This is a genomic window from Thermodesulfobium sp. 4217-1 (assembly GCF_039822205.1).
Taxonomy (GTDB): Bacteria; Thermodesulfobiota; Thermodesulfobiia; order Thermodesulfobiales; family Thermodesulfobiaceae; genus Thermodesulfobium.
Genome location: NZ_JBAGBW010000015.1, coordinates 1 through 50,623, shown reverse-complemented (window position 1 = coordinate 50,623; position 50,623 = coordinate 1). Strand labels below are relative to the sequence as shown.

Annotated in this window: 52 protein-coding genes and 1 pseudogene; 47 read left to right on the top strand and 6 right to left on the bottom strand. The window is 37.8% G+C overall.

Annotated features, from left to right (window positions below; genetic code table 11):
* The first annotated feature begins 401 nt into the window (after positions 1-401).
* Positions 402-941: an HNH endonuclease gene (locus V4762_RS06825; protein ID WP_347315038.1), complete on the top strand. Its 540-nt coding sequence runs from the start codon at positions 402-404 to the stop codon at positions 939-941.
* Here V4762_RS06825 and V4762_RS06820 read toward each other — a convergent pair whose 3' ends face one another.
* Complete coding sequence (locus V4762_RS06820; protein ID WP_347315037.1) at positions 942-1,391, bottom strand: tRNA (cytidine(34)-2'-O)-methyltransferase; 450 nt, start codon at positions 1,389-1,391, stop codon at positions 942-944.
* 115 nt (positions 1,392-1,506) lie between these two features.
* Here V4762_RS06820 and V4762_RS06815 point away from each other — a divergent pair, with 115 nt between their 5' ends.
* The 18 genes from V4762_RS06815 to cysC all read left to right on the top strand — a co-directional run bounded on the left by V4762_RS06815 (position 1,507) and on the right by cysC (position 20,602).
* Entirely contained in the window at positions 1,507-1,845 is a 339-nt protein-coding gene (locus tag V4762_RS06815) for a P-II family nitrogen regulator (RefSeq protein ID WP_347315036.1), read from the top strand.
* Positions 1,842-3,125, top strand: coding sequence for a diaminopimelate decarboxylase (gene lysA, locus V4762_RS06810; protein ID WP_347315035.1), 1,284 nt, complete (start codon positions 1,842-1,844; stop codon positions 3,123-3,125). Before V4762_RS06815 ends, lysA begins: the two co-directional genes overlap by 4 nt.
* Before the next feature lie 84 nt (positions 3,126-3,209).
* Entirely contained in the window at positions 3,210-4,283 is a 1,074-nt protein-coding gene (locus V4762_RS06805; RefSeq protein WP_347315034.1) for a polysaccharide deacetylase family protein, read from the top strand.
* A 21-nt stretch (positions 4,284-4,304) separates the two neighbouring features.
* On the top strand, positions 4,305-5,621 hold the full coding sequence (locus V4762_RS06800; RefSeq protein ID WP_347315033.1) for a phosphohexomutase domain-containing protein: 1,317 nt from the start codon (positions 4,305-4,307) through the stop codon (positions 5,619-5,621).
* A gap of 89 nt (positions 5,622-5,710) precedes the next feature.
* Positions 5,711-6,745 (top strand): recombinase RecA, encoded by a 1,035-nt coding sequence (gene recA, locus V4762_RS06795; RefSeq protein WP_347315032.1) that lies wholly within the window; start codon positions 5,711-5,713, stop codon positions 6,743-6,745.
* Positions 6,746-6,817: 72 nt separating this feature from the next.
* Positions 6,818-8,365 carry a ribonuclease Y gene (rny, locus tag V4762_RS06790; protein ID WP_347315031.1) on the top strand — a complete coding sequence of 516 codons (1,548 nt, stop codon included), beginning with the start codon at positions 6,818-6,820 and terminating at the stop codon, positions 8,363-8,365.
* A complete protein-coding gene (locus tag V4762_RS06785) occupies positions 8,362-9,168 on the top strand; it encodes a TIGR00282 family metallophosphoesterase (RefSeq protein ID WP_347315030.1) in 807 nt (268 codons plus the stop codon). The genes rny and V4762_RS06785 overlap by 4 nt, the downstream gene beginning before the upstream one ends.
* Positions 9,161-10,261, top strand: coding sequence for a tRNA guanosine(34) transglycosylase Tgt (gene tgt, locus V4762_RS06780; protein WP_347315029.1), 1,101 nt, complete (start codon positions 9,161-9,163; stop codon positions 10,259-10,261). The genes V4762_RS06785 and tgt overlap by 8 nt, the downstream gene beginning before the upstream one ends.
* A gap of 48 nt (positions 10,262-10,309) precedes the next feature.
* The gene (secD, locus tag V4762_RS06775; protein ID WP_347315028.1) at positions 10,310-11,740 is read left to right on the top strand and encodes a protein translocase subunit SecD; all 1,431 of its coding nucleotides are present in this window, start codon (positions 10,310-10,312) and stop codon (positions 11,738-11,740) included.
* Positions 11,740-12,615, top strand: a complete 876-nt coding sequence (gene secF / locus V4762_RS06770) for a protein translocase subunit SecF (RefSeq protein ID WP_347315027.1) — start codon at positions 11,740-11,742, stop codon at positions 12,613-12,615. The genes secD and secF overlap by 1 nt, the downstream gene beginning before the upstream one ends.
* Before the next feature lie 22 nt (positions 12,616-12,637).
* Positions 12,638-13,591, top strand: a complete 954-nt coding sequence (locus tag V4762_RS06765; protein WP_347315026.1) for a cation diffusion facilitator family transporter — start codon at positions 12,638-12,640, stop codon at positions 13,589-13,591.
* Between the two features lie 162 nt (positions 13,592-13,753).
* A complete protein-coding gene (locus V4762_RS06760) occupies positions 13,754-14,431 on the top strand; it encodes an MtnX-like HAD-IB family phosphatase (protein WP_347315025.1) in 678 nt (225 codons plus the stop codon).
* A gap of 86 nt (positions 14,432-14,517) precedes the next feature.
* On the top strand, positions 14,518-15,882 hold the full coding sequence (locus tag V4762_RS06755; RefSeq protein ID WP_347315024.1) for an aspartate aminotransferase family protein: 1,365 nt from the start codon (positions 14,518-14,520) through the stop codon (positions 15,880-15,882).
* Between the two features lie 3 nt (positions 15,883-15,885).
* The gene (locus V4762_RS06750) at positions 15,886-16,701 is read left to right on the top strand and encodes an alpha/beta hydrolase (RefSeq protein WP_347315023.1); all 816 of its coding nucleotides are present in this window, start codon (positions 15,886-15,888) and stop codon (positions 16,699-16,701) included.
* Entirely contained in the window at positions 16,679-18,703 is a 2,025-nt protein-coding gene (locus tag V4762_RS06745; protein WP_347315022.1) for a DNA translocase FtsK, read from the top strand. The genes V4762_RS06750 and V4762_RS06745 overlap by 23 nt, the downstream gene beginning before the upstream one ends.
* Positions 18,690-19,757 carry a peptidogalycan biosysnthesis protein gene (locus V4762_RS06740; RefSeq protein ID WP_347315021.1) on the top strand — a complete coding sequence of 356 codons (1,068 nt, stop codon included), beginning with the start codon at positions 18,690-18,692 and terminating at the stop codon, positions 19,755-19,757. Before V4762_RS06745 ends, V4762_RS06740 begins: the two co-directional genes overlap by 14 nt.
* A gap of 98 nt (positions 19,758-19,855) precedes the next feature.
* Entirely contained in the window at positions 19,856-20,029 is a 174-nt protein-coding gene (locus V4762_RS06735) for a hypothetical protein (RefSeq protein WP_347315020.1), read from the top strand.
* Positions 20,030-20,053: 24 nt separating this feature from the next.
* Positions 20,054-20,602, top strand: a complete 549-nt coding sequence (gene cysC, locus V4762_RS06730; protein ID WP_347315019.1) for an adenylyl-sulfate kinase — start codon at positions 20,054-20,056, stop codon at positions 20,600-20,602.
* Here the strand turns inward: cysC and V4762_RS06725 are convergent.
* Entirely contained in the window at positions 20,599-21,129 is a 531-nt protein-coding gene (locus V4762_RS06725) for a D-glycero-alpha-D-manno-heptose-1,7-bisphosphate 7-phosphatase (RefSeq protein WP_347315018.1), read from the bottom strand. The two genes, cysC and V4762_RS06725, sit on opposite strands and share 4 nt — an antisense overlap.
* An 86-nt stretch (positions 21,130-21,215) precedes the next feature.
* Between V4762_RS06725 and V4762_RS06720 the strand changes: the two genes are divergently transcribed.
* The 16 genes from V4762_RS06720 to V4762_RS06645 all read left to right on the top strand — a co-directional run bounded on the left by V4762_RS06720 (position 21,216) and on the right by V4762_RS06645 (position 38,150).
* Positions 21,216-22,127: a glycosyltransferase family 2 protein gene (locus tag V4762_RS06720; RefSeq protein ID WP_347315017.1), complete on the top strand. Its 912-nt coding sequence runs from the start codon at positions 21,216-21,218 to the stop codon at positions 22,125-22,127.
* 8 nt (positions 22,128-22,135) lie between these two features.
* The gene (locus V4762_RS06715; RefSeq protein WP_347315016.1) at positions 22,136-23,113 is read left to right on the top strand and encodes a class I SAM-dependent methyltransferase; all 978 of its coding nucleotides are present in this window, start codon (positions 22,136-22,138) and stop codon (positions 23,111-23,113) included.
* Positions 23,100-23,963: a methyltransferase domain-containing protein gene (locus V4762_RS06710; RefSeq protein ID WP_347315015.1), complete on the top strand. Its 864-nt coding sequence runs from the start codon at positions 23,100-23,102 to the stop codon at positions 23,961-23,963. Before V4762_RS06715 ends, V4762_RS06710 begins: the two co-directional genes overlap by 14 nt.
* Entirely contained in the window at positions 23,960-27,277 is a 3,318-nt protein-coding gene (locus V4762_RS06705; protein WP_347315014.1) for a glycosyltransferase, read from the top strand. The genes V4762_RS06710 and V4762_RS06705 overlap by 4 nt, the downstream gene beginning before the upstream one ends.
* A 129-nt stretch (positions 27,278-27,406) precedes the next feature.
* On the top strand, positions 27,407-29,074 hold the full coding sequence (locus V4762_RS06700) for a flagellin N-terminal helical domain-containing protein (RefSeq protein WP_347315013.1): 1,668 nt from the start codon (positions 27,407-27,409) through the stop codon (positions 29,072-29,074).
* A gap of 100 nt (positions 29,075-29,174) precedes the next feature.
* Positions 29,175-29,627, top strand: coding sequence for a flagellar protein FlaG (locus tag V4762_RS06695; protein WP_347315012.1), 453 nt, complete (start codon positions 29,175-29,177; stop codon positions 29,625-29,627).
* Positions 29,628-29,631: 4 nt separating this feature from the next.
* A complete protein-coding gene (gene fliD / locus V4762_RS06690; RefSeq protein ID WP_347315011.1) occupies positions 29,632-31,434 on the top strand; it encodes a flagellar filament capping protein FliD in 1,803 nt (600 codons plus the stop codon).
* 21 nt (positions 31,435-31,455) lie between these two features.
* Positions 31,456-31,842 (top strand): flagellar export chaperone FliS, encoded by a 387-nt coding sequence (gene fliS / locus V4762_RS06685; protein ID WP_347315010.1) that lies wholly within the window; start codon positions 31,456-31,458, stop codon positions 31,840-31,842.
* Entirely contained in the window at positions 31,839-32,192 is a 354-nt protein-coding gene (locus V4762_RS06680) for a hypothetical protein (RefSeq protein WP_347315009.1), read from the top strand. Before fliS ends, V4762_RS06680 begins: the two co-directional genes overlap by 4 nt.
* Positions 32,193-32,356: 164 nt before the next feature.
* A complete protein-coding gene (locus V4762_RS06675) occupies positions 32,357-33,475 on the top strand; it encodes an HD-GYP domain-containing protein (RefSeq protein ID WP_347315008.1) in 1,119 nt (372 codons plus the stop codon).
* Entirely contained in the window at positions 33,462-33,701 is a 240-nt protein-coding gene (locus V4762_RS06670; RefSeq protein WP_347315007.1) for a carbon storage regulator, read from the top strand. The genes V4762_RS06675 and V4762_RS06670 overlap by 14 nt, the downstream gene beginning before the upstream one ends.
* Positions 33,682-34,350, top strand: coding sequence for a FliH/SctL family protein (locus V4762_RS06665; RefSeq protein ID WP_347315006.1), 669 nt, complete (start codon positions 33,682-33,684; stop codon positions 34,348-34,350). The genes V4762_RS06670 and V4762_RS06665 overlap by 20 nt, the downstream gene beginning before the upstream one ends.
* A gap of 2 nt (positions 34,351-34,352) precedes the next feature.
* A complete protein-coding gene (locus V4762_RS06660) occupies positions 34,353-35,660 on the top strand; it encodes a FliI/YscN family ATPase (RefSeq protein ID WP_347315005.1) in 1,308 nt (435 codons plus the stop codon).
* Positions 35,657-36,715 (top strand): flagellar biosynthesis protein FlhF, encoded by a 1,059-nt coding sequence (locus V4762_RS06655; RefSeq protein ID WP_347315004.1) that lies wholly within the window; start codon positions 35,657-35,659, stop codon positions 36,713-36,715. The genes V4762_RS06660 and V4762_RS06655 overlap by 4 nt, the downstream gene beginning before the upstream one ends.
* Entirely contained in the window at positions 36,712-37,698 is a 987-nt protein-coding gene (locus V4762_RS06650) for a MinD/ParA family ATP-binding protein (RefSeq protein ID WP_347315003.1), read from the top strand. Before V4762_RS06655 ends, V4762_RS06650 begins: the two co-directional genes overlap by 4 nt.
* Before the next feature lie 41 nt (positions 37,699-37,739).
* Positions 37,740-38,150, top strand: coding sequence for a surface-adhesin E family protein (locus V4762_RS06645; RefSeq protein WP_347315002.1), 411 nt, complete (start codon positions 37,740-37,742; stop codon positions 38,148-38,150).
* A 29-nt stretch (positions 38,151-38,179) separates the two neighbouring features.
* Here V4762_RS06645 and V4762_RS06640 read toward each other — a convergent pair whose 3' ends face one another.
* Positions 38,180-38,869 (bottom strand): DUF2225 domain-containing protein, encoded by a 690-nt coding sequence (locus tag V4762_RS06640; protein WP_347315001.1) that lies wholly within the window; start codon positions 38,867-38,869, stop codon positions 38,180-38,182.
* A 94-nt stretch (positions 38,870-38,963) separates the two neighbouring features.
* Between V4762_RS06640 and secG the strand changes: the two genes are divergently transcribed.
* Together secG and V4762_RS06630 are read left to right on the top strand one after the other, a co-directional pair.
* Positions 38,964-39,194 (top strand): preprotein translocase subunit SecG, encoded by a 231-nt coding sequence (gene secG / locus V4762_RS06635; RefSeq protein WP_347315000.1) that lies wholly within the window; start codon positions 38,964-38,966, stop codon positions 39,192-39,194.
* Between the two features lie 8 nt (positions 39,195-39,202).
* Complete coding sequence (locus V4762_RS06630; protein WP_347314999.1) at positions 39,203-40,549, top strand: glycosyltransferase family 2 protein; 1,347 nt, start codon at positions 39,203-39,205, stop codon at positions 40,547-40,549.
* 37 nt (positions 40,550-40,586) lie between these two features.
* Here the strand turns inward: V4762_RS06630 and V4762_RS06625 are convergent, their stop codons facing one another.
* On the bottom strand, positions 40,587-41,489 hold the full coding sequence (locus tag V4762_RS06625) for a sensor histidine kinase (protein WP_347314998.1): 903 nt from the start codon (positions 41,487-41,489) through the stop codon (positions 40,587-40,589).
* 24 nt (positions 41,490-41,513) lie between these two features.
* Here V4762_RS06625 and V4762_RS06620 point away from each other — a divergent pair, with 24 nt between their 5' ends.
* The 9 genes and pseudogenes from V4762_RS06620 (at position 41,514) to pstS (ending at position 48,438) form a co-directional block, all read left to right on the top strand.
* Positions 41,514-42,188 (top strand): response regulator transcription factor, encoded by a 675-nt coding sequence (locus V4762_RS06620; RefSeq protein ID WP_347314997.1) that lies wholly within the window; start codon positions 41,514-41,516, stop codon positions 42,186-42,188.
* Between the two features lie 134 nt (positions 42,189-42,322).
* Entirely contained in the window at positions 42,323-42,730 is a 408-nt protein-coding gene (locus V4762_RS06615) for a sugar 3,4-ketoisomerase (protein ID WP_347314996.1), read from the top strand.
* 42 nt (positions 42,731-42,772) lie between these two features.
* Complete coding sequence (locus tag V4762_RS06610) at positions 42,773-43,291, top strand: GNAT family N-acetyltransferase (RefSeq protein WP_347314995.1); 519 nt, start codon at positions 42,773-42,775, stop codon at positions 43,289-43,291.
* Between the two features lie 73 nt (positions 43,292-43,364).
* Positions 43,365-43,613, top strand: coding sequence for a hypothetical protein (locus tag V4762_RS06605; RefSeq protein ID WP_347314994.1), 249 nt, complete (start codon positions 43,365-43,367; stop codon positions 43,611-43,613).
* Positions 43,594-45,138 carry a DegT/DnrJ/EryC1/StrS family aminotransferase gene (locus V4762_RS06600; RefSeq protein ID WP_347314993.1) on the top strand — a complete coding sequence of 515 codons (1,545 nt, stop codon included), beginning with the start codon at positions 43,594-43,596 and terminating at the stop codon, positions 45,136-45,138. Before V4762_RS06605 ends, V4762_RS06600 begins: the two co-directional genes overlap by 20 nt.
* A 459-nt stretch (positions 45,139-45,597) precedes the next feature.
* A complete protein-coding gene (locus V4762_RS06595; RefSeq protein ID WP_347314992.1) occupies positions 45,598-46,509 on the top strand; it encodes a glycosyltransferase family 2 protein in 912 nt (303 codons plus the stop codon).
* Positions 46,510-46,517: 8 nt separating this feature from the next.
* On the top strand, positions 46,518-46,661 hold the full coding sequence (locus V4762_RS06590) for a hypothetical protein (protein ID WP_347314991.1): 144 nt from the start codon (positions 46,518-46,520) through the stop codon (positions 46,659-46,661).
* Positions 46,662-46,808: 147 nt separating this feature from the next.
* A pseudogene (locus V4762_RS10065) lies at positions 46,809-46,937 on the top strand (hypothetical protein); the annotation flags it as partial.
* A gap of 418 nt (positions 46,938-47,355) precedes the next feature.
* Positions 47,356-48,438, top strand: coding sequence for a phosphate ABC transporter substrate-binding protein PstS (gene pstS / locus V4762_RS06585; protein ID WP_347314990.1), 1,083 nt, complete (start codon positions 47,356-47,358; stop codon positions 48,436-48,438).
* A gap of 63 nt (positions 48,439-48,501) precedes the next feature.
* On the opposite strand, the gene V4762_RS06580 is transcribed toward pstS, so the two are convergent.
* Both V4762_RS06580 and V4762_RS06575 read right to left on the bottom strand, forming a co-directional pair.
* Entirely contained in the window at positions 48,502-49,227 is a 726-nt protein-coding gene (locus V4762_RS06580) for an SIR2 family NAD-dependent protein deacylase (protein ID WP_347314989.1), read from the bottom strand.
* A 3-nt stretch (positions 49,228-49,230) separates the two neighbouring features.
* Positions 49,231-50,088 (bottom strand): MBL fold metallo-hydrolase, encoded by an 858-nt coding sequence (locus tag V4762_RS06575; protein WP_347314988.1) that lies wholly within the window; start codon positions 50,086-50,088, stop codon positions 49,231-49,233.
* Positions 50,089-50,470: 382 nt separating this feature from the next.
* Here V4762_RS06575 and V4762_RS10060 point away from each other — a divergent pair.
* The coding region (locus V4762_RS10060) for a MerR family transcriptional regulator (protein WP_458646946.1) at positions 50,471-50,623 on the top strand (153 nt) is incomplete at its 3' end.

Here is a 50,623-nt window from a genome sequence, read left to right as displayed (position 1 = left end):
CAAAACAATATTCAGTTGTCAAAGTTGACAGAATATTTCAAATAATTAAACATTATACACCTTTGTCAAGTGTCAATCAAGCAATTATTCTTATATTATATTCTCATATTATAACACACACAATAAACGACATTTGTTATCTATCTCTCTTGATTCCAAACTCTTGTGTATAGTTTGCTAGAAGCTGATATAATTAAGCTATGTTAGAAAACTACAAACTTAGGATGCTAAATTCTATAAAAATTGCTTCGAATCTATTTCGTATCTTGTTGGCTCTCTTTTTCTTATATGTTATCTTTTCTCAAGGTTCGAAAAAGTAACCTAAGTATTAACATAATATTAACACTGTGCCGTGCTATAATCATTAGAGTCTTATTAGAATTACATTAATCTTTTGAGGGGTGATAGTTTTCCTTACGAAAAAGGGGCTTTCTGATGAAAAGGTTTTAGTTTTGAACTCTTCATTTTATCCTCTGGGAGTGAGTTCCTGGAAAAGGGGCTTTTTGCTCGTTTGGAAGAAAAAGGCAGAGGTTATTGAATACAATGGCCACTTTTTAAGAGAAGATATAAGGCTGCCTTGCGTGATAAGGCTCGATAGGAATATATTTTTGCCATATAAAGATGTCGCTCTTACCAGAAGAAACATAATAGCAAGAGATCAGAATACATGCCAATATTGTGGCAAAAAATCTGCAAATTTAACTGTAGATCACGTGATACCGAAATCCAGAGGTGGGGATCTTTCATGGGAAAATGTAGTAGCCGCCTGTCAGGCATGCAACCTGAAAAAGGGTAACAAGACCCCTGAAGAGGCAAATATGATTCTCTTTAGACGTCCGAAGAGGCCCAAAATTCCCTCCAACTTATTGGATATTATCAGGTGTGCAAAAAGTCAATATCATGAATGGATAAAATACATCCCTGAGAGATATCTCTCTTAGCTACCATTTTTCTATCTGTCTTAGAGCCTCGTAAAGGGCTATTGCGACGCTATTTGAGAGATTTAGCGATCTTGCTTCTTTATTCATTGGTATGAAGTATGTCTTGTCTTCAAACTCATTGAGTATCCTCTCATCCAAGCCTGTGCTTTCTTTGCCAAAAACGATAAGGCTATCTTTAGAATAAGTCCCCTTTGTATAAATATTTTTACCCGAAGGAGAGAAAAGAAGCAAATTTTCTGTGTCAAAATTGGGCTTTGCCTCTTCAAAAGTCGGATAAAATGTAAAGTCAAGGTGCTCCCAATAGTCCATTCCAGCGCGCTTTAACCTTTTGTCATCAATTAAAAATCCTGTGGGGCCTACTACAACCAGAGAAACCCCTGCTGCTACACAAAGTCTGCCTATGTTTCCAGTGTTTTGTGGAATTTCAGGCTCAACCAATATTATCTTCATCCTATGATATGACTCCTTCATTTTTCATTTTTGATACTTTATACTATTCTACATAGTATAGTAAAATATTAGGATCTTTAATATTTAAGGAGGTGAGCCCGACTGGGCTATAATTATGAAAAAGATAGAAGCTATTATTAGACCTTATAAACTTGATGAAGTTAAAGCTGCCCTTACAGAGATGGGCGTTATGGGCATGACAATTACAGAGGTAAAGGGCTATGGGCGTCAAAGAGGACATACTGAGAGGTATAGAGGTTCTGAATACGTGGTAGATCTTTTGTCAAAAATAAAGATAGAAGTTGTAATTCCAGAGGATGAAGTGGAAGGCGTGGTTCAAACTATCGTAGACTCTGCAAGAACAGGTGAGGTTGGAGATGGCAAGATATTTATTAGCTCAATAGATGAGGTCATAAGAATTAGAACAGAGGAGAGAGGGGAGGCAGCTGTTTGAAGGCATATCCCCAAACATTTGAGAGAAGAGGCAAGTCTTGTTATATTGGTGGCATAAGTGTAAAAGAGTTATCAGAAAAATATTCTACCCCCTTATATATAATGTGTGCTCAGACTATAAAGTCAAGAGTTGAGACTTTTAAAGAAAGCTTCAAGAAATACCTTCCGTTTGAGTCAAGGATAGCCTTTGCAGGGAAGTCTCTTTGTGTGGCTGGCTTTCTGAAAAAGTTAAGGGATCTGGATATGTGGCTTGACGTGGTGTCTGGAGGAGAGCTCTATACAGCTATCAGGGCAGGATTTGATACGAAAAGAATATATTTTCACGGAAATAACAAGTCCTTTGAAGAGTTAGATTTTGCCATAAAGTCAGGAGTCGGCTATATCGTGGTCGACGGCTTTTCTGAAATTGAAAAGATAAGAAAACTATCGTTTAAATATAACCACATCCCCTGTATGATAAGGGTTTCTCCTGGCATAGAGGCTCACACGCACGAATTTATAAAAACAGGCAAAATAGACTCGAAGTTTGGCTTCCCTGTTGGGACAGATGCTTTGTCTGCCGCAAAGGAGCTGTCAAATATTGATGGTGTAGAGTTCAAGGGCATCCATGCTCACATCGGCTCTCAGATCTTTGATCCCAAGCCATATGTTGAGCTGGTAGATGTGATGTTTGACTTTGCAAAGAAGCTCAGCGATGAGGGGATTGACGTAAAGAATATAAATCTTGGAGGAGGATTTGGAGTGGTGTATACAGAGGAAGACTCTCCTGCCTCTATTGAAGACTTCATAAGAGAAATATCTTCTGAGATAAATAAGAATATGGACAAGCACGGAATGAAAGATATAGCGTTTACTGTCGAGCCAGGGAGATCTATAGCAGGTCCTTCCGGGATAACCGTATATAGGGTAGGATCTGTCAAAAAAATTGACGGTTTTTTGCCGTATGTGTCTGTGGATGGCGGAATGGCTGATAATCCAAGATATGCTCTATATAGGGCCAAATATCATGCAGAGCTTGACGCCAAGACCGAGAATGTCCTGGAAGTCAAGATAGTGGGCAGGTTTTGTGAATCGGGAGATATGCTGGTAGAAAAAATATCTCTGCCTGAGGTAGAAATTGACGATTTACTAATAGTTTTCACTACTGGCGCATACAACTACTCTATGGCGAGCAATTATAATAGGTTTGGCCGTCCTGCCATGGTGATGGTGGAAGATGGAAAAGACAGTCTTTTAGTAAAAAGGGAGACGTATGAGGATATCGTTTCTCTGGATGTGTAAAATTAATTTATAATTGATTTTTTATCAGGTGTTAAAATAAGTGTTACTTTTTGGGTATCTGTAAGAAATTAGAAGGGAGTTTCTATGAAATTTTTAAATATAAAGATTGTTATACCCGCTATTTTGATCCTTATTGTCGCAGGCGCTCTTTTTTGGCATTTTTCTCATAGAGTCGAGCACGTATCCTTTGCGCAGGTAGATAAACTAAATACAGATAACATTACAAGCCAAATAAAGTCAAAGTTAACGGGCGACGTTCTTGACGTTCAGTCGGCATCGAATGGCTACATTACAGGGGCATGGGTGGCCTTGAAGGTGAGTCCGCAGAGCGACGTATCTTTTGAGTCGGAATCAAAAAAGATATTTACTTCTTTGTTCGCCATACCAGGTCTTGATTTTGTCGAGATAAGCTTTATAGAGAGGCCTGCCCCATATAAATATGGATACGGTGAGCTATTTACCGCGCTTTCTACGCACAGCGCATTCAAGGATAGCGAGCCTCTTGCAGACTGTGGCTACTACTGGTCTTGGAACAAGGGCAAGCCTTATTACAAGGGCAAGGACCCATTTGGCAAGGTAGAACAGGCACCTCCTATAAAACAGGGCCAGAAAAAGGTATTTTTGACATTTGACGACGGACCATTCCCCTTGTATTCCTTGCTCCTTGCTGATCTGGTAAGACATTATGGCCATGCCACCTTTTTTCTTGTAGGCAAGATGTTGGAAGTAAGACCGTATGTAGGCAAGATCTTGCAGGACTGGGGTATTGAAATAGGTTACCATTCAGAGGATCACTTTAACTTTAACAAATTGGACAACCTTAAGGCAAAGGAAGAGATTACCCTTGAAACCACCACCTTTAAGGATGCGGGTTTAGATATGTCTAATATCAAGTGGTTTAGACCTCCTGGCGGGGATCTTGACAGTCAGAAGGAAAATCTCGTAAAAGACCTGGGGCTAAAAGTAGCCTGGTGGAACGTCAATACTGCAGATTACAGAAAAGAAACTACCAGAGAGCAGATAGCAAGCTCATATCTTTCTGGTTTGAAGGATGGAAATGTGTTTCTTGGACATCAGGGCCTTTTGAAGACTATACAGGCTCTTGATGTGGTTTTGCCTATTATGAAATCAAAAGGATACGGTTTTGAAAGTTTATGAAAATTTTTAGGAGGAACTGATTTGGCACTTTTTGGTACAGATGGCATAAGAGGGAAGATTGGCTCAGAGTTAAGTGCTAATCTTTCCTTTGATGTAAGCAGGGCATTTGGTTTCTATCTAAGAAGAAATCTACCTGGTTTGCCCGTTTTACTTGGAAAAGATACGAGGTTCTCTGGAGATATGATAGAGTCGGCTATTTCTGCAGGACTTAGCTCTCAGGGGGTTGATGTCATAAGTTTGGGCGTGATAACCACGCCAGGGCTTCAATATCTGTGTTCTTATAGAGAATGCGCAGGGGTTATGATAACTGCTTCTCACAATCTGGCTGCTGACAATGGCATAAAACTTTTTTCAAAGGGCGGACTTAAATTGAGTCCTGATGAAGAGGCCTGTGTGGAGAGCTTTGTAAATTCTGATTTTGCAGAAGAACCCCCAGCAAGAATTTATGAGGATAAGAAGTTTACTGACATTTACCTTAATTATCTAAAAGAGAGATCAAGAGGGATAATCATCAGGGGAATTGTTTTAGATTGTGCCAACGGATCTACCACTCAGTATGCGCCTGAGCTTTTTAACTTTTTGCATCCAGATTTTTTGTATACTGCGGGTTGTTATCCTGATGGTTACAATATAAATCTAAATTGCGGAAGTACTCACCCTGAGGTTATTTGCGATCTGAGCAGGGGTCTAAATAAGCCCTCGACAATCGGATTCGCCTTTGATGGAGATGGTGATAGGGTAATAGCCTGCGATGATAAGGGGAACGTGGTAGACGGAGATGATTTTCTTGCTGTGCTTTCCTTGTGGTTGAAGGTAGTAATGGGCAAAAGGAATTTTTCTGTGGTAGGAACTGTTATGACGAATAGGGGCCTTGAAGAATTTCTTAAAAGGGAAAATATTACTTTTTATAGGTCAAACGTGGGCGACAAGAACGTATATAACATGATGAAAGAAAAAGGAGCCCTTCTCGGTGCAGAGACTAGCGGACACGTAATCATAAGCAATGAACTGTGCGGAGATGGGATGATAGCTGCAATCTATCTGCTAAGAAGCGTTCACGAACTTGGACTTAAAAAATTAAACCTGTTTAAGAGACATCATCAGATTATGAAGAGCATAAAACTGGAATCAAGAATCCCGTCATTGAGCCGTGAATTGGTCGAAAAGATTGAAGAGCTAAAAAAGAATTTTGATGGCAGGATAGTGGTAAGGCCATCTGGCACCGAACCTATTGTAAGGGTTATGGTGGAGTGCAAGAATCTCGAAGAGGCAAATTTAATTTGCGAGGAGATTTGCAACATGATAGAAAATAAAGAATTTAAAACAGTTAGCAGCTAGTTTGTGAGCATTAGAGAGCTTATCTACCAAGTTGTGTTTATCTTCTTTTAGAAGCGTTTAGGAAAAACTCATTAGGAGGATAGTTTAAGATGGCAGAGAAGACAGATCAGGAAAAGAGTATCGATTCTGCAATAGCTCAAATAGAGCGTAGGTTTGGCAAGGGCTCAATAATGAGGTTGGGTGAGGCCGAACCTCCAAAAGTAGATTTTATTAGCTCTGGTTCTATGGCTATCGATATTATTTCGGGCATTGGTGGACTTCCCAGGGGAAGAATTATTGAGATATATGGACCTGAGGGTTCTGGTAAGACCACTGTAGCCCTTCATACCATTGCAGAGGCGCAAAAGGCTGGAGGAGTAGCTGCCTTCATTGACGCCGAACATGCCTTAGACGTTTATTATGCAGAAAGAATAGGTGTAAACCTTAAAAGTCTTCTTATATCCCAGCCTACGACTGGTGAGGAGGCTCTTGAGATAGCAGATACCCTTGTAAGGAGCAATGCAGTTGCTATTGTGGTGGTCGATTCTGTAGCCGCCCTTATACCGAAGTCAGAGCTTGAAGGCGAGATGGGCGACGTAACAATAGCCCTGCAGGCAAGGCTGATGTCTCAGGCCTTGAGAAAGCTGACGGGAACTGTGAATAAGTCGAGAACTGCATGTGTTTTTATTAACCAGTTAAGAGAAAAGGTGAGCACAGGTTACTCCTCTGGTCCCATTGAGGTTACTCCTGGCGGCAGGGCTCTGAAGTTCTATTCTTCTATGAGGATTGAGGTCAGAAGAGGCGAGGCCATAAAGAGTTCGGCTGGTGAGATTATTGGCGCGAAGATGAGAATTAAGATTGTAAAAAATAAGCTGGCTCCACCATTTAAAGAAACAGAGCTAATTTTAATCTATGGTCAGGGGATAGATAGAACAACTGATCTGTTTGAAACAGCTCTAAATTTAGGTTTTATAACTAGAAGCGGGAGTTTTTATTATTTCAAGGAGCTGAGAATGGGACAGGGCAAGGATGCCTCAAGGACTCTCCTGGACGAGAATGAGGATCTCAGAAATGAGATTATGCTTGCTGTGAGAACCTATTTCGAGCCAGAGGCGAAGCCTGCAAGCGGTGAAAAAGAACAGTAACTTATGATTTTTGATGTAATTGATTGATTAAAAGATTAACTTTAAGATAAAGTGAAAGGGGTGATACCTTAAGTGGAACACGTTTTGTTGACATTAATTCTGATAATACTGATAATAATTGGCGTTGCAGTTATATATTATTTGTACAAAAAGACTCAAGAGCTAAGGTTGGAAGCCGAGAAATTGAGCAAGGAAGCCAAGGAAGTTCTCCAGAATAACATAAAAGAAGCTGAGAGCAGAAAAAAGGAGATACTTCTCGAAGCCAAAGATGAATCCATAAGGTTAAAATCTGAGGCGGAAAGAGAAATAAAAGAAAGAAGAATAGAGGTAAACAGGCTCGAACAAAGACTCCTTCGCAAGGAAGAGAATCTTGAGAGAAAGCTTGAGAATCTCGAAAAAAAAGAGGAGCAGATCACTCAGAGAAAGCTCCAAATTGATGAATTAAAATCAAAGCTTGAGAATCTTGTACAGGAAAGATCTATTGAGATTGAGAGGATATCTGGGCTTACTTCTGATGAGGCAAGGAATATATTGCTGGCTGAGGTAGAGAAAGATCTTGATGTAGAGATTGCAAACAAGATAAAAGAAGCTCAGACAAAGATAAAAGAGGAATCTGAGAAAAAATCAAGGGAAATACTGTCATTGGCGATCCAGAGGTGCGCAGTCGACCACACCATGGAGTCTACTGTTTCTGTGGTAACCTTGCCTACCGACGATATGAAGGGAAGAATTATCGGTCGAGAGGGCAGAAATATACGTTCGTTTGAAGCTGAGACAGGAGTAGAGCTTATAATTGACGATACGCCTGAGGCGGTTACTATATCCAGCTTCGATCCAATCAGAAGAGAGATCGCAAGGAGATCTCTTGATAAGCTAATATTGGATGGCAGAATACACCCCGGGAGAATTGAAGAGACCGTAGAAAAATCCAGAAAAGAACTCGATCAGGAGATAAAAGAATATGGTGAAGCTGTCTGTCTTGAAATGGGGATACCGAATTTCCATCCAGAGATCGTAAAACTGATAGGCAGATTGAAATTTAGGACTAGCTACGGTCAAAACATATACCAGCACTCTATAGAGGTTGCCCACCTTGCAGGCATAATGGCCTCAGAGCTGGGACTTGACTCTACGCTATCCAAGAGGGGCGGGCTCTTACACGATATAGGCAAGGCTGTGGACTTTGAGATGGAGGGTTCGCATGCAATTATAGGAGCCGATCTTGCAAAAAAATATAAAGAGAATTCACTTGTGGTAAATATGATTGCAGCCCACCATGCCGAAGTTGAACCGACGAGCCTGGAGGCTGTTTTGGTTCAGGCTGCTGATGCTATTTCTGCATCAAGGCCAGGGGCAAGGAGAGAGTCCCTTGAGACCTATATAAAGAGACTGGAAAATCTTGAAAAGATCGCGCTTTCATTTGAAGGCATTGATAAGTGCTTTGCGATACAGGCAGGCAGGGAGATAAGGGTCATAGTAAAGCCCGATCAAGTTGACGATCTTATGACGCAAAAGCTTGCAAGGGATATGGCAAAAAGGATTGAGGAATCTCTTGACTATCCAGGAGAGATAAAGGTTTCTGTAGTAAGAGAGATCAGATCGGTAGAATATGCTAAATGAAAATCTTGTTCGTAGGCGATATTGTAGGCAGATCTGGAAGGCAGATACTGAAAGATGCCTTTAAAAACTTCGATCTTAGGTCGAAATATGACTTTATAATAGTAAATGCTGAAAATGCTGCTGGCGGATTTGGCATTACGAATAAGGTATTGGAAGAATTATTGCAGTTGGATATAGATTGCTTTACAATGGGCAACCATACCTTCGATAAGAGAGACGGTGAGCAGGTCCTATTGCACAATAAGGTTATAAGGCCTGCTAATTTGCCTCCTAACGTGGTAGGTTCTGGCTATGGTATTTTTAATTCAAAATTAGGCAATGTTGCGGTGATTAACCTCCTTGGCAGGGTATTTATGCAGCCTGTTGACTGTCCATTTAGGTCTTTTGACTCCTTATATTCAGAGATAAAAAAAGAATGCGATATCGTAATTGTCGACTTTCATGCTGAGGCCACTTCCGAAAAAAACGCTCTTGGCTGCTATTTGGATGGAAGGGCTAGCGCTGTGGTTGGCACGCATACCCATGTGCCGACTGCCGATTGCAAAATTCTCCCAAATAAAACCGCTTATGTTACCGATGTGGGCATGACTGGCTCAACTGCCGGGATTATTGGCTTTAAAAAAGACTCTATAATACAAAAATTTTTAACTTATATACCGAAAAAGTTTGAGGTAGAGGTGATCGACCCACAACTTCAAGCTGTTTGTATCGATGTAGACGAAAGAGGCAGGGCTAAATCAATCGAGAGGGTCTTTTATCCAGAAAAAATGTGTAGCGAAGGAGAAACCCTTATAAATGATTGAAGAAAAATCACTTTATAAGACAGTTAAGGACCCAAATGTTGCTCAGATTGATTCATCTAATACTATTTTTCACCGTTCGCCAGTAAACAATGTAAGGCTGGGTAAATTAAATATTAGGGGCAAGACTGCTAAGACCCCACTTTTTATGCCTGTAGCTACAAGAGGAACGGTAAGGGCTCTTACCCCATCTCAACTTAAAGAGATAGGCTTTGAGATGATACTTTCAAACACATATCACCTGCACGAGAGACCTGGCGAGGAAGTGATAGACAAGTTAGGGGGCCTTCACAAGTTTATGAATTGGGACGGCCTTATACTGACAGACTCTGGCGGGTATCAGGTCTTTAGCCTTTCAAGCCACAGAAAGATCAGCGATGAGGGCGTATTTTTTAGATCGGTTCTGGATGGAAAAGAGATTTATCTTACGCCTGAAAAGGTTCTTCACATACAGAAGAAACTAAATACCGATATAGCAATATTTTTAGACGAGTGTCCAGAATATCCTTGCAATGCAAGGAGAGAAGAAGAGTCGCTTATTAGGACTCTGAAGTTCGCCGAGCGATCTATTAAGGTAGAGAGAAATCCTGGGCAGCTCTTTTTTGGAGTTGTGCAGGGCGGTATGAACTTTAAGCTAAGGCAGGAGTGTGCTCAGGCACTGCTATCCCTTGGAGTAGACGGTCTGGCTATCGGAGGTCTTTCAATGGGAGAGGATCCATCACTGACCAGAGAGGTTCTTGCGGCTACTCTTGAGGTGATTCCAGAAGACAAGCCACGATATCTTATGGGTGCTGGATCGGGTATATTGACATATATAAAAATGGGCATAGATATGTTTGATTCTGTGTTTCCTACCAGACTTGCAAGGCATGCTAGCGCATTTTTGTATAATGGAGAGAGGATCAATATATCTAACAAGAGATTCAAGGAAGACGCATCTCCTTTGGATGAGGGTTGTGATTGTTACGCGTGTAGAAATTTTTCAAGGGCATATATAAGGCATCTGTTTCTCTGCGATGAAATACTTGGAAAAACATTGCTTAGCATCCACAATTTGACCGTTCTCTTCAAGACCGTGAACGCCTTGAATTCGTGAAATAGAGTTTTTGTTTTTGAAAATTAGTTTGAAAGGAGTTGGAAGGATTTGACATTTAAAAGATTGAGATGGGGCATTATCCTTATAGTATTAGCGGCTGCCGTTGCTATAAACTATCTTATGCCTCTTAAAGAGGGATTGGATTTGCAGGGTGGAATGGAAGTTGTTCTGGAGGCTCAGAACACTAATACTGTTACTGTGAACAAAGACGTAATGCAAGGGGTCAAGGCAGTTATTGAAAACAGGGTAAACGGACTTGGGGTATCAGAGCCTCTTATCCAATTGAAGGGGAACAACTCTATTCTCGTCCAGTTACCTGGCATTAAAGATTATCAAAATGCATTAAACGTTATAGGAAAAACTGCGTTTCTTGAGTTTAAAGAGCCAATTTATGATACTGTGACAGGGAAGATCACTGGCTGGAAAACAGCTCTAACTGGCGCCGATCTGCAAGATGCAAAAGTTGGATACGATACAAACAGTAGGCCTGTCGTAGATATTACATTTAATACTGAAGGCGCAAAGAAGTTTGCTGAGGTTACTGCAAACAATATAAATAAGCCTTTAGCGATATTTCTTGACAACAACGAGATATCTTCTCCTGTAGTAAAAGAGGCTATTACAGGTGGAAAAGCTCAGATATCTGGCAACTTTACACTTCAAAGCGCAAAGGAGCTCGCAATTCAAATAAAAGCTGGTGCCTTGCCTGTTCCTGTAAAACTTGTGGAACAAAGGGTGGTAGGTCCTACGCTTGGAAAAGACGCAGTAGACTCTGGCTGGAAAGCTGGATTTATAGGACTCTTGCTTGTCGCTATCTTTATGATCTTGTATTACCGACTACCAGGCTTGATTGCCGATTTTGCGCTGCTTTTGTATGGCATAATTGTACTTGGCATATTTAAGTTCATACCTGTTACTTTAACACTACCAGGCATTGCAGGTTTTATTCTATCTATTGGTATGGCGGTAGACGCAAATATATTGATATTTGAGAGGTTGAAGGAAGAGCTTAGAAAGGGCATACCATTGATCTCTGCAATGGATTTGGGTTTCAAAAGAGCACTGCCAGCAATTATAGATTCCAATGCCAGTACTCTTATTACGACTGCTGTATTGTTTACATGGGGATCTAGCATAATAAAGGGCTTCGCAGTTACTCTTGCTTTTGGTGTCATTATAAGCTTTTTTACGGCCGTTATAATCTCAAGGGCACTGATGGACCTTGTGGTCCATACTGGATTTTTTAAAAAGCCAGCTTTTTATGGGGCAAAGGTAGGTATAAACGCTTCAATTACAGATGAAGTGCCAGATGAGCCAGGCTCTCCTGTTCCTGAGATCTCAAAGCCCATATCAGAAAAAAATAAACCGTCTTCTGTTGTAGAAGAGCCCATTGGAGATAAAAATGAAGAGATAGAAAAAAAGCCAGAGAAGGCTATCACCTCCAGGAAAGACAGAAGAGCTAAAAGGAGGAAGAAATAGTGAATATAATCGGGCTTAGAAAATGGTTTTATGGATTGTCTTTGTTAATAATCTTGCCAGGGGTAATGTCTCTTATTATGTTTGGCCTTAGGCCTTCAATTGATTTTACTGGTGGCACTATGATACAAATGAGACCAGAGAATCCTGTTAGTATTGATAAGCTAAGATCTGTATTGGATTCAAACAATCTTAAAGATACGACGATTCAACAGTCTGGCAATTCGTTTATTGTTAGAACAAAGCCGCTAAATATCGAGGAACAGAGAACGCTTGTTTCAAGCTTGCAAACCCAACTGGGCAAAATTAGCTTCGATAAGATAGATATGATAGGACCTACAGTATCTGCTGAGCTTGTCAGACAGGCAATCATATTAGTTTTAGTAGCATCTTTCTTGATAATTTTGTATCTATCCTTTAGATACAAGCCTGTATTTGCTATATGCGGGGTAATAGCACTGTTACACGACGTATTGGTCATAACGGGTCTATTTTCAATATTTGGCGTGATTTTCCACGCTGAAGTCGACTCGCTCTTTGTTACGGCTGTTTTGAGCACTATAGGTTATTCTATGCACGACTCTATCATCATTTTTGACAGAATAAGAGAAAATATGAAGTTTATAAAAAAGCATGAATTTGAAGAAATTGCGAATTTCAGCACACTTCAAACTATTTCAAGATCTATAAATACCTCTTTTACCGTTGTGTTAGTTTTGCTTTCACTTCTTATTTTCGGAAGTCCTGTCATAAAGTGGTTTATAGTAGCCCTTCTGATCGGCATTATTAGCGGAACATATTCATCTATATTTAACGCTACTGCACTTGTCGTAGACTGGACTAATTTCAGAAAAAGAAGAAAAGAGAGATCCAAATAATATAAAAAGGACACAGGTTTTATTGTTTAAAAAAGAAGAACATTTTGCATATTCGGCGGCATTTTTGACTCTTGTTAGCGCAATAATCAGGATTTATGCTGGTTTTTTGACATCATCGCTAGCTATTACTGCCGAGGGATTTCATGCCATAACGGATGTGGGACTTAGCTTTGCGGCTGGAGTTGCCTGTATTGGGGCAAGAAAGCCTGCTGACAGATCCCATCCTTATGGTCATGGAAGAATAGAGGATTTATTCGTATTGCTGGAGGCTCTTGTCCTTTTGGCCCTTGCAGCCTTTATTCTTTATGAGGCAGTTTCAAGGGTCGATAAGCCCACATTTAAGATGGAGCCGCTTTCAATGGCTTTTTATGGATTTACTCTTGTTTTGGTATTCGCAGGTTCTATATTTGAAAAATTCGGCGCAAAGTCCTTTGATTCGAACGTCTTAAGGGCTGATTCGATTCACCTTATGGCCGACGTAGTTGTAGGCTTTGCTGTTTTGATGGGTCTATTTATACAGGAAGTATTTTCTTTGCACTTTTTGGATGCCCTTATGTCAATTTTGATATCTTTCTGGATATTGAAAACATCTCTTTCTCTGGGCTATAAATCAGTGTCATCAATAATGGAAACAAGAGTTATAGAGGTCGAGTCATATCTGAAGTCCCAGTGTACGCACATACCAGGCTTATTGTCTGTACACAACGTTAGAACAAGGATGGCAGGCAACGAAGTCTATCTGGACCTTCATCTGGTCTTTCCTGCTTGTTTTACACTTTACCAGGCAAACAGGTGCGCTGAGCAATTGGTTTCATGTTTGAAAAATAAATTTCCCAATCTTGACATAGTTTTCAGATTAGATTCTTGTATTGAAGAGAATTCTACCTGCACAAATAATTGTCAAAGACTTAACCTGGCGTGTCCTATGGATAATGACTCAAAAAAGCTAAGAAATAAGTGTCCATTGATAAAATAAGACATATTATCTTTTAAGAATATTAACAATTGTAATTTATAAAAAATATTGATAAATGAGGTGCAATTTGAATTGCAAAAAATTGAGTTCTTGTCGGATATTAGAATATGATTAAGTTTTGTTTTTAATTATATTTTAATCTATTTTACATAAGCTAAAAATATGGAAAAGATTATATTTTGTGATTTCGATGGAACTATAACGAAAAAGGACACTGTGGACGACTTTTTTAAGAGATTTGCCGTGCCAGAATGGGAAGAAATAGAGCTAATCTGGCAGAATGGCTCTATTGGATCTGATGAGTGTTTGGAAAGGCAGCTTGCCTGTGTAAAGGGCATTACTTTAGAAAAAATTTATAATTTTCTTGAGTCGGTAGAAGTAGACGAAAGTTTTATAGAGTTTTATGAGTTTACAAAAAGCAGTGGAATTGACCTGATTGTTTTAAGCGATGGGTTTGATCTATTTATAGACTACATATTTAAAAAACTAAAGCTAAATATAAGGTTTTTTTCAAATTCTTTAGGTTTTAATGATGGGAAATTGTCCATAGGCTTTCCATATAGGGATGAGTCCTGCAAGGTAGCATCAGGAGTCTGTAAGTGTAGGATCGTAGAGAAGTATTCGAAAGAAAAATTTATATACTATATAGGCAATGGGAGATCTGATTTCTGTCCTTCGGGCATGGCTGATTTTGTATTTTCAAAGGATCAGCTTACAAAGTTTTCTCACCAAAAGGGTTATAATTTTTATAATTTCGATAAATTTTCTGAAATTAAAGCATTTATTGCCAATGAATTGTTGGCGAGTGAATCTATTGCTAAAATAAGAGCGTCAATATAGCTTTAAGAATTAGGTAATATTATAAGTTTTTATCTTTTTTTATCTTTATATATATTTTGAGGCAGTCAACTTTAGGAGGAAAATTAATGACAGATCAAGAGCTTTACAAATTAGAAAGAGATTTTTGTTCCTTTGGGGATACAGTTCACTATGTAAAAGAGCCTAAGATTTTTCGCAGTGCAGAGGGATCTTTTATGTACGATTCTGCAAACACCACATTTTTAGATCTTCAAATGTGGTATAGCGCATGTAATTTCGGATATAAAAATAAAAAGATTAATGATGCCTTGATAGATCAGATGGACACATTGCCACAGGTAACCTCTCAATATCTTAGCGAGCCAAAGATCCTTTTGTCAAAGGAGATATCTCTTGCTATGCAAGAAAAATTTAACAAAAGGGGCAGGGTTCATTTTAACGTCGGCGGATCGCAGGCTACTGAGGACGCGCTAAAGCTTGTGAGAAATTATACAGGCAAGAGCTTGATGTTTGCCTTTATGGGGGGATACCACGGTAGAACTCTTGGCGCTTCTGCAATCACATCGAGCTACAGGTACAGGAGGAGGTTTGGGCATTTTTCTGATAGGGCTTATTTTCATCCATACCCATACTGTTTTAGGTGCTTCTACGGGAAGAAGTTAGAGACTTGTGATTTTTACTGTCTGAAGATGTTCGAAAAGCTATTTGAGACAGAATACAATAGCGTTTGGGATTCCAAGGTTTCAGAGTGCGAATACGCAGCATTTTTTATTGAACCAATCCAGGGCACGGGCGGATATGTCATACCTCCAATGGGATACTTTGAAAAGCTCTCCAAGGTATTGAGAGAGAGAAAGATACTTATAGTAGATGATGAAATTCAGATGGGCTTTTACAGAACTGGCAAGATGTGGGCTGCCGAACACTTTGGCTTGTCTCCTGATGTCCTTACATTTGGTAAGTCTTTGACGAACGGCATGAATCCCCTTTCTGGACTTTGGGCGAAGGAAGAGATTATCAGCCCTGATATGTTCCCACCAGGCTCTACTCATTCGACGTTTGCCTCAAATGTCTTGGGAGCAAGGGCTGGCCTTGAGGTTATGGGTCTTATGAAAGAGGAGCATTTTGAGAGCGAAGTGAACAGAAAGGGAAAGGTCTTTCTTGAAGGCTTAGAATACCTAAAGAAAAAATATAAAGTGATTGGACACGTGGAAGGGCTTGGCCTTGCGTTGAGGATCGAGGTCTGCGAGGATGACTCTTTTACACCGAACAAGGCTCTAACCGATACCATTCTTGAAGAGGGCTTGAAAGGCAATTTGGAATACAAGGGAAAGAAATATGGCCTTATATTAGACATCGGGGGATATTACAAAAACGTCTTTACACTTGCGCCCTCATTGTATATTACAGATGAAGAGATTGATCTTGCTATAGGGCTTTTGGATCAGCTTTTTTCCAAATTTTCGGTATAAAAATTGATTAAAGATATAGAATTAAAATCTGGCAATAGAAGGGCTGTTATATTGTTCCATGGCATGACAGGAACCCCTCTTGAGCTTTCAAGGTTTGCAAAGTATCTTTTTTCTCTAAAATTTGACGTTTTTGTTCCTTGTTTGCCTGGTCATTGCAGCAAGCCGTCAGCCCTTGATAAGGTTGTGTGGCAAGATTGGTCTTATTTTGCACAAGATAAGTATAAGACGATATCAAACGAATATGATGAGGTTTTTATAAGTGGAATATGTCTGGGTGCGCTGCTTTGTCTTGAAATTTGTAGAAAATTTCCCGTTAAAGCGCAGGCATTGCTTTCGCCGACCCTTGCGATAGATGGATGGAATCTCCCGTGGTACAAATTTTTGCTTCCGCTTGCATTTGTCCCTCCATTTATATGGTTTTATTCCTATACAGAGGCTGAGCCATACGGGATAAAAAACGAATCTGTTAGGCGACAGGTTCTAAGGATTATGCAAAATAAATCTTCTGGAGTGTATGAGAGCTATAGCGCTATTTCAATTAGAGAGCTTTTAAGACTTTCAAAGAACATAAGACCTTATTTGAAAGAAATTGAAACCCCAACTATAATCTTACATTCTAAACAGGATGACCTTTGTGATATAAAAAATGCAAAAGACCTTTTTAGCAAGCTGTCCTCGAAGGATAAGAAATTTATCGAGTTACACGATTCATATCATATGGTAACCCTTGACAACGAAAGAGATATGGTGTTTAAAGAGAGTAGTGATTTTTTTCTAAAATATTCAGAGGTGGTGAATGGGAAAGACGGTCAAGTTTAATGCCAAATACTTTCAAATAGTTGTACTGTTTATTTACACTGTTGTCATCATTTTTGGTATTTTGCCCGATAGTGGCCAAATGGGTAGATATCTGAGAATTATATCGGGTCAATTTGGCGTTGCATTCTTTCTATTTTTAACGCTTTTTTTAATCGATCTAAAACTAAGCACAAGCATAAAGACCTTTTTTACCGAGCTTGGCTTGTCTTTGTTCATCTCTCTTTGTTCTGTTTTTTTATTGGGTTTGTACGATATAGGTTTTACAATATGGCCTACGAATACAAGCCCAATACCTGTAATTTCAGCTAAATTCGTCCCCTTCTTGAAATTCTTTTTCGGAGTGCAGGGGGCTACAACTTTCTTGGTGCTCTTTTTATTCTTTTTCCTTTTGCTAAAAATTTATTATTATAATAAAAAATGGCCTTCATTAAAGCCATCCTTACCGCCTTTCTTAAAAAAAAACGATCAAATAGGTAAAAAAAAAGATTTAAATAAAAGATCGCTTGAAACTAAAATCAACTCAGCAGTAGAACCTGAGTTTAAAAATCGCTCGGTAGGGCAGAAAAAGCCTGATGACTTTAGCTATGAAAAGGGCTCTGTTCAAGGTCAAAATTCAAATGTTTCTGAAAAAATTTATAAGCTGCCCAATCCATCTCTTTTTAAACCGCCCATACAGACAAAATCTACCCTTGACCACTCTAAGGTAAAAGAGAAATTGATAAAGGTATTTTCTGACTTTGGCATAGAAGTGAAGGTAGTAAGCTTTTATGAGGGACCCACTCTGCTTTTTTATGAGATCTCCCTCCCGCCTGGCACCAAGCTCCAAAGGGTAATCTCTCTTGCTGATGAGGTGGCTCTGGGTCTGGCTACAAGCTCTGTAAGGATTGATGGTCCAATTCCTGGCAGGGGGACTCTGGGAATAGAGATACCAAAGAGCAAGAGATCTGCAGTAAGGCTATCTGAGATATTGATGGACAAATCTGTAAAGGAAAACCCCTCAAAACTCTTGGTAGCGCTTGGCAAAGACGTGCTGGGAAACAGTGTGGTTGCAGATATATTCGATCTATCACATACGCTCATTGCAGGGGCTACAGGCGCAGGAAAATCAGTTTGTGTAAATTCAATATTAATGAGCCTTCTTGCAAGAAATACGCCAAAGGACCTCGAACTTCTTCTGATAGATCCAAAAAGGGTGGAGTTATCTTTGTATGAGGGCATACCGCATCTTAGGACGCCCATTATCGTGAACGCAAAGGACGCAGCCAAGCTTCTTAAGGTATACGCTTTAAATGAGATGGAGAAGAGATATGATCTTTTTGCGAAAAAGGGAGTCAGAAACCTTCAAACCTTTAACGAAAAATTTCCTGAAGAGAAGATGCCATATATCATCATAATAATAGATGAGTTTGCCGATTTGATGAAGCTTGCTTCACAAGAGGTGGAAGAGGTCGTCTTCCGTTTGGCACAGATGGCAAGGGCTACAGGCATATATTTGATACTCGCTACACAAAGGCCTTCGGTAGACGTTATAACGGGCACCATAAAGGCGAATATACCATCAAGGATTGCTTTTGCGGTTTCAAGTTTTGTGGATTCAAGGACAATTCTTGACTTTGGCGGAGCCGAGAGGCTACTGGGTAGAGGCGATATGCTGTACTATCCGCAGGGAGTCTTGAAACCCGTTAGGGTACAGGGCTGTTTGGTAGACGATGACGAGATAAAGGCTCTGGTGGAGCATTGGCGACAATACCCATCATTGCACAAGACTCCCCTTGAGATAAAAAATAACAACGACGAGGACGAGGTCGAACTTGATGAGCTATTTGATGAGGCAAGGGAGATAATTGTATCTACAAAAAGGGCTTCTACCACATATCTTCAGACAAGGCTCAAGATCGGTTTTTCCCGAGCTGCCAGAATAATGGATCAGCTCGAAAAGAGAGGCATAGTGTCGGCCCCAAAAGGAAATTCTGGAACAAGGGACGTGATTGCCGATAAATAATATGCTCAATCAAATAGAACCATCCGAGTTAATCGAGCTGTTTGCAAAATTTCCACCGTATGATTTTCGCGTTAGAAACAATAACGGCGTTATACTCTTTGAAACTATTTTTAACATTCTTACGACTGCTGATGAATCTATCGCTAAAAAATTGAGAGCCTTAGAAAATTTTCCAATATTAAGTGGTTTTTTTAAGCCATTCGCAACCTTTGTGGGGACTACTCTGTCAGAATATCTTGTACTGCCCGATATTGACACAGATTTGTTTATAGATTCTATATTTGAAGGGTGGAATACTGAATATCTCATAGCAAAGGACATACCAAAAAATTCACCCCTCCTTTCAGCAAGAGAAAATGCTTACTCTGATAGGCTAATAGACTCTCTTGAAAAAAGAGGCTTCGTAACTATAGCTGGACAGGCCTTGGCATATAGGCTTATAGACTTTGAGAGTATTGATGAATATCTGATGAAGTTTTCACAGAAGAGAAGATATGACTTTAGAAGAAAATTAAAGAAAAAGCCAGATTTGAAGCTTGAAATAGAGGATTCTGGAGAATCATTTGATGAGCCAAGGTTGGCTGAATATTATCAAATGTATGAGAACGTTTACAATAAGAGCTATGTTCACTTTGACAAGTTGACTCCTGATTTCTTCAGCGGGCTTTTGAGAAGTAAGACCTTAGGCGCAAAAATTTTCTCATACTATGCAAAGACTACCAATGAACTTATAGGGTATAAGATATGCTTTCAGGGTGAAGATATGCTTATTGACAAGATTGCAGGGTTCAAATATCCCCAGGCGCTCGATATGAGCGTATATTTTGTGAGTTGGTTTGATAATCTTCAATATTGTCTTGATAACAAGCTAAAAAAATTTGTAATAGGGTGGACCAATCCTGAGGTTAAGGCTTATTTGGGAGCTGATTTTAACTTTACTCTCCACTGCGTCTATCCGAGGAACCCTTTGATCAGAAAGGCTCTAAAATATCTTGCAAGGTATTTCGAATCTGATAAAAACGAATTTGAAAAGTTTATGAATAAAAAATCCTGACACAATGACTTTGACAATCCTAAGCTTTCAAATGATAATAAATAGTGCAGTCGTCTTAACAAAAAGGAGTGATAAAGATTAATAATAAAAAGTTAAAATTGAAAAAGCTTATTGACAGCCTTCAAGAATCTGATGTGGACAAGGCAGAGAGTTATCTGACCTTTTTACTGTATAAGAAAAATCTGCTTAAAGATGATCTGGTGAAGCTTTCTGATGAAGCAACTTATACAAAGGAAGATGACATTATTGATGACGTTCTTGAGAAGAAATAAAACATAAAATTTTAGGAGTGCATCTTGCAAAAAACTTTCTGTTTACTAATTACTGGTCTGCCCTGTTCTGGAAAGACTACTCTGGGAAAGACTTTGTATGAAAATCTTTCTTCCAAGGGAATTGAGGTGGAGCTTTTCGACGGGGATAGAGTGAGAGAGTCTATCTCTAAGGATTTGGATTTCTCAAGGTCTTCAAGGATAGAAAATATAATCAGAGTTGCAAATAGAGCGCGAGACCTTATGGATAGAGGATCGTCATGTATACTTTCTATGGTAGCTCCTTATTCTGAGGCAAGGTTGAAGGCACAAGAGATTATCGGGGATGGCTTTGTCGAGATATATCTTGACGTATCGCTGGAGGTTTGTGAAAAAAGAGACGTAAAGGGGATGTACAAAAGAGCAAGAAAGGGAGAAATAAAGAATTTTACAGGGGTTGATGACGTATATGAAGAGCCTATTAATCCTGATATCAGGATTAGAACAGACATTTTGGATGTAAAGGAGTGCTTTAAGGAGATAGAAGGCTTTTTGACAAGAAAATTTCTAATGCCTACAGGTGTAGCTGAGTATTAGCTTTTGATTAAATGTTCTACTGCAGCAAGTAGATCTACAAAATCCCCATTTTCTGCGTCTATTTTTAAGCCTATAATGCCTGCATTCTTTGCCGTTTGCATATCGCTATCGGTATCGCCTATAAAATATTTTGGCACGTTTATATCTACTTCATCCCTTTCTAACTCGAGAAGTGCCTGAAAGATCATGCCTGGTTTTGGCTTTCTGCAATCGCAATTGTCTAAGATATCATGAGGACAGAAAAATATTTTATCAATCTTAGCGCCTGATTTTAATAGCTCGGCCTGCATAAAGCTGTGAATCTCTTCAAGGTCGTTTTCAGTCATCAGACCCCTTGCTATGCCTCTTTGGTTGGTAATCAGAACCGTAATAAATTTTTCTTCATTGAGCAGCCTTATCGCCTTCTTTGCATTTTTTATGAACTTGAAGGCAAGTTTATCCGTAACATATCCATCTATAATTCTCTCGTTTATCGTGCCGTCTCTGTCAAGAAAGGCTATACCTCTTGGGTTATTTAAAATTTTCAACTTCTCCTCTCTTTCAAATTTGCTTTTAGAGTGTCGATATATATAATAATTATACTATTGTACAAAATAGCCTTAAGGAGAAGCTAATGGAAAAATCTCTTGTAACGATTGCTATGCCTGCTTACAATCACGAAAAATTTGTGCAGGAAGCCATAAAAAGCGTTATAGATCAAAATTACGACAATATTGAATTTATTATTATAAATGACTGTTCGACAGATAATACACACAGCAAGATATGCGAAATGATAGATATTTGTAAGAGCAGATTTGTTAGATTTGAGTACATAAACTCGGATAAAAATAACGGCATAACAAAGACATTAAGTAAGTGTCTAAATTGGGCTCAAGGCAGGTATTTTTCTTTAATGGCTTCAGATGACATTATTTTTTTAGACAAGATAAGTTTGCTTGTTAATGAGCTTGAAAGCCTGCCCGATAACTATGCAATTGTTTTTGGGGATGCGACATATATCGACGATCAGGGATTGGCTATGAGGGTACGAACGGGCTCTATTGAGTCAGATAGAGTAATGGAAGTTCTTGCCTCCGACAGGGATGATTTTAACTATCTAGATGAAGATGAGTTTGGAACCTACAAAACTCTTTTTAGAGGATATCTACCCACTCCATCCTGGCTTGCTAAGACTGAGTACATCTTAGATGTTGGAGGATTCAATGAAGCCTATTTTATAGAAGATATGCCTCTCTGGATAGCCCTTTCGAAAAAGTATAGGTTTAAGTTTTTCAATCAATCGGTTGCAGGCTATAGGGTTCATTTTAGAAATACTTCTTCCTCATTCCATATTAAGATGCTTATAGATTTGATTAAACTATTGGAAAGCGAGAGAGATTATTGTATTCAAAACAATTTATATGATTTTTGGAAAAAGATGATGCTTCTTTGGTTAAAAGAAATTTTGAAAAAAGAAAGTATATCTCCTGAACAGAAAAAAAATGTAATTGATATCTTAAGAGAAATTAAAACTAAAACATAGGGGGAAAGATGAATTTAGGCAATGCTAAGACAAATCTTTTGTTTTCTGAAAGCGATAAAAAAAAGAAATACAGTGTGAGCGAGCAGATTATTGACAATGGGCTATTTCATAAGTTGCTGCTCGATCAGGTTAGGCCTGAAAGCGTTGTTCTGGAAGTGGGATCCTTAGAAAGCGATTTGGGCAGATACCTAAGTTCTAAAAAAAGATGCAGGGTTTATGGAATTGATGCTCGCGAAGAGTCTATGAAAAAGGCAAGAGAGTCAAATTCTTATGAAGGCTTGTTTATGGCCAATTTAAATAGAAGAGATAACGTTGGGTGGCAGGATTTTGAAAAATTGGATATAAAATTTGATCACATCTTGATGGCCGACGTCTTTTGTCAACTAACACAGCCTGAGGAAGTTTTGAGGGCTTTTTTGAATAAAATGGATTCTGAGTCTAATATTTTATTGAGTTTGCCAAATATAACAAACCTGGACGTCATCTTAAATCTTTTTTACGGGAAATTTAATTACAATGAATATGGCATCCTGGATGACAATAACCTTAATTTCTTTTCAAGAAGATCCTTTGCAAAATGGGTACAGTTCCTAAATAAAGAATTTCTTGAAGACTGTAATCTGGACATATATTGGTTGGGCTTTACTCGCTTTCCTGAAAATGAATTTTTATCTCTATTTAAGGAGAAGCATAATGTGCTTTATAATCTTTTCTCTACCCAGGAGTCTCTCTCACTCCAGAACTGTTTTAAACTTTATAAAATGGGCGATCCAGTTAATCTAAAAAGAATAATAGAATCCCCTGATAGCCTTGACCTGATTAATGAGAGACTAAAGAAAATTAGTGAATATAAGTCATTTGTAGACAGCTTGACAGGTGAAAAGGAAGAAGTAGAAAAGCTTTGCCTTGATATTTCAGATCTTCTTGACCAATTGGCTCTCAGTGCTAAAAAAGAAATGAAGGGCGATGGTTATGTTCAAGACTAACCATAATTTAAAAAACTTTTTGAGAGAAGAAGTTTTAAAAAATAAAAATAATATAAGAGATGCTCTGATGATAGATGTTCCAGAGGATATGGGCAATGAAATGTCGTCAGGTTCTGTTCAATTTATAGAAACCTCAGATTACGAAAGCTCTGTTAGCAAATTTAATTTACCCAATAACTCATTTGGAAATATAATAATTTCAGATACAATCCACACATTGACTGACCCAGCTATAGTTCTCATTGATTGCGTGAACATTCTAAAACCAGGTGGCAATATAAGACTCATTTTTCAGGACGTCTCTTCAAGGAATCTTTTAGAGAGGACAATAAGGGGCGATATGCTTTACAAATCTGTCTTTAACGGTAGGAATTATGTTAGATTCTTCACTAAGTTGTCCTTTTTTGAGTGGATAAAAAAAATTAACGATTCCCTTGGGTCATCAAAGCTTGAAGTTATTAGCGTGGATAGTTTTCAATCAATCACATCGGGCGACAGCTTTTTCGATGTGTGTCCTGTTAGCGATGATGAATATTATTTTGTCCACCTAAAAAAACAAGGCCTGTGTCAGAACCTTTACTCGCTCATATTAGATCGGTTGGCCATTAATGAAGATAGGATAAATCGTTTAGAGGATTACTTTTCAGAGTTGATTGCCAGAGAGCAGGATCTCAAAGATAATATTTTAGCCATAAGCAAGAGCAACGAATCTGTGAAAGAAAAAATAGTTGAACTTTATAACAGCTCAGTTACTTCATTTGAGAAGCTAAAAGTTCATCTGTCTTCTGTGAACAATTTTGAAGAGCTAAAGGGTGTTGTAAAAAAATTTAAAGAGGAGCAAAAAGGATGATAAAGATTTTAGGCGTTGTAAGTGATCACACAGGCTGCCCTTATTACAGAATGAAGCTTCCTTCAAAGTTTATAGAGAGATATTTTTCCGATTCAATCGAATTTAATATTACCGATGAGATGAACGAGAGTTTGATGAGAGAGCATGATTTTATAATAATTCAAAAAACGCCATATCCTGAAAGGCTGGAGGAATTTAGATACATAAAAAAATTGAGAAAGAAGTTAATGCTGGAGTTTGATGACTTTTATCACGACGTGCCAGCTTTTAATCCTTCAAGAACTTATTGGCTCAACAGATACAAATATTATAAGAAAAGGCCTATAGATTTTTTTGAGGATATGCTTAGAACGGTAGACAAGGTGATAGTTTCTACAAGATTCTTGAGAGATTTTTATAAAAACTTTAATGAAAATATTGTGGTTAACCCAAATAATCTCGATCCTGATATATTTTTGAAGATTACACCAGCTAAGCAATTGGGTATTGAAGATATAAATATATGTTGGTTCGGATCTTCCTCTCATGTGGGTGACTTTGACATAGTAGGAGATGTGCTTAAAGAAATTGTCTTAAAATACGACAATGTCAAGGTTCACATTGGAGGGGATCTCCAGACATATATAAATTTGCAGGTAAAAGACGAGAAGAAGAGCTTCCATCATTGGTTGCCGTTTGATATTTACCCCTTTCAGTACTCAAAATTTCAAATTGCAGTTGCGCCTATATTGGAACATCCATTCAATAGAGCAAGGTCTTCTCTAAAATATTATGAGTATGGCTGTTCAAACCTTGCAGGAGTTTATGACAGGCTGGATCCATATGAATTGGAAGTCGAGGACAGAAAATGTGGCATTCTTGTAAAGGGGAGAGATCAATGGTTCGATGCAATATGTGAGCTTATTGAGAATGCTGATCTTAGGGCAAATATTGCTAAAAATGCAAGAGATGATGTTCTTAAAAATCATATTTGGTCTAAGGTAAAAGCAGAAAAATACTTGAAAGATGTTGTAGGCATTGACGAAGAAGACATACTGCATCCGAAGAAAACTTTTCAAAAAATAGAATATTTTCCTAAGAAAGACGATGTATTAAGCATTTTTTATTTTTACTATCCTGTAGACGAGTCTCTAATCGAAGACGAGATAAAACTCCTGGAAGAGTTTACGAAAGACTTAAACGCAGAGCTAAACATTTTAAAAATGCCAGAAAAAATACAAAATGTCTACTCTTTCATTGAGAGCAATCTAAAAGGAGAACATTTTGCTATTGTTACCCCGATTTTCCTGCCATATGAATCCGATTTCGATGTGTTTAAGGCCCTGATTAGAGAGTTAGAGGAAAATGACTTAGATGTTATTTCGCCAACTTTGCTGGATATGACAGGTAAGATCCTGTCCTGTGGCCTGGCTTTCAAGGAGATGGACTCTCTTACGGGGCCTGTGGCGCCTGGATATTTCCTTGCTGAGTCGCCTCCCGTATTTGTAGATAGTGTTGCCCAGGTTATGAGCGCTTTGCCCTTTAAATTTCTTGTTGGCAAAAGGAGTTTTATTGAAAAGATAAATGGCGTTGAGACTGGGAATTATGAAAACTGTGAGTATGCATTCATTGAAACCCTTCTTAAAAAAAGAGAGAGCCTCTGGGTAGGAGTCTCAAAAAAATGTAAGGTGACCTATGCATTTTCAGAGAGCATCTCACAGCAGCTTCACGCATATCGCGTAGGTATGGAGAAAGACGATCAAAGGAAGCTTTTCTCAAGAGTAGAGATCCTGCCGGATTTCTACATACATTCAAAATGGTATGTTCCTAATCAGTGGGATACAAGAATATATAAATATGGTTTGACAAATAAGGATAGGGTTTTAGAGATGAGCAGCTTTGAGAGAGGACAAAAAGTTTTATCGCCATATTTTAAAGACGACATTCAATCTGATTTTATAGGCATTGGCGTTTTTAAAGAAGAAGAAAACGATCTAAGAGATCTGCACAAAACACTTAGTTGGCAGCAGTTTCCTGTATTCCAGGTAGTAGAATTTCTTGATTCACAAAGTTTTTTAGACAATTTGAGTTCGTCAAAAGAGGAATATTTTGTCGTTACAGATAAAGATGCCCGGTTTCACCCGTGGTTTTTGTCTTATATCTATGGAGTTGCAAAAGAACAGGGTGTACAGTTAATTACTGTAGACTACATTTTTGAAGATGAGCCCATCTGTACCCCTGGGCTCTCAGTTGAATTTTTAGAGAGCTATAACTATATAGGCAAAACCTTTGTGGTAGAAAAGAGACTGCTAATGCAGGTCCTGGAGGAGAGAATTTCAGATATGCCAGATCTGGACAGCTTATTTGACGAGCTTTTGGAATCAGATTTACAAGAGATAGAAAATGAGATAATAGAAAAACTCCAGGGGCCATCTGCTGATTTTCACTATGACCTCTTGCTTAGAATTTCTGAAAAGAATCCCACAACCTTTAGAATCCCTATGCATTTGGTTAGGTCTAAAGCGTCCAAAAACCTTGAGGAGGAAAGGGTAGCATTAATTGATCACCTAAAAAGAGTTGGATTTGAATATGACAGAATTGAGACCATAGGAGACTGCTTTAGGATCTATCCGAAAGTAAAAGAAGAGACAACTGAAGTTTTCATCGTGGGAGAGAGTGCAGATGATGAAGTCATAAATTATCTTTCAAGAGACTTTCAGGTTATAAGGGTCTTAAATTTTAAGGAGTTAAATGAAGCTGTTAAGAAGTCAAAATCTGAAAATATGCTAATAGTCAAGAGCTCGATAAGAAGAATTGATAAAGAGGCTGTCACGGGTTTAACCTCATACCTTGCAAAGGATGGCGTAGGCATAACTTCTTTAAAGGCGCTCTACAGTCAGAATAACCTGGTTATGGGCCTGGGACTTATAGTCTCAAAGAACATCGTTACTTATGCTATGCACTACTCTCAAATCGATGAAGAGGGATTTGCTAAGAGGGGGGTAGTCGTAAACAACTTTATATCCCCAATACAAGAGATCTTTGCGATGAAGAGGGAGTTTTTTCTTGAATTAAATGGTATTTCGGACGCCCCATTTTCCCAGTTTGAACTTGCCCTAAAGGCATTGAACCTGGGTAAGAGAACAGTAATTATACCGGATCTTGTGGCATATTTCGAAGAGCCCTTTAAATCAGACTCTTCGGCATTTAAGAGAAAATCTGTAAGCAAGGAACTTTCAAGGATTCTTACCAGGTATAAGAAATTTATAGTAAGCGATGCAGATATATTTTTTAACCCTATGATAAATTCCTCTTTTAATGATTTTGATTATTAAAAATTTTTAAATTTTTTCCGATATACTATGTAGAGTCTAAAATTTAGAAAGGAGGTCGAATTTCTACATTTAGTTATTAATTTTTGTAATACAGGGAAGAAAAAATTTAAAACACGGAGGTTTTAAAAAATGGCACTTTATATTAACACGAACGTTTCTGCTATGCAGGCAAACTACAATCTTACACAGACAAGCAATGCAATGAGCTCAAGCCTTGAGAAGCTCTCTACAGGTCTCAGGATCAACAGCGCTGCAGATGACCCGGCTGGGTTGACAATCTCTAACACGCTTCAGGCTCAGATTAAAGGTTTGGGTCAGGCAGTTCAGAATTCAAATGACGGCATAAATATGATCCAGACAGCTGCTGGTGCACTTACTGAGGTTACAAACCTTATCCAGTCAATGAGAACCCTTGCGGTTAGCGCATCAAACACTGCAGTGAACGATGCGTCTTCAAGACAGGCTGATCAATATCAGATTAACTCAGCAATATCGTCTTTGAAAAACATTGCTGCAACTACAGCTTTTGGTAATGTCAAGCTATTAAACGGCAATTTTGGATACAATACTCAGATTACCACGCCAAATGACATAACGAGTATGGGAATTGCAGCAAGCGCTACAAATGTAAGCTATATTGGCAACGTTTCAATGGAAATTAAGCAACAGGCCACTCAAGCATATATGACGGGCGCATTCCAAACCAGCGCTCTTGCTTCTGGAACTGGAGGAACAGTTACCTTTTCTCTTAATACTCTTGATTCGGCGGGCAATATTACAAACACACAGGCTATTACTGCAACCATCGGCAGTGCCGATGGAAGTGCAGCAGCAGCACTTGACATTGCTAACGCAATCAACCAATTTAGTGGAACCACTAACGTGTTTGCTGCAATTAGTACCGCTTCTGCAGGTACTATAGACTTAGGTTCAGTTCAATATGGGAATGAATTAAGCTTTTCTGTATCTCCAGTTACATTAAGTAGTGGTGTAAGCGCGATCGGTGGCGCAGTAGGAACTGCTGGATTGGCTGCAACGGCAGGTCAAAACCTTGTGGTGTATTTGAATGTAGGCTCGGGTGCAGCAAACGCAGGAGATGTTATTACTGCTAATTACATTGCTGGTAACAGCAGTGGCACATCAGGCCAATTCGTTATAGCGGATACTGCATCGACAAATAAATTTAATGGTTTCTACGCAAATCTTGCAGTGACTCAGTCTTCGAGTGGAACAGGCGCAAGTGGGACAGTTGGTGTCGCTAGTGGAGCTTCTGCTGAATTAACTGCTTCTTTTGCAACTACTGCTAATCCGAACTGGACGACTGCACAGGGCGTACTTAACAATGCAACTGGTGTTAACATAGGCGTTCTCGCAAAGAACAGCGCCACCTTCCAGATAGGCGCAAATGCTGGTCAGCTTGTGAGCCAGGTAATAAACAACCTCACTCCTGACGCGCTTGGATTTAGCGCAGGCCTTGGACAAAGCGTTTCTCAGATAAACGTCCAGACTCTTTCTGGAGCACAGAATGCAATACAGGTCCTGGATGCTGCCAACTCTGAGGTCTCGGTTATAGCCTCCAGCCTTGGCGCATTCCAGACAAACACCTTACAGTCAAACGTTAACTCCCTTTCAGTAGCACAAAATAATCTCTCTGCATCCAACGCTGCAATCCAGGATACAAATATGGCTTCTGAGATGACAAACTTTACACAACTTCAAATATTGATGAAGTCTGGCATAGCGATGCTCTCACAGGCAAACCAGATCCCATCCAGTCTTTTGACACTATTGCAATAATTTTTCGCCCGGGGGAAACCCCGGGCTTTTATATCTTTTATGTAAATAAATTTTTACATAAAAGATATAAAAATCAAATATAAGTTAGGGAGGAATTAAGATGGCAGTTAACAGTCAAATTAGCACGGTTGCGCCAAATAGCAATCCGTCCACGGTTGTGTTGGCAAGGGCTCAATCCAACCAGATAGTGAATGTGGCTGTCAATAATACTTCAAACGCTAAATCAAATAACATTTCTATTGATCTGTCAGGTATTAACTCCAGCCAAACTGCTGACAATCTGGCATTAAATAACGCTTCAAATACTAAGACAAATAGTGCTATAAGTTCAAACATTTTAAAAAAGATAGTAGAGAGTCTTAACAACCTATCTGATAATTTAGATATAGGAACCAAATTTGAGGCATTTGAAAAGATGAAGGGAGTATATTATATTAGGACATATAACACTAAGACAAATGAAACCATCAGCGAATTCCCTCCTACACAATACCTCAACATGATTGCTAATTTTATAAATGGCACTGGAAATTTAGTGGATAGGAAGGTATAAAGAGATGTCTACAGTTAATTCTACCTCTTCTTCAAACGTAAGCTCACTTTTGAGCAATACGAGTTTGGGCAGCGCATCAATCACCGGTTTGGCTTCAGGAATTGATACAACTGCTCTTGTGAACGCTATGACCCAGCAGGACGAGGGAACACTAAACCAACTGCAGTCACAGCAGACTACTCTTCAGAATAAGATATCGGCATGGAACGGCTTAGAGAGTCTTTTTACTCAACTTCAAACTGACGCGACCTCTCTTGCCAACCAGAACAATGTATTGTCTGCTACTACTACGAGCTCAAATACAAATGTCCTTACTGCAACCTCATCGGGCGCTACGCAACCTGGCTCATACGTTCTAAATGTTACCCAGCTTGCCACGGCCCAAAGCTCAAGGTCTCAGAGCTTTTCGTCAGCAAGCGCTACTATCGGTCAAGGGACATTTACTATTACACCAAGCGCCTCTGGTTCTACCCCTCTCACGATAAATATCACCTCTTCCAATAACACCCTGCAGGGTTTGGCAGATGCTATAAATGGCACATCGGGCTCTCCTGTATCAGCAAACATTATCAGCAATACAAACGGGACATTTTTAACGCTGACTTCCAACCAGACAGGGGTAGCAAACGGTTTTACCGTCACGGATAACGTGACCAATGGCGGAACTGTGGTTAGTTTTTCTGGAGCAACAAGTTCTACTGACTATACTCAAGGTACTACGCTTACCACTGCTCAGGATGCACAGGTGCAACTGGGAACAACTAACCCGCTGACTATTGATAGCAGTTCAAATACCGTTACCAGCCTTGTGCCTGGCCTTTCGATAAACCTGGTGGGTGCTGGTCAATCTACTTTGAACGTAAATTACAGCGATTCAAATACAAAGACGCTAATAAACAACTTTGTCACAGACTACAACAACATAATAGCTTTTAGAAATCAATATGCATCATACAACACTACTACTCAGACAGCAGGCGTTCTATTTGGAGATCCGAGCTTTAACAACTTTATGAATCAGTTGACTGGCGCTGTATCTTCTGCCGCCACAGGAAACATATCGCAGGGAAATCCTGCTTCAATCGCAGATTTGGGGATTACAATCTCTACCGACCCTTCTACTATGGGTCAGCTTAGTTTTAACTCATCTACCTTTGACAAGGCATTTAGCTCTAACCCTCAGGCAGTGGCTAACTCTATGATGGGCTTGGGTACTACAAATAACCCCAATGCAACCGTAATAGGCTATGCTTCACAGACAAAGGGCGGGACATATACAGTTAACGTTACCGGTTGGGATTCGAATGGCAATGCGCTTGCTACCATAAACGGTCAGAGCGTAACTGGGCAGGGTAACGTGATAAACGGTTTAACTGGCACGGCTGCTGATGGATTGGGTATAAACGTAAACTCTGGGTTTACGGGCAGTTTTCAGGTGACTATGAACAAGGGAATATTTCAGAACGTATTGGATGCCCTGACGCCAATTACTCAGCCTTATGGGCAGGTATCTTCTGTGATTACCAACCTTACAAACAACAATACGGCGTTGCAAAGTCAGATAACTCAACAGACTTCCTTTGTACAACAGAGAAGGAATCTGTATCTCCAACAGTTCGCCCAAATGGAGTCTACTCTTGCCAGCCTTGATTTACAGAATATGTGGCTGGGATATCAAACGTCAGCCATGTCTGGCTCAAGCTCTCTTTCGGGGAGTCTTTCTTCTGCTGGCGGCCTGAGCTCAGCTACAGGATCGAGCGGTACTTCAAGCTCATCAGGTTCGTCAAGTTCTTCGAGTTCATCATAATTGGTAATTTAGGAGGAAAAGATGACACCTTATGGTACACAGGTATATAAATCAAATGAGTTAGAGACGTCTCCACCCTGGAAGATTATAATTATGTCGTATGAGGCAATTATAAAAAATTTAAAGATTGCCAAAGAGGCGATAAAGAATAAAGATCTATTCATAAAGAGCAGGAGCATATCAAAATCTCAGATGATAATATTGACTTTGTTATCCATGCTCGATCAAAGTCAGGACAAAGATATTGTGGGATCTCTTACATCGCTATATTTTTACTATACCAAGGAGCTTACAATTGCTAACGCAGAAAATTCTGTTGAAAGAATAGATAACGTTATTAAGCTTGTGTCCTCCCTTAGAAGCACATGGGAAGAGGCATTTTCAAAGATGGGGCTTTTGGTAAAGTGAGCGAGGATAAGCTTCTTGAGAGGTTTAAAAAGCTTCTTCTTCAGGAAAGAGAGCTATTGATAGAGAAAAAGATAAGCGATGTCGATGAGCTTATAAAAGAAAAAAGTTTGGTAATCAGAGAGCTGGATGAAATAAAGACCAAATCTGGTAAGTTTAAACCAGAGTCTATCGAGGCACTAAACGAGTTAAAAAGGATTCAGGGTGAAAACATAGACATATTAAACAAAGAGATTGAAAGAGTAAAGCAAGATCTTAAGGAATTAAGATTCGATGAAGACTCAAAGAGAGAATACCTCCAAACAAATTTAGTCCCCGAAAAAAAGAAAAATCTATTGGACCAAAATACTTAAAATAAAGACAGCGAATGTTTTATGGTCATTAACCCGCAAATCTGAGCGCATTATACGGCCTTGGATAAAATAATTTGTTCTAAAAGTTAAGCTTCTTTGTGATATAATAGCGTTAATAGGCGAAAAATAACTTTTGTCTAAATTATTACTGGGAGCTCACTTTAATGATAAGAACAAGGGTTGAAAACCTTAAGGAAGGCGATATATTGGCCTATCCTGTGATTGATGGGGCTGGGCGTGTTCTTATCGGGGCAGATATACCACTGAAGGCTATAGTCATAAGACGCTTGAAAGAATTGGGCTTCAACTATGTATACGTTGACGCAGCAGGCTTTGAAGACATTGAGCGGCTCGAGATGATCTCTCAAGCAACAGAGCTTGAAATAATAAAAACTTCAAGAGAGGTTTTTGGGAAGATAAAGAGATCTCACGAGCTGGATCCGCAAAAGATTCAGCATCTTGCGGTTACTGTATTGAACGAAATACTGAACAAAAAGAATATCGCAATAGTGATCGACGATCTGATGGTCTCATCTGACTATCTTTTTAGACATCTTGCCAGAACAATGCTGTTTTGTTCTGTCTTGGGCATAAATCTGGGCTACGGTGAAAACAAGCTGAGGGATCTGGCAAAGGCTGCCTTTTTACACGACATTGGATATGCATTTATTGATGAAAATATTAGAAATAAAAAGGGCAGGCTCACACCAGAAGAAAGAGAAATTATTAGGCAGCATCCTAAATTTGCAGACTCTATCCTTGCAAAAAATAAATTTTCTTCATCAGTTAGAAAGGCAGTTCTGCAACATCACGAGAGATTTGATGCAAGCGGCTATCCTATGGGACTCAAAGGCGAGGAGATATTTGAACTTGCAAGGGTTATTGCGGTGGTTGACGTATTTGAGAGCATGACCTCCGATATGCCTTACAGAAAGGCACTCTTTCCAAGTGAGGTATATGAATATATTATGTCTCAATCTGGCAGGCTTTTTGACCCGGATATTGTAAAGGTTTTTTCCAATAAGATAGTAATTTATCCATCTGGCACATCGGTAATCCTCTCAAATAACCTAATTGGCGTGGTAAAGTCAGTCAACATATCTTATCCATTAAGACCGATTGTAAGGGTTTTTGCAAAGATGACAGGTGATGGTAGCGTTACTTATCTTGAAAGGGATATGGAGATAGACCTGCTCAGAGCACTGGATATCGTAATAGTGGGCTCTACAGACTTATCGGGAAATATTATAGATTATGAAAGGGACATTAGTGTTAGTTATTAGCAGAAAGACTGGTCAGAGCTTCATTATAGGGGATAAAATTACTGTTACAGTAGTAGCTATTGATAAAGATGTGGTAAAAATAGGCATAGATGCTGCAAAAGACATCAAGGTATTAAGAAGTGAACTGGTTGATAAGATAAAGGATTCAATGAAAGATTCTGTTTTTAAAGAGAATGATATTGATAACTTGTTAAAAGTGTTAAAAGATGAAAATAAAAAGCTCTAAGATCTTGAAAAACGTCTGTTTAGTAGATGAAGGATTCATCGTTCCAGTAAAAGCACAGATAGAGGGATCTGACTGCAATGCCTTGTCAGAGGTTGATGATAAAAAAGAAGATTCTGTGAGTAAGCAGGAGTTAATAAACCAGGCAATGTCAGAGATAGAAAAGCTAAAACAAGAGGCCAAAAAAGATGGCTTTGAGTTGGGATATAAGGAGGGGTTGGAAAAGGCAAGGGAAGATTCAGAGGCAAAAGAAGAGGAAAGATCAAAAATTTTAAGAGAAAACATAGAAAAATTAAATGAAGATAAAAGAAAACTGCTTTTGGAGGTCGAAAAAAGATTAGAGGAAGAGGCATTTAATATAGTAATAAAATCAATAAAGCAGATCTTGCATTCAAAATCTTTAAAAAACTTTGACGTTCTGAAAGAGCGCATAGGAGTTTTTTTGAAAGAAATTCCGCCAAATGTCGAGATAAAGCTAAGGATTTCAAAGGACGATGCAGATAAATTTAATGATTTTGACATACCTGTGGAAGTAGATCCAATGGTAAAAAGCGGAGATTTTATGATAAAGACTGATTTTGGGTTTCTGGATGGGAGAATAAAATCTATAGAAGATAATTTTATTAAAGAATTGCAAAGGATTTTCGAGTAGATATGAAGAGCCTTGCCTTGCTTAAAGATTTTATTGACGATTATAACTATCTTCCCTGGAATGGCACAATTGATAGAATTAGCGGTTACGTAGTCGAATCAATTGGTCCAAAGGTATCTATTGGTGAGATTGTCTACATTGACTCTGGGAAAAATCAGGTTCCTTGCCTGGTTATTGGATTTGCGTCAAATAAGGTATATCTGACCCCTTTTGACGCGGTTGAGGGTATAGAGCCTGGCTCAATAGTAAAAAAAACAGGTAAACAGCTGGGCTTATGGGTAGGGAAACAGCTCTTGGGTCACATTCTTGACGGTTTGGGAAGACCTCTGTCAGTAAATCACATTGATAGAGACGATATGTCACAATATAGATCGATAGAAAACAAGTCTCCCCATCCCCTGACAAGGGGCAGGATAAGAGAACCTATTTCCACAGGTATCAGGGCAATTGACGGTCTTTTGACATTGGGCAAGGGTCAAAGAATAGGAATTTTCGCAGGCTCTGGCATCGGCAAAACCACACTTCTTGGGATGATATCTAGATTTTGTAATGCACAGGTAAACATTATTGCGCTGGTTGGAGAAAGAGGTCGTGAGGTAAGGGAGTTTTTGGAAGAGAGTTTGGGAGAAGATGGTATGGCAAAGTCTGTGGTAATAGTGTCCACTTCAGACAATCCTCCCTCACAAAGGGTGCTCTCTGCCTTTACTGCAACTGTTATCGCAGAATATTTTAGGGATCTGGGTATGGACGTGCTTATGGTGATGGACTCTTTGACAAGGGTTTGTATGGCACAAAGAGAGCTGGGGCTCTCAATTGGCGAGCCGCCTACTACAAGAGGGTATCCTCCCTCTGTTTTTACTATGATGGCAAGGCTCTTAGAGAGAGCTGGGACGTCTGATAAGGGATCTATAACAGGCATATACACTGTGCTTGTCGAGGGAGACGATCTGTCAGAGCCAATAGCCGATCATGCAAGGAGCATATTGGATGGGCACATCGTTTTGTCCAGAGATTTGGCTGAAAGAGGCCACTATCCACCTATAGATATTTCACAGAGCATAAGCAGGCTTATGAGCTCTATTGTCGACAGAGATCACTTAAATCTTAGTTACCGTATAAAAGAGCTGATAGCCTCGTATAAAGAGGCATACGATCTTATTAACATTGGAGCTTACCAAAAGGGATCCAATCCTAAAATTGATGAGAGTATTGAGAAGATATCAAGGATTGAAGAGTTTTTAAAACAGGGTCCATATGACACCTCAAGTTTTGATGACACCTATAAAAAATTAAGCGAGATACTTCAGTGAACGCAAAAAGATATATTGCAAAAACTATTGCCGAAGCAATCTTGATGATCAGAAAAGACTTAGGTGAGGACGCCCTGATACTCTACTCAAGATCTATCAATGTCGCCCCCCGATGGATGATCTGGAAAAAACAGGATGCCGTTGAGGTGATGGCCACTGTTAATCAAGAGGGCAAAAAGCTTGATGAATTGGCAAGAGACGTTGAAGAATTTAAAAAAGAATTACAAGAGCTAAAAAAAAGTCAGGAAGAACTGTCAGTGCTCAGAAGAGATGAAAAAACAGATGAAAATGAAGTGAGCTTTCTTAGATTTCATAACTTTCAGGAAAAAAGGGGAAAATCATCTATATTAGTTAGCACTTCTGGAGAAATTGACGGAAAATCGAAATACTTTTTCAAAGGGCTCAAGTTTTATTCATTTTTTACCGAGAGGGATTCTGCCAGCGCAATAGCCCTTATAGGCCCTACTGGTGCAGGCAAGACTACTACAATTGCAAAGATTGCAGCACAGATGTCACTTTTGATGAAAAAAAGGGTTTGCCTTATAACCCTTGATACTTTCAGGATAGCAGCTCTGGATCAGCTAAAAGCATACGCAGACATCATGGACTTACCATTTTTTGTGGTACATTCGCCTAAGGAATTAAAGGAAGTTATAAAAAAAGAGAAGAATTCAATTGATATATTTTTAATAGACACAATGGGATTTTCCCCTCTTTTGGACAACAAGATTAAGGAAATTTCAGCCTTTTTGTCAACTGGGGTAAAGACAGAGCATCATCTGGTTCTTTGCGCAAACTATAAGGCAAAAGAATTAGACCTGTATATAAATAAATTTAAGGCATTAAATCCTGCAAGTATTATCTGGACCAAGCTTGACGAAGTAATATCGCTCGGACATATTGTAGATCTGTCAATAAAAAATAATTTGCCGATATCACTATTTGGCACTGGTCAAAACGTCCCAGAAAATCTGGAGGTCGCATCAGATGATTCACTTTCAAACCAACTAAATATTAAATTTAGAGATTTCTACGCTGAAGAGTCTAAAGTATGAGCGATCAGGCACAGGAGTTAAGGAGGTTAAGGGAAAAGCTAAATAATGCTCTATATTCTCAATCAAATCGTCAGCCCTTTAAGAACAAATTGTCAATTTCCTTCGCAGGGGGTAAGGGCGGTACTGGCAAGACGGCATTGAGCGCTAATATGGCTCTTTCTCTGTCAAGAAGAGGCATAAAGACTGTCCTTCTTGACGCTGATGTGGGCCTGGCTAATACAAACATTATATTAGGAGTGAAACCCCCAAAAAACTGGGCAGATTTTTTATATAACGATACCCCATTTGAAGAGATATTGTACTTTGTCGACAAGGGACCAATATTGATATCGGGGGCATCAGGCATATCAGATGCTGCCAATCTTCCATCATATAAGCAAGAGGAGCTCTTCATGTCTCTTGCTACCCTTGAGTCTCAGACAGATGCCCTGATAATCGATGTGGGCGCAGGCATTCAGGAAAATATCATAAATTTTTCTATAGCTTCAAACAATATAATAATAGTCACCAATCCAGATCCAACTGCTCTTACTGACGCATATAGTTTTATAAAGGTTATATCAAACAAACTATACAATCAAAGGGTGTACTTGATTATAAATATGGCTCGAACGTTTGAAGAGGTAAAGAGAATATATGAGGTATTCGTGCCTATGGTAAAATCAAGATTAGACGTAAACCTTGAAGTTCTTGGCAGCATTTCATATTCTGAAGAAATGGTCTTGTCGGTAAAGCAGAGCAGACCTCTAATAGTAAACTATCCAAGGTCGGATGCTGCAAGGCAGATAGAAATTATTACGAATAAGCTCCTGGATAACCTTTATAATCAAAACCAGGCTCCTATCAACACACCCACTTTTTATAACAAGAAATTAAGTGACGATTCAAAAATATCAAAAGAATACGAGCAAGAAGAATCAAACGGTAGCAAAAATGGCTCTTTCGTATCAAGATTTTGTAAATTTTTTGGGATAAAAAAGTAGATTATGTCGTATAATAAAAAAATAACTTTTTTGGAGGAATAATGGAAGATAGATGGTTTTTGGCAGTGGTAACAGAAGATGAAGACTATTTTATAGACATGCACTCGATCCAGGAAGAAAATAACTTTTTAGAGGTGATAATAAAAGAGACTTTAAAAAGCGAATCGGCAAAAAAGCGGGAAAATGATTTTATAAAATCCAAGATAAATGAAGAAATCAATCTTGATCACTCTCTGTGGAAGTGGAGATTTAACCCAAAGAACATGACATATACCATACTTACTATTGGCTACTTTGATTCTGAGGGAAGGCTTCTTCTTAATATGAAAAGCGATGAAAATGATTTGCATTGGGAAGAGATAGAGCCTGATACAACTGCCGAAAGCATTTTTGAGGCTGTAAAGGATGTAATGCAGAATAAGCCTGCAAAAAGTGAGGACTTTGATCTTTAAATATAATGTACAAAGTTAGCATAATAAAATTATTTTTTTATTATGCTCTTTACGGTCATCCATAGCTCTTTTATCATTGCGTAAGCCTTGGGGTCAGTTAGTCCTTTTGGATCCCTTGATATAGAGAAGTTTAGCCAATAGATCGATTGTTCAAGCTTATTTAACTTGAAATACATTGATGAGATCATGTATTCTACAAGGGTTTGACTCATTTTCCCTCCCAAAGGAAATTCTTCGTGGTCGTATGCCTTCTCATAAAACTCTGCAGCCTTCAATCTATATTCATCCTCATTTGATGAGCCAAAGCTCTTGGCAAGGCAGGTCATTCTGAAATATATCCCTGCAAGAAGGCTTGCGCTATGACCTGCCGCATTAGCACAGAAAATAGCTTGTTCGTAGGCCTCTATAGCGCTTTCATAGTCTCTTTCTCCTGTAAGGTCTTTCTTGTAGATCTTTGACTTTGGAAGCTCTTTTTGCATTACGCTTATGACCACGTCTGAAAGCTTATTTTGGAAGCTGTGATCAAGATTTGCGTAGCCGCACTCTGGACATACAATAGCGCTATAAAGGTTTGGGTTTATGCCTTCGTAGGTATTACACAGGTCTATGTCCCTGGTTTTTGTTCTGAAGGCGCCACCCTTTAGCTTCAATTGCTTAAACTTTATTTTACATATTGGGCAGACAAGGTCCGTTTGAAAGAATTTACTTTTGTCGAACAAGATTTCACCTTCTTGAATTTATTTATATGTGATATTATATATAAATTAGCTCAGTTTGCATAATTTTATTTTTTTAGGAGGAAGTGCTTATCAAATGACTGAATTTTTTAAAGGAGCCATACTGCTTTTTGAAGTAGGAGTGGCTATACTGTTGATCGTTTTAGTGCTTTTACACGGACCAAAAGGAGAAGGTCTTGGATCCATTGGCGGAGAGGCAAGGCTATTTACGTCTCCTCAAGGTTCTGCGTCAGGCTTGACAAAGATTACTGCTTATGTGGCAGGGGTTTTTATAGTGCTTGCATTGCTAATGGGAATATTTTGGTAGGCTAAATTATGTCAAAACTTGCTAAGATCAGTCTTCCTTTTTTTACCTCACTGCTGTTTTTTGCTTTTTTGCAGGGCATTGCCACGCATACCTTCGAGTGGCTTCAATGGTTGATGATGTTTTTTATTGTGTACGGTTCTGTTATATTGGGCGGATTCATAATAAAACAATTTGAAGTCCAAAAGATAGATGATAGCTACAGGCCTTTTGTGAGCATATTGATACCTGCGCACAATGAAGAGAATGTTATAAGAAATACCATCCTTGATGCTATAAACCAGGATTACAGAGACGAGAGCGGCAAAAGGCTATTTGAGGTAATCGTCGTAGATAACGTTTCGAGCGACAATACCCCTGTCATTCTAAAACAGATGCAGGGCGAATATTCTGATCTAAAGGTCGTATACCAGGGACAGGATGCAAAAAGGGGTAAGCCTGCTGCCTTGATGGCTGGCTTGAGAGAGTCAGACGGTGAAGTCATTGCTGTTTTTGACTCTGATACGAAGATTCCTGCTGACTTTATAAGCACGTGTGTTCCATATCTATCTGATCCAAAGGTTGGCGGTGTCCAGTCCTTAGTTAGAATGTACAACGCACAGAAGAGCTTTCTTACAAAGGCGCAGGATGATGAATTTGCGATATTTACAAGAATATATCAAGAGGGCAGAGATTTTCTGGATGGAGCTCCTACTCTGGGTGGTAACGGCCAGATTACAAAGAAAGAGGCAGTTCTTTCTGTGGGCGGATGGCACGAGCACGCTCTTACTGAAGATCTTGAGCTATCTTTAAGATTATATGAGGCTGGATACAATATAAGATTTTGCCCTGAGGCATCTGTCTATCAGGAGGGAGTCGAAAATTTTGGCGCCCTTGTGAGGCAGCGTACTAGGTGGGCACTTGGATACCTCCAGTGTCTTATGGAACACACTCCAAAGATCTTCCTTTCAAAAATGGCTTTTAACAAAAAGCTCGATCTTAGTCTTACTCTATTCTCAATCTTCTTGCCATATCTGACCTTGGTCGGCTATGCTTACCTCTTGCTTGAAATTACAAGAATATTTATGTTTTACACTACATTGCCATCGTTTATATTGAACTTTTTGGCTTTTGCATTCTTAGTTAATGCAAGCGTAGGCGCAAGGGTCTTAGGTCTGCCAAGAAAGTCTCTGCTTTATGTTCCACTAAGATATTGGTTTTTCTCGCTGCACTGGTTAATTGCCTATGTACAGGCTATGTGGAAGATGTGGCTTATCTGGATAAATGATGAGGTTCCTTTCTGGGACAAAACTCATCACAAGGGTCTGCAAGAAGAGCCTGCAAAAGGCGTTTCAACAGTCTTTCAAACTATAAAATAATTAAAATAAATGTCCCCCAAAATTTTTTGGGGGACATTTAAAATTTCAATTCTACTTTGGCACCGTTTTCGTTTGAAAAATGTGTGCGAATTCCAGAAATCCTTGCAAGGCTTTTAACTATAGCAGTTCCAAGACCTGCCGAGCCCTCTTCTTTGTTTAGTTCTATGAGCTCTTTCTCCTTGAAGCCCATTCCGCCATCCTTTACTGTTAGTATATTTCCATCAAAACTAACATATATTGGCTCTTTTCCGTGTATTAACGAGTTTAAAAAAATATTTTTTGTTATAGTTTTAAATATATATGGATCTGTTTCTATAGTTCTATCCTTGTCAACAAACAATATAGCATTTAGATAGTATTGCTCTGGTAGAGAGTCCCTTAACACCTCTTCTAAAAATGACAAGAGATTGATCTTGACCCTCTCAATATGTATCAATCCTAACTGAATCTTTGTTATTACTATGGCATTATTCAGCGCAAGGTCGAGTCTTTTTATTTTATCAAGTACCTTTTCTGAAAATATTGAATCTATCTTGCCTGTGACCTCTCCTGTTTCGACAATCGAGCTAATAACTGCAATTGGTGTTTTTAGTTCGTGAGAGATCTGGCCAAGGAGCTTTTTTCTAAGCTCGGATTCTTCCTTATTTTCTCCTGGCTTCAAGGCTATGATTCTGACATCCTGTGATGACTTCAAAATAAAGGTATATTTATTTGCATTTATGCCAAGGAATATTTCTTTTTCAAAATCTTTAATTTTATTATCTTTAAGAATTTCATGTGCCTCAGAGAATCTAAGAACCTCAAAGTAATATTTTCCGTCTAAATCTTTTATCCACGAAAATTCTTTGAACTTTTTGTTGTAGCAAACTATTTGCCCGCTTTTGTCAATTATTAAAACGGGATATTCAATTAGTTCAATAACATCTTTTAAAATTTCCATAATATCTGATATTATAATAAAAATATGAATAATACAATTCTTTTGGTGGAAGACGAAATAGATATATCTGAAAATATCAAGACCTTTTTAAATATAAACGGTTTTGAGGTCTTTCAGGCTTTTAGTGCCAGCCAAGCCTTTGATAACTTTGATGAAACAAAAGCATCTCTTGTAATACTCGACCTAATGCTTCCTGATATGTTTGGGTCTGAGGTTCTTAAGGTTCTAAGGGCAAGGGGCTCAAAAACTCCTATTTTAGTCCTATCAGCGCTTTCAGAGGAACACGATAAGGTAAGTTTATTGGACCTGGGGGCTGATGACTATCTGACGAAGCCTTTCGGCATGAGAGAACTCCTTGCAAGGGTAAAAAGCCTTATAAGAAGAAACGAGGGTTTCAATAAAATATCAGAAAAGGGGCCATTTAAGATAGATCTGGAAAAAAGCCAGATTTTTTTTCAAGGAGATCTGATGACCCTTACCGCCACTGAATATAAACTGTTGGTTTTTTTGTTTGAGCATTCTGGAAAGACGTACTCAAGAGAGAAGCTTATCGATAAGGTCTGGGGAGAGGAATATTTTGTAGAGGCAAGGATGGTAGACGTATATATTAGAAGGTTAAGAGAAAAGATAGAAACAGATCCTTCGGATCCACAGATACTCAAGACAAGAAGAGGTTTTGGATACGTTCTTGAGATTTAAATTGCTTTGAAAGCAGAGAAAACTTATCATTTACAATTGATATATTTTCTATTTTTCAATTATAATAAGCTTCTAAATTTTTTAAAGTTAAGAAACTTATTTGTATTTATCAATAATATTTAAGGAGTAGGGCGTTGGATATTAAATTTATAAATTTTGATATTAAGGGAGATGAGCGAGGCTCTTTAATTGCCATTGAATCGTTTAAAAATATTCCTTTTGAAATAAAAAGGGTTTATTATATATTTGATACGAAACATGGAGTTAAGAGAGGGTTTCATGCTCATAAAAGTCTAAAACAAATAGCTATCTGTGTAAGCGGCAGTTGTAAGTTCTTGCTTGATAATGGATCAGAAAAAGAAGTTGTAGAGTTAAATTCTCCAAAATTGGGGATCCTTATAGAGGATTTAGTTTGGCATGAAATGTTTGATTTTACTCCAGATTGTGTTGTATTGGTATTGACTGATAAATATTATGACCCGAGTGACTATTTTAGAGATTATGATGAGTTTTTGAAGTTTGTGAAAGGAGATAATAAATGAATAAATATTGTAAATTATTTATATTATTTTTGGATATTTTTGATGATATTATTTGGTAAAAGTATTAATTTGCGCACAGTAGAGTTTAAAGATGCTGATTTTATTTATCTTATGAGGCAAGATAAGAAAGCGAAATATCTTTCAAAAATTAATGGTACTGTAAAAAATCAAATAGACTGGATAAAAGAGTATAAAAAAAGAGAAGAAGAAAGAAAAGAGTTTTATTTTGTCATTGAGTCTAAAGAGGGAGATAGTTATGGTCTTGTAAGGATGTATGATTTTAAGCAAAATTCTTTTTGTTGGGGCAGTTGGATTATAAAAGATGATGCTCCAAAATCAACTGCTATCGAATCAGTTATTCAAATATATGAATTTGGTTTTAAAACTTTAGGTTTTGATAAGTCGCACTTCGATGTTAGGAAAGATAATGATAAAGTTATTGCTTTTCATAAGAGATTTGGGGCTGAGATTGTTAGTGAAGATGAGTTAAATTATTATTTTTGTTTAGATAAAAAAGATTATGAAAATATAAAGTTAAAGTATAAGAGATACTTGCTATGATTTAATTAAATAATTATAAGTTATAAAATTTTATATTTATATTTATATCAAGTATGTATTAAAGGAGTTAGAAATGAAATTGTTATTAGATATTAAAAATGAAAAATTATTAAATAAGATATTAGGGATTTTGAAAAGCTTTGGAAATGATGATTTAGAGATAATTAAAGAATCTGAACCAGAGAAAAAGACTTATTCTGATGAATATATAGAGATGCATTGGAAAGAGATATCCTACAAAGCGAGCGGAAATATTTTTTTAGATGATGATTTTTTGCCCGATGCGTACTTAGAATACCTTGATGCTAAAAGTAGTTTTTGATATAAATGTAGTTTTAGATTTTAGCAGTGAAAAAAGGGATATTCTCTTTAAAATCTCAAGAAAGATCTATGAGTATTGTAAAAATAATAAAAATATAGAATTATATCTTTCCTCTTCATCTTTGGACAACATACTCTTTTTGAAATATGCTCAAATAAAGCAGGACTTCCCACAGATTACAAAAAAGCAATGCTTGAAAATTAGCCAAAATTTTATATCAGAGATACTAAAAGACTTTAAAATTGCAAAAACACCTTCTTATATAGATACAAACACACAAGATTTAGAAGATGCCCTGATTATAGCCTCTACAAGAGCAATAGGTGGATTTGTAGTTACTAGAGATAAGGATATGTCAAATAAATATCCTGATATTGTAGTACATACTGATAACTTTTTTGAATTTTTAAAAAGTAGAAAGACAAAAATACCATTTTTAGACCTAAAAAATATTAACGCTCAATACTTTAATGAATATGAGAAAGCTTTTGATAATTTGATAAATAGCGGTTGGTATATTCAAGGCAATGAGTGCAGTGCATTTGAAAAAGAGTTTGCCGAATATTGTGGGACAAAATATTGCGTAGGAGTGGCGAGTGGTCTTGATGCTCTTATTTTAATACTTAGATCGTACAAAGAGCTTGGTATTATGAGCGATGGCGATGAGGTGATAGTTCCAGCAAATACATATATCGCTTCGATTCTTGCTATTTCTCACAACAACTTAAAACCGATTTTGGTAGAACCAGACATTAACACATATCTAATTGATCCATCTAAAATAAAAGAAAAGATTACTCCTAAAACGAAAGCCATATTAGCAGTTCACCTTTATGGGCAGACCTGTGAAATGGAAAAGATAGATAAAATAGTTAAAAAATATGATTTAAAGTTAATTGAAGATTCTGCTCAATCTCACGGGGCATATTATAAAGAAAAAAGAAGCGGGAATCTTGGAGATGCAAGCGGATTTAGCTTCTACCCTGGGAAAAATCTTGGCGCTTTAGGGGATGCTGGGGCAATTACTACAAATGACTATGATTTATCAGAATGCATAAGAGCACTTGGTAACTATGGGAGTCATAAGAAATATGAAAATATCTATAAAGGAATTAATAGTAGGCTTGATGAGATGCAATCTGCTTTCTTGAGGGTTAAGTTAAAATATTTAGACGATGAAATAGAAAAACGGAGGAAAATTGCAAAGTTCTATCTTGAAAACATTGAAAACGATAAAATTATCCTGCCTCAAGTAAGAGATGAAAAAGGCCACGTTTGGCACTTATTTGTAGTTAGAACAGAAGAAAGGGAAACTTTTCAAAAATATTTGAGTGAAAATGGCATTCAAACCATGATACATTATCCAATTCCACCGCACAAGCAAAGTTCACACAAAGAATGGGGACTTCTTTCTCTGCCAATTACTGAGAAGATACATCGAGAAGTTTTAAGCTTGCCTATAAGTGGGGTACAGAATCTGGATGACACAAGGAAAATTGTAGAAATAATTAATAAGTTTAAATGATGAAATTAAGAGTGGTAGCCTTTAAGGATGGAATTGGGCCACTATTGAAAATATGCTTTATGGTATCAATGACTTCATAAGCGAAAGCGTAAGAAAGAATAAAGATGGAGATATAGATTTTTTGTTGAACGACAAATTAATGGTGAATGTTATAAATCCAATTTAGTGAGTTTTATAGGTATAAATTTTCAGAAAATCTAATGGGATTATTTAGTAAAAATTTAAAAGGGAATGAGTATATCTGAAAACTTTGCATTGACTGAAAACAACCTGAAAAAATTCATTGAACTATTTCTATCGAGACTGCCAAAAGCATTTGTTACAAAATTGTTACAAGCTTCATAAAAGTTGCTATTATAATTACAACATTTGTTGAGATTTCAAGGCTTTATCGAAATAAATAAGTGAGAGGTTTTAGTTAGTTATAATATCTTACAGAATAGCCTTAAGGAGAAATTAATGGAAAAATCTCTTGTAACGATTGCAATGCCTGCTTACAATCACGAAAAATTTGTACAGGAAGCCATAAAAAGCGTTATAGATCAAAATTACGAAAATATTGAATTTATTATTATAAATGACTGTTCGACAGATAATACACACAGCAAGATATGCGAAATGATAGATATCTGTAAGAATAGATTCGTTAGATTTGAGTACATAAACTCGGATAAAAATAACGGTATAGCAAAGACATTAAATAAGTGCTTAAAATGGGCGCAAGGCAGATACTGTTCTTTTAGCGCATCAGATGACGTCATTTATCGAGATAAGATAAGCTTGCTTGTTAAGGAGCTTGAAAGATTGCCAGATAACTATGTGATTGTTTTTGGGGATGCGACATATATAAACGAACATGGAGAAGTTGTTAGAGTGCAAAAGGGTTCTATTGAGTCGGAGAGCGTGATGATCATTCTTGCTTCCGATAGAGACGACTTTAACTATCTAAATGAAGACGAGTTCGGGACATATAAGACTCTTTTTAGGGGGTATTTGCCTGCTGTATCTTGGCTTGCTAAGACCGAATGCATTTTGGACGTTGGAGGGTTTAATGAAGACTTTTTTGTAGAAGATATGCCTCTCTGGATAGCCCTTTCAAAAAAGTATAGGTTTAAGTTTTTCAATCAATCGGTTGCAGGATATAGAATTCATTCTCAAAGTACTTCTACCTCTTTTCATAATAAGATGCTTATAGATTTGATTAAACTATTGGAAAGCGAGAGAGATTATTGTATTCAAAACAATTTATATGATTTTTGGAAAAAGATGATGCTTCTTTGGTTAAAAGAGATCTTGCAAAAAGAAAGCATATCTCTTGAACAGAAAAAATATGTAATTGATGTTGTAAGAAAAATTAAAATTAAAACATAGGGGAAAATATGAATTTAGGCAATGCTAATACAAATCTTTTGTTTTGTGAAAGCGATAAGAAAAAAGAATACTATGTTAGCTACCAAATTATTGAAAATGGGCTGTTTCATAGGTTGTTGCTCGATCAGATAGGACATTGGATTGTTTACTAAACTGTGTAGGAGTATTTAAACTATCATATATAAGGAGGTAAAAATTTCCAATGTTTAAAACAAAAAAAAGAGTACTGGAACCTAAGCAAATTAGAGAAAAAATCAAAAAGTCTTATTCAACAAATTTTATAAAAAGCATTAGAAGCTGAATTTGATGAATTTCTCGGATATAAAAAGTTTGACAGGTCTTCTAAAGAAAAATACAGAAATAGTTATTTTCCTAAAACCATTACAACTGATATGAGTGAAATTAAAGTTAAAAACTCCAAGAGATAGAAATAGTGAATTTGAAACTAGAATTTTTCTTAAGCGCCAAACTGTGATTGATGATTTATAAAGTAAGATTATAGCTATGTATTCTAAGGGTATGGCCTTAAGAGACATTCAGGAAGTATTGACTAACATGTATGGTATTTGGACATTAGCCCTTCTCTTATTTCTAAACTTAATGATAGGCTTTTACCTAAAATTGAAGAGTGTGGTTGTTAAGATCTTTTTAGGGTAATTATTTTACCCCAATTTATATGAGTCAACCATCATTGATTCTGTCAGAGGATGAATTTACAAAGAAAATGGGACTTTCATTACCAAGCAAACTATCAGACAATTAACTATAATTTAACTAAAAATTAACATCTTATTAACATTTTGACTGTATATTGGTTCAGGTACAAAATTTATTAGGAGGTTATTTATGAAAAGAATTTTGCTTTCTTTATTAGGCGTCTTTTTGCTTGTGGCTGCAGTTTTTTATGTGTCAGGATGCTCTGGCTCAAATGCTCCTCAGTCAGCTTCTCAGGTAAAACAGCTTACTGGCGCTGGTTCTACCTTTGTTTATCCTCTATTTTCAAAGATGTTTGAGGATTATAAGAATGTTAAGGGCGTAGAGGTAAACTATCAATCAATAGGTTCTGGCGGAGGGATAAACGCTCTTAAGGACGGTACTACAGACTTTTCGGCAAGCGATGCTTATATGTCAGAAAAAGAGATGCAGACGGTGCCTGGCGGAGTGGTCACTATTGCAGATGCTGCAGGTGCTGTGGTTATGGCCTACAATATACCTGGGGTCAAAGACCTTATTTTGGACGGCAAGGCTATAGCGGATATATATCTTGGGAAGATCAAGAATTGGAATGACCCATATCTTGAAAAGCTAAATCCTGGAGTAAACTTTCCAGACAAGCCCATAACGGTAGCTCACAGATCTGATGGCTCTGGAACGACATTCATCTTTACAAATTATCTTTCTCTTATGAGCCCTGATTGGAAGAGTACTTCTGGAGCTGGAACTTCAGTTAAGTGGCCCGTAGGTCTTGGTGGGAAGGGCAGCGAGGGAGTTACCGCTATTATTAAACAAAACCCATATTCAATAGGGTATGTAGAGCTAACATACGCTATCCAAAACCATATTACAACTGCAAAGGTGAAGAATAAATCTGGAAATATTATCGCTCCAACTCTTGAAAGCACCCAAAAGGCATTCGAAGGAGTGCAGCTGCCCTCTGATATGAGAGCTCTTGTGCTCGATACATCGAATCCTGCGGGCTATCCTATAACTGGATTCACATTTATACTCCTGCACAAAGAGATGAATTATAAGGGCAACGATATAGCAAAGGCAAAAGCAGTTCTCGATCTGGTAAAGTGGATAATAACCGATGGACAAAAGTATAGTGAAGCATTGGGCTATGTAAAGCTTCCTCAGGAAGCTGTTGCAAACGATATGAAGATCTTGGATTCAATTACCTGGGAAGGGAAGCCAATCCTTACAAAATAATTTATAATTGCAATATATTAATCGCCTTTAGATTGAGATTATCTAAAGGCGATTATTTTGTTCTTAAGACGTTAGTTTTTTATAAATTTCTTCAAGGGCTAAGCTTGAGTCCTCGTTAAATACCGCATCAGCGAACCCATCTAAATGAGTTCTCGTTTTGTTAATTATGATTAACTTTTCATTGAACTTTAATGCAGTTTCTGGGATAGCTGCAGCTGGATAAACGCTTAGGCTTGAACCTATAACAATACAAGTTTTAGCCTGTTTAATAATCTCAATTGCATCGTTGAAACTATCAGGCATAGCCTCGCCAAATAAGACGATGTTTGGTCCAATTGCTCCACCGCAATTTGGACACATTTCTACCTCGTCTAAAATGTTCGATGGAAATATAGACTTGCAGGTTCTGCAATAGGCCTCATCTAAATTGCCGTGTATTTCAATAACTTTTTTTGATCCTGCTTTATGGTGCAATCTGTCAATGTTTTGGGTTATTACGTCTGTTACAAGCCCCATTTCTTCGAATTTTGCGATTATCTCGTGCGATCTATTTGGGTTTGCAAGCTTTATCTTTGAAAGCCTCTCTCTGTAGAACTTTATAAACTCGCTTCTTCTCTCGTATAGCGCTTCTATAGAGGCAAGCGAGATAAAATTTTCTTGTTTCCACAGTCCTGTGGGAGATCTAAAATCTGGTATTCCAGAATCTGTGGAAATACCTGCACCAGAGAATACGACTGCCTCTCCCTCTCGAATAATGTCAGCTGCTTTCTCATAGTCATCGTTTAACATGTCTTACACCTCGAAAGTTGAGCCAACGCCTGAAAATACAAATTTCTCTTTTAGTTCGTTTGCACACCTTGAGATCATCTGAAGTCCTGTGCAGTGTACAAAGGCAACTCTTTCTGGATCTAAGATTTTCAGGGCATCAATCGTCTGGTCTTGTTGTTCTTTCGATGCCGGTCCAAGGTGAGAACCTCCAATAACGGCATCCAATTTCTTACACCCTGTTATCTTTTTGCCCTGTTCAATGATATTTATTATTCCCTTGTGGGCACATCCTGTCAGTACAGATAATTTATCGTTGCTCTTGAAATATATGCTCATATCCTCTTCAAATGTATCTGGCACAAGATGGGCATCTGTATCAAGCTTTAAGAGTTTTTGGTCAGTTATTTCAAAATTATTTGAGGTATCTACTTGATAGGATAGAAAGATATTTTCTTTAATTTCGATTGGGGATTCTAAGAATAGGAAGTTTGCGCCAAGAGACTCAAGTATATCCTTAGCAAAGGGTATTCCTATAAAAGTAGTCTTTTTTGTCTTTGATGAAAAGGTTTTTTTGAAAATATTCTTGTGGGCATAAATTTTTATATCTTTTCTTAGATAATCAAGTAGGGTAAGGAGCCCTCCTGTATGATCGCTGTGGTTGTGGGAGAGAATTATTGCATCTACATTGCTTAGATCCTTTTTTAATCTGTGGGCGTTGTTTAGAAGGGCAAAGCCACTAGAGCCTGTGTCGTACAAGAAGGTTTCTTTCTCAGTTTCAATTAGCGCACTAAATCCATGTTCTGCAAGAAGATTTGCTGGACTAGATGAAAGAATTATGTTGTCAACAAGGATCGTAATCTTTGTGCTTGGATTTATTAACATAACATACACCTCGCTTAGTAGTGAATTTGTAATCTGATTTTATATATCATAAAACAAAAATTTAAGTTAATATAAAACTTTTGCATAGATAAATATAAATAACTTTTATTTTACTTCAAAAAGTTATTATTATACAATTTTAAACTGTAGGTATTTTTTTGAACAAATTAATTTTGATGGAAATTTAAATATAAAATTTTTAAAATATTTTAAATTATAATGATCAGTTTTATTTAATTTAGTGGGCCTAAAATATTTTTTTAATTATACAATTTTTTTGTTAGGTGAAAGGCTCTTAACAGTTACAACAAATCTGTTTAATTATCAGAAATTATGAATTTTTCTCTTGGCTTTTTAGTATTTTGTATTATGATATAACCGTATATTTAACATTACTGAGTTTTCAAAACTTATAGGCTCTGCAGTCCAGAAATTGCGTAAGTGGGATAAGCAAGGAAAGCTAAAACCCGCTTATGTAACAAAAGGCAAGCATAGAATGTATAGCGAAGAACAGCTCAATGAGATTTTGCAAAGA

Excerpts from the sequence above, each read along its gene's own strand:
- V4762_RS06620 (WP_347314997.1), top strand. The coding sequence starts at position 41,514 with ATGAATAATACAATTCTTTTGGTGGAAGACGAAATAGATATATCTGAA.
- secG (WP_347315000.1), top strand. The coding sequence starts at position 38,964 with ATGACTGAATTTTTTAAAGGAGCCATACTGCTTTTTGAAGTAGGAGTG.
- V4762_RS06710 (WP_347315015.1), top strand. The coding sequence starts at position 23,100 with ATGTTCAAGACTAACCATAATTTAAAAAACTTTTTGAGAGAAGAAGTT.
- V4762_RS06815 (WP_347315036.1), top strand. The coding sequence starts at position 1,507 with ATGAAAAAGATAGAAGCTATTATTAGACCTTATAAACTTGATGAAGTT.
- V4762_RS06650 (WP_347315003.1), top strand. The coding sequence starts at position 36,712 with ATGAGCGATCAGGCACAGGAGTTAAGGAGGTTAAGGGAAAAGCTAAAT.
- V4762_RS06665 (WP_347315006.1), top strand. The coding sequence starts at position 33,682 with ATGAAAATAAAAAGCTCTAAGATCTTGAAAAACGTCTGTTTAGTAGAT.
- tgt (WP_347315029.1), top strand. The coding sequence starts at position 9,161 with ATGATTGAAGAAAAATCACTTTATAAGACAGTTAAGGACCCAAATGTT.
- V4762_RS06820 (WP_347315037.1), bottom strand. The coding sequence starts at position 1,391 with ATGAAGATAATATTGGTTGAGCCTGAAATTCCACAAAACACTGGAAAC.
- recA (WP_347315032.1), top strand. The coding sequence starts at position 5,711 with ATGGCAGAGAAGACAGATCAGGAAAAGAGTATCGATTCTGCAATAGCT.
- V4762_RS06785 (WP_347315030.1), top strand. The coding sequence starts at position 8,362 with ATGAAAATCTTGTTCGTAGGCGATATTGTAGGCAGATCTGGAAGGCAG.
- V4762_RS06610 (WP_347314995.1), top strand. The coding sequence starts at position 42,773 with ATGATATTATTTGGTAAAAGTATTAATTTGCGCACAGTAGAGTTTAAA.
- V4762_RS06720 (WP_347315017.1), top strand. The coding sequence starts at position 21,216 with ATGGAAAAATCTCTTGTAACGATTGCTATGCCTGCTTACAATCACGAA.
- V4762_RS06580 (WP_347314989.1), bottom strand. The coding sequence starts at position 49,227 with ATGTTAAACGATGACTATGAGAAAGCAGCTGACATTATTCGAGAGGGA.
- V4762_RS06600 (WP_347314993.1), top strand. The coding sequence starts at position 43,594 with ATGCTAAAAGTAGTTTTTGATATAAATGTAGTTTTAGATTTTAGCAGT.
- V4762_RS06590 (WP_347314991.1), top strand. The coding sequence starts at position 46,518 with ATGAATTTAGGCAATGCTAATACAAATCTTTTGTTTTGTGAAAGCGAT.
- V4762_RS06630 (WP_347314999.1), top strand. The coding sequence starts at position 39,203 with ATGTCAAAACTTGCTAAGATCAGTCTTCCTTTTTTTACCTCACTGCTG.
- pstS (WP_347314990.1), top strand. The coding sequence starts at position 47,356 with ATGAAAAGAATTTTGCTTTCTTTATTAGGCGTCTTTTTGCTTGTGGCT.
- V4762_RS06605 (WP_347314994.1), top strand. The coding sequence starts at position 43,365 with ATGAAATTGTTATTAGATATTAAAAATGAAAAATTATTAAATAAGATA.
- V4762_RS06805 (WP_347315034.1), top strand. The coding sequence starts at position 3,210 with ATGAAATTTTTAAATATAAAGATTGTTATACCCGCTATTTTGATCCTT.
- V4762_RS06755 (WP_347315024.1), top strand. The coding sequence starts at position 14,518 with ATGACAGATCAAGAGCTTTACAAATTAGAAAGAGATTTTTGTTCCTTT.
- fliD (WP_347315011.1), top strand. The coding sequence starts at position 29,632 with ATGTCTACAGTTAATTCTACCTCTTCTTCAAACGTAAGCTCACTTTTG.
- V4762_RS06760 (WP_347315025.1), top strand. The coding sequence starts at position 13,754 with ATGGAAAAGATTATATTTTGTGATTTCGATGGAACTATAACGAAAAAG.
- V4762_RS06595 (WP_347314992.1), top strand. The coding sequence starts at position 45,598 with ATGGAAAAATCTCTTGTAACGATTGCAATGCCTGCTTACAATCACGAA.
- V4762_RS06575 (WP_347314988.1), bottom strand. The coding sequence starts at position 50,088 with ATGTTAATAAATCCAAGCACAAAGATTACGATCCTTGTTGACAACATA.
- V4762_RS06675 (WP_347315008.1), top strand. The coding sequence starts at position 32,357 with ATGATAAGAACAAGGGTTGAAAACCTTAAGGAAGGCGATATATTGGCC.
- V4762_RS06745 (WP_347315022.1), top strand. The coding sequence starts at position 16,679 with ATGGGAAAGACGGTCAAGTTTAATGCCAAATACTTTCAAATAGTTGTA.
- V4762_RS06625 (WP_347314998.1), bottom strand. The coding sequence starts at position 41,489 with ATGGAAATTTTAAAAGATGTTATTGAACTAATTGAATATCCCGTTTTA.
- V4762_RS06715 (WP_347315016.1), top strand. The coding sequence starts at position 22,136 with ATGAATTTAGGCAATGCTAAGACAAATCTTTTGTTTTCTGAAAGCGAT.
- V4762_RS06705 (WP_347315014.1), top strand. The coding sequence starts at position 23,960 with ATGATAAAGATTTTAGGCGTTGTAAGTGATCACACAGGCTGCCCTTAT.
- V4762_RS06700 (WP_347315013.1), top strand. The coding sequence starts at position 27,407 with ATGGCACTTTATATTAACACGAACGTTTCTGCTATGCAGGCAAACTAC.
- fliS (WP_347315010.1), top strand. The coding sequence starts at position 31,456 with ATGACACCTTATGGTACACAGGTATATAAATCAAATGAGTTAGAGACG.
- V4762_RS06660 (WP_347315005.1), top strand. The coding sequence starts at position 34,353 with ATGAAGAGCCTTGCCTTGCTTAAAGATTTTATTGACGATTATAACTAT.
- V4762_RS06695 (WP_347315012.1), top strand. The coding sequence starts at position 29,175 with ATGGCAGTTAACAGTCAAATTAGCACGGTTGCGCCAAATAGCAATCCG.
- V4762_RS06645 (WP_347315002.1), top strand. The coding sequence starts at position 37,740 with ATGGAAGATAGATGGTTTTTGGCAGTGGTAACAGAAGATGAAGACTAT.